The following is a 45,188-nucleotide window of genomic DNA, read 5'->3' on the forward strand; positions in this document are numbered from 1 at the left end:
TTTTCTAAATTATTCAAACTTGTTTTTAAGTTTGTCTTTTTTTATACGTTTTGATTGATTTTTGTTTCACACTTTCCCCCCTTTATAAAAAAAGAAATAGTGAAATCACTATTTCAATTCTTTTGCAAGACCTCCTAGAGATGTTTCTTTATAAGCAACATTCAAGTCTTTGCCTGTTTCTTTCATAACTCTTACAACTGTATCGAAAGGTACTTTATTCTTACGTACATAACCTAACTGTCCTGCAAGCATAGCCGCATCATAAGCACGTAATGCAGCCAAAGCATTTCTTTCAATACAAGGAATCTGTACATAACCACCTACTGGGTCACATGTTAATCCCAAGTTATGTTCCAATCCCATTTCTGCTGCATAATCAACGAGACTATTATTTAACTCATTGATCCAGGCCATAGAGGCACTTGCCATTGCACAAGCTGTTCCTACTTCTGCCTGACATCCTCCATCTGCACCAGCAATAGTCGCATTATATTTAACAGTATTACCATATAATCCTCCAATCGCAAGTGCTTTGACTAAGTCTCTCTTTTTTAAGCCCATCTGATGATGTGCATAATAGAGAATAGCTGGTAGTACACCACTTGCACCACATGTCGGTGCAGTGACAATCATATGACCATCTGCATTCTCTTCAGACACTGCATAGGCATAGCTAGCAATAAATAAACGTTCCTGAGCCATTTCATGATGTGTATTTAAAGCCTGTTGATACATAGAACCAGCTACTCTTTTTAATTGTAGACTGCCCTGTAAGATACCCTGTGTATGTAACCCATTTTCTACGCAAGTAAACATTGCCTCAAGAACTTCAAATAAATATTCTTTAAAGTTTTCATCTTCAAAACGTAAAACATAATCATAAAGTGATAATCCTTCATTTTCACAATAATCGATGACTTCACGCATTGTATGATGAGGATAGATTTCTACCTTCTCCTCTTCTAAGTCTCCCTTAAAGTAAATTTCTCCTCCACCAATCGAATAAGCTTCAATAGGTTTTAATGCCTCTCCACCACAATATACTGTAACTAACATCCCATTAGGATGATAAGGTAATTCACCGCTCTTAAAAGAAAAATCACATGGTACAGGTGCAAATGTCTTCTGCATGATTTTATCTGTCAAATGTCCTTTACCAGTTAAAGATAAAGAACCATACAGATCAACATGTACCTTTTCCATATCTGGATAAAGTGATTTAATTCTTTCAGCGATCTTCATCGGTCCATAAGTATGAGATGAAGAAGGACCAATTCCTATTTTATAAAGTTCTCTAAGTGATTGCATGTATTATCCTCCTTTAAAAAAAGCAGGCTATGCCTGCTTTTTATTTATTCTTTAATGCCTGTTTAGCAAGTGCTAATCCACCACAAAATCCTGCATTATCTGCAAGTCCTGGATAAACAATATAATCCTTGATCTTATCTGTTGTAATTTCTTCTTTTGCAACATAACCGTTCAACATTTCCTGAACGTATTTATGAATCATTGGGAATAACTGTTTCTGGTGCATAACACCTCCACCTAAAATAATCTTCTTAGGTGAAATTGTAAGAATATAAATACATAAAGCCTGAGCAATATAATAAGCTTCTAAATCCCATGCTGGATGATCAACAGGTAATTCTTTAGCGCTCTTACCCCAGCGTTCTTCAATAGCTGGTCCAGCTGCTAAACCTTCAAAACATGTTCCGTGATATGGACATTTACCCTTATAAGTATCTTCTGGACGAGTGATCAATTTCATATGACCCATTTCTGGATGTAGTAAACCGTGTACAAGATTACCTTCTACAACAGCACCTCCACCTACACCTGTACCAATAGTCAAGTATAAAGCGCTATTTAATCCTTTAGCAGCACCAAATTCTACTTCACCTAAGCATGCACTGTTTACATCAGTATCAAATCCTACAGGAACACCTGGGAATGCTTCTTCTAAATCCTTTACGACATTATGATTAGACCATCCTGGTTTAGGAGTAGTAGTGACACTTCCATAAGTAGGACTTGTCTTATCTGGGTCAATTGGACCAAATGATCCAAAGCCAATAGCTTCTACACCCTTATCCTTGAAGAATTCAATTGTTTTCTTCATTGTTTCTTCTGGTGTTGTAGTTGGGAAAGATTCTCTTTCAAAAATGTTACCATTCTCATCACCAACACCAACGACGAACTTTGTTCCTCCACCTTCAATAGTACCTAATTTCATTATCCTTTACCTCCATAATAGTAATCACTCATATTTTAAATTATTTACTCCTAAAAGTAAACGAGCTTTTTTAAAGGCATGATATTTTTAAGCTACCATTTTATCATTTTTATAATATGCATATTGATCAAGTGAATAACCATGCTCCTGCATGACCTTGGTCATGATTGTTCCTTCAATCATCGCACGTTTAGCAGTTATTACTTTATAGTTTTCTTCCCCATTATGTGTATGGATAATATCCATCAATTGATTATGTACCTCTAGATAAAGGCTGCATAATGTGTCTAAACTCTGATTCTGTAAGAAAACAATGTAATTTTCATCAAAAAGCAATTCATCCATGAAAAATGCCTCCTTCTAGGAGACATTATATCATACTTATTTATATTTATCTGTATGTAGAATCTTATTTGCGTTTTCTACACGTTCATTTGTAGGTGGATCAATTCCTTCTAGCTTATATTCTAAGTTAAGTTCCTTCCACTTATATACACCAAGAGTATGATAAGGAAGAACTTCTACCTTTTTCACATTACTTAAAGTATCAATATAATCAGCTAAAGCATGAAGATCTTCATCATAATCACTTCTTTCAGGAACAAGTACATGTCTAATCCAGATAGGTTTATTGATATCATTCAAATATTGAATCATATCAAGAACACGCTTGTTTGAAGCACCAGTTAATACCTGGTGTCTTTCATCATTGATTTCTTTTATGTCTACCATAAGTAGATCTGTATATTTCATAAGTTCCTCAAACTTAGAGAAGAAAGGTTCTTCTCTTGTAAAGCATGCACCACTTGTATCAATACATGTATTGATTCCTGCTGCTTTAGCAAGTTTAAAGAATTCTAACAAGAAATCAATCTGTACAAGTGGTTCACCACCAGATACAGTAATACCTCCATCTTTACCCCAATAAGGTTCAAAACGTAAGGCACGGTCTAATGCCTGCTGTGGTGTCCATTCTTCAAACTTCTGACTTGCCCATGTATCTGGGTTATGACAGAACTGACATCTAAAAGGACATCCATGTAGAAATAAGATAAAACGTACACCTGGTCCATCTACAAGACCAAATGTTTCAACGGAATGTACACGAGCGTTCATCACATTCTCCTCCTCTATAAAAAACAGTCTCTTAAGAGACTGTTTTAATTATTACATATGATCGTGACAAGTTCTAGCAATTACGTCTAACTGCTGTTCTCTAGTTAAGTCAATGAACTTAACTGCATAACCAGATACACGGATTGTGAAGTTTGCATATTCTGGTTTTTCTGGATGTTCCATTGCATCGATTAACTTTTCTTTACCGAATACGTTAACGTTTAAGTGATGAGCACCCTGTCTGAAGTAACCATCCATAACTGTTACTAACTTATCAGCTCTTTCAGCTTCGTCATGACCTAATGCACTTGGAGCAATTGTCTGAGTATTTGAGATACCATCTAATGCCCATTCGTAAGGTAACTTAGCAACTGAGTTTAATGAAGCAAGTAAACCGTTCTTTTCTGCACCATATGCTGGGTTAGCACCTGGAGATAATGGTTCACCAGCTTTACGTCCATCAGGTAATGAACCTGTAGCCTTACCATAAACTACGTTAGAAGTGATTGTTAAGATTGAAGTAGTTGGTTCAGAATTTCTATATGTATGATGCTGTTTGATCTTTTCTAAGAATGTATGTAATAACCAAACTGCGATGTTGTCAGCTCTGTCATCATCGTTACCATAACGAGGGAAGTCACCGTCAACTTCGTAATCAACTACGATACCATCTTCATCTCTGATAGTCTTAACCTTAGCATATTTAATTGCGCTTAATGAGTCTACTACATGTGAGAAACCAGCAATACCAGTTGCGAATGTTCTACGAACATCAGTATCAATTAATGCCATTTCTGCAGCTTCATAGTAGTATTTATCATGCATGTACTGGATTAAGTTTAATGTATTTACATATAAATCTGCTAACCAGCTCATCATTGCATCATATTTCTTGATAACTTCATCGTAATCAAGATATTCAGAAGTAATTCCTCTATATTCAGGACCTACCTGCTGTTTAGTCTTTTCATCGATACCACCGTTGATAGCATAAGTTAAGCACTTAGCTAAGTTAGCTCTCGCACCGAAGAACTGCATTTCTTTACCAGTCTGAGTAGCTGATACACAGCAGCAGATTGAATAGTCATCGCCCCATACAGGTCTCATAACATCATCGTTTTCATACTGAATTGATGAAGTATCGATAGAGATCTTAGCAGCGTATTTCTTGAAGTTTTCTGGTAATGCTTCTGTATAAAGAACTGTTAAGTTTGGTTCTGGAGAAGGACCCATATCTTCTAATGTATGTAAGAAACGGTAGTCACTCTTTGTAACCATTGAACGTCCGTCAGTACCTAAACCTGCAACTTCAAGTGTAGCCCATACTGGGTCACCAGAGAATAATGCGTTGTATGATGGGATACGTGCGAACTTAACCATACGGAATTTCATAACGATATGGTCAACTAATTCCTGAGCTTCGCTTTCAGTTAATGTACCGTTAGCTAAATCTCTTTCAATATAGATATCAAGGAATGTAGAGATACGTCCAACTGACATAGCTGCACCATTCTGAGTCTTGATAGCTGCTAAATAACCAAAGTATAACCACTGGAATGCTTCACGAGCATTAGTAGCTGGTTTAGAAATATCATAACCATAAGCTTCAGCCATCTTCTTCATTTCATTAAGAGCTCTTACCTGTTCAGCAATTTCTTCTCTCTTTCTGATGATGTCTTCAGTCATTGATCCGCTACCACAGTTAGCAAAGTCTTCTTTCTTCCAATCGATTAATGCATCGATACCGTATAAAGCAACTCTTCTGTAGTCACCAACAATACGTCCACGACCATAAGTATCTGGAAGACCAGTGATAATCTTATTATGACGTGCTTTCATAATTTCAGGAGTGTAAACATCAAATACACCCTGGTTATGAGTCTTATGATATTTTGTGAAAATTTCATGTAATTTAGGATTTGGTGTATAACCATAAGTTTCGCAAGCCTGTTCAGCCATACGGATACCACCATAAGGCATGAATGCTCTCTTTAAAGGCTTATCTGTCTGTAAACCAACAACAGTTTCTAAGTCCTTCATGCTTTCATCAATATAACCAGGTCCATAAGCAGTTAAACCAGAAACTACTTCAGTTTCCATATCAAGAACTCCGCCTTTAGCTCTTTCTTCTGCCTGAAGTTCCTGTAATCTGCCCCATAATTTATTAGTTGCTTCTGTAGGTTCAGCTAAGAATGATTCATCGCCATCATATGGTTTGTAGTTATTCTGAATGAAGTCTCTAGTATTCACTTCTTCTTTCCATAAACGGCCTTTGAATCCAGCCCACGCATCAGCAAAACGATTTGTATCCATTGTAACAATTCCTCCTTAAAGTATAAAAAACCACTGAATTTTGTTACGCATCCTTTTCAGCGATTTCAATATACCATTATTCAAAATGTTTGTCTATGGATTTGCTTACATTTTTGTATGCGTTTTCTGTAAACGTATAACATTTTTTACCTCGTGATAAAAAATTTTCTCATAAGTTTGTTTTATTTTCCGAAATTGGTAATAATATATTTGTAGTTTTAGGAATAATGCGCTTACGTTAGTAACTTTTTTCCTATCTAAAAATATTTTTTAATTATTTTTTCACAAAAAAAGGAAATGCAGCATGCATTTCCTAGACTATTTTTCAGGTATGATTTCAAGCCAGTATCCATCTGGATCCTGGATAAAATAGATGCCCATTGAAGGATTTTCAAAACAGATACATCCCATCTTTTCATGTAATGCATGTGCCCCTTCATAATCATCTACATGAAAAGCTAAATGGAATTCTTCTTCTCCAATATCATAAGCCTGTGGATGATCTTTAAGCCATGTGAGTTCTAATTCAAATGGAGTTGTTTCATTACCAACATATACAATAATGAAGCTTCCATCTTCACTCACCTTACGTCTTCTTTCAGTTAAGCCTAATGCTTCTTCATAGAATTTAAGAGAAGCATCTAGATCCTTAACGTTATAGTTTTCGTGTACCATCTTAAATTTCATAACAAAACCTCTTATTTAATTTTTTCTAATACAGTTTCACAGATAATACTTGATGCTTTACCAAAGATCATAGTAAGTGTTAAATGACCTGCCACAATACCACTAGCCCCTAGTGTTTTGATTGTTTCAACATCAAGATCCTTATCCTGCTTTAAAGTCGCCTTTAATTTAGAAGGTGATGCTTCTAAAGCAGTAATGTTGTCTTTACCACCTAATGCTTTAATTAATAGATCTGCATCAATCGGACATTGTTCTTTACTTGTTTTCTTTTTGCGAGTCATCATCACAACAATTACGAGTACAACTACGATTGCTGCAATAATCCCAATAATCATATTTTTAGACACTTTATTCACACTGCCACTCAAATGTGATTAAATATCTCACATCGAGATAATGTAAGTTCTCACAAACATTACTTACTATTTCATCGTGTATGCTTTGGATTGACCGAAATCATATCTACTCACAAGTTATTGTACACTTCATAGTCGTAAATTTCCGAAATAGCCTTCGGTATATACATACATTTGCGTTTGTCTTCATCATTCCTGATACGTTTAAATCTTCAATCGTTATATAAGATGGCTTGGTTTTTACTATCTTTGTGATTGATTCTATGATGAAGTTTCTTACCCCAAACCTTTTTTTGAGTGGACTCTCCTTTCTTTAGATTTTCATACTTTCGAGAAAGAGTTCTCTGTTCTCGAATAAGCTGTTTTTCAAGTTTCTTTAATTTTGCATATTTGTTGATGTTCTTATAAGTCGTACCATTAGAGACAACGGTAAAATCTTTTGGCTTATAATTGTGATACTTAGTGTATTCATTTTAGCACTCTCTCGAGCATATTTAAACACATTCAAACACAATAGTTAATATATTCAGCTACTTATAGTTACCTCCTTTTTATTGAAGTATCTTTAAAATATAGTATACTATAAGAATGAAAAAAGTAAAAAGAAAAAAGGAGGGCACTCATGGAAAACCTTGAAGAAACACTCAAGAAATATCCTCTTATTGCCTTAATTATATTGCTTGGTGCCATCAGTTGTTTTGCAGTTGCAAGTGCTGCACCAATTATGACCAACATTGCGAATCCTTATACACTATGGTTGAAGCAAGGGCTTTATTATGTTATAGGTGGCATTCTAGGCTATATTGTCTATAAAATAGGTCAGGATACCCTATATACTCATATTAAAACACTCTATATGATTTTTATTGTATTACTTATCGGGCTTGCAATAGACCATTTTGTCTATACAAAAGTATTGCATATCCACATAGTACCTCTAGCAACCTGGGTGAACGGTGCGACTTCATGGTATACTATCCCAGGATTCAGTTTTCAGCCTTCAGAATTCATGAAGATCATCATGGTTATGTATCTTGCGAAAATTACCCAGGAATATAATGATCGTGTTCTAATCAAAACAACGGACAGTGAAATACAGTATATTATTCAAGTCATGAAGATTTCTTTACCACCAGCTATTCTTATTTATTTACAGAATGACTCGGGGGTTATGATGATTCTTATGGCAGCTGTTTTCTTTGTATTATTATCAAGTGGTATGAATGGAAACTGGTTCCTATTTATTTTAGTGATTGCAGTAGTAGGTGTACTTGGAATGGCTTATTTATTCATCTACCAGAACGGAGTCTTTACATCTATCATCTCAGGGCATAAACTAGACCGTATTTATGGCTGGCTAGATCCTGAAGGAACAACTGGCAATCAAGGGTTACAGTCATGGTTTGCACAGTTATCTTATGGGACTGCAGGATGGTTTGGACATGGTTTTAGAGCTGTTGTCAAGGTCTTCCCTGAAGGACAGACAGACTTTATCTTCTCTGTTATCGCGACTGATTTTGGTTATGTAGGTGCACTCATCACTTTACTTGCCATTGCAGCATTTGATATCACTATCTTAAATATCGGCTTAAAGAGTGATAATATTCGTGATAAGACATTTATCATGGGAACATTTGGATGTCTCATCTTCCAGCAGACATGGAATATTGGAATGATTCTTGGATTACTTCCTATTACTGGTATTACTTTACCAATGCTGTCTTATGGAGGATCTTCATTACTTTCATATATGTTCGCAATGGGTATTATTATTGATATTGATTATCAGAATAAGCTTCGTGATGTAAAACATAAACAATACTAAAAACGACATGCCTCTCATGAGGTATGCCGTTTTTCTTATTTCATATAACTAACCCTTAATATCTTTAAGTAAAGCTACATGTTCACCATAAATATGTCCTGTTTCAGGTACATAGATAATAAGTGCTTCTTTTTCATTCTTATAAATAGAACGACTCTTTTCTACAAATGCAAATAAGAGATTATCCCCCTTAGTTGTCTTAAGCTGTACTCTCTCATTATACTTCACTGGTGTAACCACATATTCACAAGGTACTGTAGGTACCTCTTTTAAGTTCACCATCTGTTTATAATAACTATAAACCATAAAGAATAAGCCAGCAGTAATAGCCACCCCAAGAGCATAGATTACTTTAGATTGAGTTGGAACAAGAAAAGCAGCCACTAATGTGATAATCACAACTACAGGAATAATTCTAGAGAACTTCTTATAGTGCTTTCCATATTCATTACATTTATAAGTCATATATTTTTCTGACTGCTTAAGATTTAATTTTTTTAATTCGTACATCGTTGAACACCTTCTTTAAAGTCATACATTGTTGTGTGATAGGATGTTTAAAGGCTATTTCTACACTATCTAGATAGAACCCTTTTCCTTCACCATAAAGTGGATCTCCTACTAATGGACATCCTAAATAAGCCATATGAACACGTATCTGATGCGTACGTCCTGTTTCTAGCTTACATTCTACTAAAGAATAGTCTTTAGTTGTTTTAATAGTACGGTAATGGGTGATTGCTTCTTTACCGCCTTCTTTTACTTCTCTTTTAGTCCCATGACCTTCTGCATGGTCAATAGGCGCATTGACAGTGCCTTGTCCTGGATTGCCTTTTACAAGTGCATGATATACACGTTTCACCTGTTTGATATCATGAGAAAAAGCATCATGAACATAACGGCTTTTCGCAATCATCATGAGCCCTGATGTTTCTTTATCAAGTCTATTTACTAAATGAATTGCACTCTCAATATGATTTACTTGATAGTAATGCATAATCGCATTTCCTAATGACTCTGTTAAATACTTCTTAACAGGGATACAGGCAAGATTAGGCTGCTTATCAATGATCATCAAATAATCATCTTCATATACAACTTTTAAGGGAATATCTACAGGAATCACATGACTTGTTTCTTTAGGAAAAACAATAGCCACACTATCCCCTGTTACTGTCTTATAACACAAATACTGCTTTTCTCCATTCACTAATATCTCTCCATGATTTCTAGAATCTTTGACTAGTTTCTTAGAAATACCATGTAAATAGAAAAATTCATCTAAACGCATATCTTTGTGCTGTTCATCTATTTCAAACTGCAAGATCATAGATATGATTTCCTCAATCTCTTCACAAATGATACATGACGATAATCACAGAAATGAGCCACACGTTTAGATAAACGTGCTTCTATGACATCATGATCCTTTAATTCATAAATATCTGTATCAATACCTAAAACCGCATTCTCGCTAAAATCTGTCTCAAAGCGCACTACATCCTCATCTCCTAAAATAAGAGGACTGCCTAAAGAACGATAAGCATTATGATGAATACCAGCTATTTCCGTCACCTGCATCAGTCTTAAGCTAGGATTAATCACTGCCCCACCTAATGATTTATTTAATGCAGTAGAACCTGAAGGCGTACTGACACAAAGTCCGTTTCCTCTAAATGTTTCCATATGTTCATCGTTTACATACATATCTATAACCTGTGAACGATAACTATTCTCTATACGCATTTCATTTAAAGCATGAAAGATTTCTCCATTATAAGAAATACGCAAGAGATGTCGATCAAAGATTTCAGGTTCTTTTGTAATAATATCTTTTACAAGCTGTTTATATTCATCCTTTAAATAGTCTGTAAAGAACCCAAGTGTTCCTGTATGGATTCCTACAAATGAGACATCATTTAAAACATGCTCATAACGATGAATAGAATAAATCATAGTTCCATCTCCACCTACAGAAATCACTATATCTGGATGTTCTTCATCATAAATCAGTTCGTTGAGTTCATCTTTAATCAAAGCAGCAAGATGACGGGATACATCATCTTTTTTTGACACAATTGCATATCTTTTCATTTTTTATCACCGCTATTATTATACTTTCTATTACCTTTTTACGCAATATGACTTGTATTGACGGGTTTATCTCTCAAGTATATAATTTGATAAAATGAGGAGAAATTATGGAAAAAAATCTTGAAATAGAATATAAGATGTTATTAAGTGAAGCTCTATTCAATCAATTGATGAATGACTTCAAAGGGCATACTTATAGTCAGACAAACTATTATCTTACAAGTATTGAATTAAGTGCTTTACGCTATAGTCTTCGTATAAGAGAAAAAGAAGGTTATTATGAGATGACTTTAAAGATTCCTGAAAAGAATGGTCGTCTAGAACATAATCTAGAAATTACTAAAGAAGATTTAGAAATGATTCAAAAAGGTGAAATACCTGATAATGAGATTACTCGTTTATTAAGTAATAAGGGATTTAATTTAAGTCTTATTAAACAGGCTTATTCTTTGACTACTATTAGAAGAGATGTTCCTTTTGATTCAGGTATGTTATCTCTTGATGAAAATCATTATAACGGAATCACTGATTATGAATTAGAATTTGAAGTGAATGACGAAGAAAAAGGACTTAAACAATTTGAAGAATTATGTCAAACATATCATCTACAGTATAAAGCAAACTGTGCAAGTAAGATTGCGAGAGTTCTAAGCACATTAAAAGCAGGCCTATAAGCCTGCTTTTTTATTGTGATGATAGTCTTCCACAAGTGTAGATGCACTGAATTGCGGACAATTGTCAAACTTCTGACATTCTGCCAGCTTTCTTAATTCTCTTGGAATAAATGCACGAATTTCTTCCGCATTATAACCTACCTGAAAACGTCTTTCATCAATCATAATAGGACGTTTTAAGATAGATGGATTCTTCTGAATAAAATGAATTAATTCATTGGTAGACATATCTTCGATGTCTACTTTATTCTCTTTGATGATTTTAGAACGTTTAGAAATGATATCATCCGTACCATTCTCGCTACGTTCTAATAGTTCACGTAGTTCATCTTCTCTTAGTATTGTAGAAAAAATATTCTTTTCTACATAAGGAATATCATGTTCTTTGAGCCATGCTTTGACTTTTCTGCATGATGCACAACTTGGTGCAGTGTAGATTCTAATCATGATTTCACCTCTTTCTTTTGTTTATTATACATCATTTTCGTAGGTTGTGTATGTTTATTGGTTGCATTCACATAATTTTGTATTATAATGAAAGAAGCAATGAACAGAAATAAGTAGTTTTTTATACTATGGATAGAGAGCTCATGGATGGTGGAAATGAGTCATAGATACTAAATGAATTGGGTTCTGGGAGCTTTTCTAGCATGAGTTAGAAACGTCTGCTGTCGTTACCAGCACAAATACACATTGGTGGCACGTCCTTTGGGCGTGCCTTTTTTATTTAGGAGGATGTAATTATGAAAAGAATGTTAAGTGGTATTAAACCTACAGGACGTGTTACTTTAGGTAACTACATTGGCGCTATTAAGCCATTTGTACAGTTCCAGAATGAATATGAAATGATTATCTTTGTTGCTAATCTTCATTCAATGACTATTTACCAGGAACCTAAGGATTTAAGAAAAAATACAAAAGATTTAATCGCATTATATATTGCAGCTGGATTAGATCCTGAACAGGTGACTTTATTCCTACAGAGTGATGTCTTAGAACATGCTCAGCTTGGATGGTATTTAGGATGCATGGTCTCTATGGGTGAATTATCACGTATGACTCAATATAAATCAAAGAAACTTGAAGCAGAAGAAAAAGGTGGACATATTGGCGCTGGTATCTTCAACTACCCTTCTTTAATGAATGCAGACATCTTAATGTATGATCCAGACTATGTACCAGTAGGAGAAGACCAGAAACAGCATGTAGAGCTTGCTAGAAATGTAGCAGAACGTTTTAATAGCCGTTATAGTGATACTTTCAAGCTTCCTGAACCTATTATTCCTAAAGTAGGTGGACGTATTATGGACTTACAGGATCCTACTAAGAAGATGAGTAAATCATCACCTAATGGTAAAGGATGTATTTATGTATTAGATCCAATTAATGTATCTAAGAAGAAGATCTTATCTGCAGTGACTGATAGTGATTCACATGTGAAGTTTGACCCAGAAAACAAACCTGGTATTTCTAACCTACTTGAAATCTATTCTATTATTTCGGGTAAGACTATTGAAGAACTTGAAACAATGTATGAAGGTAAAGGTTATGGGGATTTCAAGAAAGATCTTGCAGAAGTTGTTGGTAATGAACTTCAAAGAATTCAGGACCGTTATAATGAAATCCTAGACGGTGATTATCTTGATAATGTTCTTGAAGCAGGAGCAGAAAAAGCAAGAAGAATCGCAAGAAAGAAACTTGCAAAGGTTGAAAGAAAGATTGGTATCACAATCAAGAAAAAATAAAACAATGGCTCGCGCCATTGTTTTTTTATTTAATGATAAAGAAATATGCAAGTACTAATAGTCCTAATACAATTCTATACCATCCAAATACCTTGAAGTCATGCTTCTTGATATAGCTCATTAAGAACTTGATGATTAAAATTGATGATACAAATGCGACAAGCATACCAAGTCCTAATACTGCAAGCTGTGAAACTGTAAATGCAAGACCAAACTTAACTAGTTTTAATAAGCTTGCGCCAAACATAACAGGAATAGCTAAGAAGAATGTAAATTCTGCAGCAACTGTACGGCTAACACCTAACATTAATCCACCAAGGATTGTCGCACCAGAACGAGATGTACCTGGGAAAATAGCTGCAATTAACTGGAACATACCAATTAAGAAAGCAGTTTTACCATTAATAGCTTTTAAAGAGTTAATTTTAGGTCTTAGTGATGCATTTCTATTTTCAATTACGATAAATCCAATACCAAAGACAATTAATGCTAGAGCGACACAAGGTGGATTATAGAATAATGCTTCAAATACATCATCAAATAATAATCCTACTACTGCTGCTGGGATACATGCAAAGATGATCTTAAGCCATAAATCAAAGATATCTCTATCTACATATTTAAAGAAACCTTTTACCATTGGATTTGTATTCTTCTTAAATGGCCAGATCTGATTCCAATAGATAACTACTACTGCAAGAATAGCACCTAACTGAATTACAACCTGGAACATAGAATAGAAATCTTTAGAAACATCTAATTTCACAAATTCATTTAATAAAATCATATGTCCAGTACTACTGATAGGTAACCACTCAGTGATACCTTCTACAATACCAAACAAAATAGTTTTTAAATAGAGTAACATAATAATCTCCTTTTTTATTGTCTTTTTGATTATGGCACAATTCTCATTATTTTCAAGGTTTTAAGCATAAAAAAAGACTTTCTCGGATGAGAAAGTCTATTTTACTGCAACGACTTCAACTTCTAGTAAAGCACCTTTAGGAAGTTTAGCAACTTCTACAGCACTTCTTGCTGGATAAGGTTCTTCAAAGTATTCAGCATAAATACCATTCATAGTTGCGAAATCATTAATATTATCTAAAAATACAGTTGTTTTCACAACATTCTTGAATGTAAGATTCTGACTTTCAAGTAAACCTTTTACATTATCTAATGCACGTCTAGTCTGTGCTTCGATGCCTTCTGGCATCACGCCTGTTTCAGGATCTAATGGAATTTGTCCTGAAAAGAAGATCATATTACCAATATCGATTCCCTGGCTATATGGTCCAATAGCACCTGGTGCTTTATTTGTTTTTACTACTTTAGTCATTTGTACATCCTCCTAATGGTCCTATTATACCATTGTTATACAGTAAAGTGAAACAATAAGATGTTGTCATAAAGGGTAGAATTTGCTACAATATTTAAACGGAGGCGTACAAGAATTATGAAAGATTTTATCAAGAAATTTGCACGTGAAATCAGTGTTTTTGGATTAGTACTTGTTGTATTCCTTGGATTATTTATTTATCGTCAGGTAACATATGCAACATATACAACTTTATCAAGCACTAAGTTTGAACAGAAGATTGAAAACAAGGATAGTTTCATTCTTGTTGCAGGTGATAGTTCTGATAGTGCTATGAAGTCTTTCCAGGAAGTAATGACTACTTACCAGACAAAGAATAGAAAAAATAAAATTTATTATGTTGATACAAAAGGAAAGTCTTCTAATTACCTTACTAAGAAATTAAATGTCAATATCTCTACACCTTGTACATTTATTATTAAAAAAGGTAAAGTGACTGCAAAGTATCCAGGTGCTCTACAGTACTACTATTTCAAAGATTTTATAAATGCAAACCTATAAAAGAGATTGCCCGAAAGGCAATCTTTTTACATGTAAAATTTTTTATTAATATATATAGGAAGTGTATATTTTGTATAATCTCCATAATCAATGGAGGTAAGATATGAAATATGCTTATATTAGAGTTTCTACTAAAGACCAGAATATTGATAGACAGGTAGAAGCAATGAAAGAGGCTGGTATTGATAAGAGTAAGATGTTTATTGATAAGCAGTCAGGTAAGGATTTTGAACTTATGAATTATGAGAAAATGTTAAGAAAGCTGAAGGCAGGTGATGAAGTGTATATTAAGTCTATTGATAGACTTGGCAGAAATTATGATGAGATTATTGAACAATGGAGAATACTGACAAAAGATAAGGATGTAGATGCGAGTGTATTAGATTTTCCACTTCTTGATACAAAAAATAAGATAAATGGCTTAACAGGAAAGTTTATTGCAGATCTTGTATTACAGATATTATCCTATGTTGCCCAGATAGAAAGAGAAAATATTAGACAAAGACAAGCTGAAGGTATCAGAATCGCTAAAGAAAAAGGTGTGAAGTTTGGTAGACCAGTCATGGAGATTCCAGAGAATTTTGATTCTATTTATCAGCTTTGGGAGAATAATTTAATTAGTTTAAGAGAAGCAGGAAGGATGCTGGAAATAAGTCATACGACATTCCAGAGACTTGCAAAAAGATATAATAATAAAGATGTCAGCCGTTAAGCTGACATCTTTTTACTTCTTGAATTCTATTTCATTAAGTGGTACATCATTTTTTAACTTGTGGTTACAATTAGGACATCTATTTTCTACACCAGTCACAAAACTTCTAGACTTTGTAAAAACATCAACATGACCACATGAGTCACAACGACATCTTTTCATTAAAGTAAAATTATAAGCCATAAGTAAGATATAAAGCACAACAGTCCCTATAGTTCCAGGTAAACCCCATGACATAAAGAAACTGACTAGTATACCAATAATTAATAAGAAGTTAGAACCTATTTCTATTCTTCTAATTGTTTTCGCATATTGATTTCTATTTTTCATATATTCTCTCCACTCTTGGTGAAATGAGACAGATGATTTCATAAGGGATTGTATTGATTTCTTTAGCCATTTTCGCAAGTGAGATATGTTCTCCAAAGATTTCTACATCATCCCCAGGTTTTACATTTTCATCTACCTTCACCATACACTGATCCATACATACTCTTCCTACTACAGGATAGTAATGACCATTAATATAGACTTCTCTACCCTGATTAGCGCGTGTAAATCCATCTGCATAACCAATTGGTAAAGTCGCAATATATTGATCCTCATCAGCTGTATAAGTCATTCCATAACCAATCTTTTCACCTTTAGGTACAACTTTAACCATAGCAACTTTTGTATAAAGACTCATAGCTTGTTTTAAATCACTATTTTCTTCACCACGTGGATCTACACCATACATCGCAATACCAATACGTGTCAAATTACCATAGTCTGAATGATGGAACATCATAGCAGCTGAGTTATCACAATGAATATATTTAAAACGGTTATTACCTACAATAGATTTAAATAAAGCCAACTGCTTTTCATATTCATCATCCTGAGAGAAATCATCTGCTGTCGCAAAATGAGTAAAGATACCTTCCACATCAATCTTAGAAGAATCTATCATTTCCATAGCCTTTTCAAATTCTTTTTCTGTCTTAAAGCCAATTCTGTTCATACCTGAATCAATACTTAAATGAACCTTAACAGGGGCATCATAGTGATGCATTTCATTAATCTTATTTAAGTAATCAAAAGAGAATAAAGCAAGGCTGATATTCTTCTTAATCGCAATATCTAAGTCTTCTAGTGGTATTGCACCTAATACTAGAATATCTTGTTTTACACCTAAATCTCTTAAGTCTACAGCTTCTTTTAAAGTAGCTACTGCAAACATCTGAATAATAGATTCATCCTTTAAAACAGAAGCAACTTCCTTATAGCCATGTCCATACGCATTTGCTTTAATGATAGCCACCATAGGCTTTTTAGTTTTTTTATATAATGTTTCTACATTTTCTTTAATATAATCTAAACGTACCTTTGCATACGTATCACGATAACGTGTCATTTTATATTCCTCTTTTCCTTACGTAAAAAGTATAAACTAGAGATTTATACTTTTCAAGAACTGTTTGAAAAAGCAGCACTCACGTGCTGCTTAAAAGTCTGATAAGTGGCCATCTTTTCTATCGACACGATAACGGTAACGGCATAATTCCAACATTGGAAGATCAGAATCAGAATCAGAATAACCATAAGAATGATCATAGTCTATTTCTAAATCATGTTCTTTCATATACTGATTGATTCTAGTCACCTTTGCTTTACCTTTACAGTTCTCACCAATAATACGAGATGTATAATGTCCATTCTTTATTTGTGTCTTTGTACCCATTAACTCATCACAAGGAAGTCTATTAAAGCGCATATAAGCTTCAGCACTGGCAGTGACAAGGAATACTAAGCATCCTTCTTCCTGTCTCTTCTTCATCTCTTCAACCATATGAGGATAATATGTAGGTACGATATCCTTTTCATAACAGTCTTTGATTTCTTCTTCAGTGAGTAAATCTAAAGGGAAATGAACCCATGATTTCATTGATTCCATAGAACAGATATGTAATACATAGCCAATTCCATATGGAATAAGTGGAAGAAATCGGAATACTGATAAAGGATACTTCTTTAAAGTATAAGACAATAGCTTCCTAATAGAATCACCATGAGCTATTGTATAATCAAAATCAAAAAATGCACACTTCTGTTTCATTAAGCAATCTCCAATGCGACTTCCATCATTGCAGTAAATGTCTTTTCTCTTTCTTGGGCAGTAGTTTCTGGTTCATCATTGACTAAAGAATCAGAGATTGTAAGTAATGTGAGAGCGTTCTTACCTAAATAAGCAGCTGTTGCAAATAATGCATAAGATTCCATTTCTACTGCAAGAACACCCATTCTAGACCATTTTTCTACAGAAGTTGTATCTGCATGATAGAAAATATCAGATGCTAAAACATTACCTACATGGTAGTTGATCTTCTTTTCTTTTGCGAGTGTAACAGCTTTTTCTAATAATGAATAAGAAGAAATAGCTGAGAAAGTACCTGGTAATTCATATTGATGAGCAAAGTTAGAGTCTGTGCATGATCCCTGAGCAATAATCACATCTCTAATATGTACATTCTTCTGCATAGAACCTGCACTACCAATACGAATGATGTTTTCTACATCGTATTGTGTAAATAATTCATAAGAATAGATACCAATAGAAGGCATACCCATTCCTGAACCCATAATAGAAATCTTCTTTCCTTTATAAGTTCCTGTATATCCAAACATATTTCTTACTGCGTTGAACTGTACAACATCTTCTAAATATGTTTCTGCCAGATATTTTGCACGTAATGGGTCTCCTGGCATTAAGACTGTTTTTGCGATATCACCTTTTTTTGCTTCATTGTGTGGTGTTGCCATAATTCGATCTCCTTTTATAATAATTTTTTAGATTTGGTTTCTTACCTGATATAATTGCTTTTTTGAGTACCTTATATTCTTTACTAGAATAACCTACTTTCGCAAATGACTCTGTCATGATGACAGGAGCCTGGTTATCACTCAAACCATCATATAATGCGATCTCTTTCTTATAAGCTAAAATATGTGTATCAATATCAATCATATGCAGATGGACGTTTTCATCATCCTTGAAATCATCTATTAATATTCTACAATTTCCACAGGACTTAAGTCCATAGACTTTTACAGAATATATATTTTTTTTACATGATGTACTACTTAACAGTAAACCTACGATTATTAAAATCTTGAGTAGGTTTCTTTCCATTTGTGACACGTTCAATATCTTTTGCGAGTATTTCTTCATCATCTGTTTCATATCCTAGTAAGGCAAAATAACCTTTTACATAAATAAATGGACCTAAACCATAATATTCATCATCAAAATCCTTTAAAGAATTGATTGCTTGATTATAATGATCTGTTGTTTTTGTATCATCCATATCATACATCTTGATTGTAATATCCTTATAACGTTTCTTTAAATAAGGTATCGCATTTTTCTTAAAAGCGATACATTCAGAACATGTCTTAACTGAATAAAATTCAATAGTGACAGGTTTAGGTAATGCAACCTTCTTTTGTGTACATCCTGTTATTAATAATAAACTTAATAGACATACGATCCATTTCTTCAAATACATCACTCCTCTAATACATCAGCACATTCTTTTAAATATTTGATAATAGGTAACTGTTGTGGACAAACACCCTCACATTGCCCGCATTCTATACATTCAGATGCTTTCGCACTCTTTTGAACAGTGCTTTCATAACGATCCTTGGCTTTATCCTTCATACCATAAATCTTGTACCAATTCATTGCCTTGAAAATATCTGGGATTTCAATACCCATTGGGCATCCTGGTGTACAATAACGACATGCAGTACATGGAATAGATTCAATGGCATCTAATGCCTTTTGTGCTTCCTTAATCGTATTCTGTTCTTCTTTGCTTAAAGGTTTAAAATCTTTCATATAAGAAATATTATCTAGTACCTGTTCCATTGTACTCATTCCACTGAGTACTGTAATAATACCATCTAGTGACGCGACATAACGTACAGCCCATGATGCAATAGACATATCAGGATTCGCATTATGTAGTATTTCTCTGACTGATTCAGGTGGTGAGGCAAGTGTACCACCCTTAATAGGTTCCATTACAACAATAGATTTCTGATGTTTTCTCGCAATTTCATAATTGGCACGTGATGTAATAGCTGGGTTTTCCCAATCTGCATAGTTTAATTGTAATTGTACAAATTCTACATCAGGATGCTTAGTAAGTAATTCATCTAATAATTGTGGTGTTCCATGGAAAGAGAAACCATAATGTTTAATAAGTCCCTTTGCTTTTGCATCCTTCACAAAGTCCCATATATGATATTGATCATACAAAGCCACATTGGCATCAGATAATGCATGTAGAAGATAATAATCAAAATATCCTGCACCAGTTCTCTCTAAGCTGACCTTTAATTGTGCCTGACAGCTTTCTTCATCATGACACATCATCTTTGCATTGATTTTAGAAGCTAGTGTATAAGAATCACGAGGATAACGTTCTACAAGTGCCTTTCTAGTTGCTTCTTCTGATCCTTCATAAACATAAGCTGTATCAAAATAAGTCAGTCCAGCATCCATAAAGGCATCTACCATCTTCTTTGTTTCTTCAATATCAATTTGTCCATGAGTGCGTGGTAGACGCATCATACCAAAACCAAGCTTTGGTGTATGTTCTCCAAAATAAGTCATGTTCTCAACTCCTTTACTCTATTTTATCACAAAAAGCTTCCCAACTAGGAAGCTCTTTTCGTAAATATAAATGCAACACCTATATCTTTATTTTCAGCATGAATATCATAGCCATACATATCCGCAATCTTAGATACAATGGATAAGCCTAAACCAAACTGACCTTTTATTCCTTTTACATAAGGGTTAAAAAGATCTTCTTTCTTATCTTCATCTATAGGATCACCATCATTATAGATAATAAGTGTATCTTCTTTTAAAGTAATCTTAATAACAGATTTCATATAACGTGATGCATTATCAATAATGTTTTCTATCGCAACACGCCAATGTTCTTCATTACCAATAAAAGCCACATCATCTAAGTCTGTTTCTATATGGATATGCTGCATTGCTTCCATCTGCATGACGATATGTTCAATTAAGTCTTTGATAGGGAAAGGTTTTAATTCACTTTCTTCAGCACTTAAGTAATCTAATCTATTTAAATAGAGTAAGGATTTTACTTTATGTTCTAAACGATCTGCATTTTCTAGGATAATATCCATAGAACTGTCCTTATCACCATATGGGTAGATATCATCCTTCACACTCTGTCCATATGTCTTAATAAGTGCAATAGGTGTTTTTAAGTCATGAGAAATATTATGAATCATTTCTTCTTTAACTTTTTCCTGTTTCATGAGTTCATCCTTCATTGTGACAATCGCATTTCCTACAACACCTATTTCATCTTGTCGATCCATGACTAGAGTCGCTTCTTCACGATTCGCAATAGAATCCACATAAGTCTTAATCTTCTTTAAAGGACGAATAAGAGAAATAACCCATAAGACGAGTACTAATGCGAAAATAGTAAGTACTGCATAAAGAATATAAATAATACGATTACGAATATCTGTGATTAGCTTATCTGAATAAGAATTAGACATAATAGAAATCAAATACTCATCATCGACCTTCATAATACGATAATAATAAGTTTCTCTTGCATAAGTTCCTTTACTTTCTATAGTATTATGTCTTCTACTATTCACAATCTTCTCTAAATCACGTCCAAATAAATAGTTATATAGTAATGTCAATGTAGTGGCATCTCCATAAAGATTACTAAACGTAAAGGCATTTTCTGTAGGATCATAAACAATTGTATAGATTGCCTTCTCTTTATTATTAGAAGGCATAAAGTCATATTCTACAGAATCTCTTTGTGATGTCTCTAGCTTTTCATACATCTGATCATCAATAATATCATGCACATTAGAATCTACAATAGGCATTACAACAGCCACTAACATGATAGCTAAACCAAGTATTACTACAAGAAGCTGTTTTAATAAAGAAAAAGATTTAAACATTAGTCTAGTCTATAGCCAAAACCATAGATTGTCTTAATATTGATATTTGGCATCTTCTTTCTTAAACGTCTTAAAGTATCATCTACAACACGGTCACTACCAAAATAGTTTTCATCCCAGACACGTGTTAAGACCTGTTCACGAGAAATCGCAATACCTTTATTCTTCATAAAATAAAGAAGCAATTCATATTCTTTAGTAGTCAGATCTATTTCATGGTCATTTTCTAATACTTTACGTTTAGATTCATCCACCATATAACCATCAATATCAATCATTTCAGTATCTTTATAGACACGCTTTAAAACGTTATGAATACGAAGAATCACTTCCTTCATATTAAATGGTTTTGTAATATATTCATCACAGCCCTTTTCTAAACCAATAATTCGGTCAAAGTCCTGGTCTCTTGCAGACATAAAGACAATAGGCATATCAGGACGCTTTGATTTAATAGCTGTCAACAAATCAAATCCACTATTCTTATCAAGCATAATATCAACTAACCATAAATGTACATCATCATCACAATGCATTAGAGCTTCATCATAAGTATAAAAAGAAGTACATTCATATCCTTCTTTTTCTAAATATGTTCTTACTATATCATTCAAGTGTTTCTCATCATCAATAATATTAATTTTGTATTTCAAGAGACTCACCTCCCATATTTCATTATAAAGTGAAAATATTGCCACGAAAGTGGCAATATTTTGTTAGATTATGTGATTATTTAACGGCATAGCCTTTTTCTTTAATAAGATTTACTACCTTAAGTACATTCTCATGACAAATTTCATCTGTCTGTGCTTCAACCATGACACGAATTAATGGTTCTGTACCAGATTCTCTTACTAAAATACGACCATCATCACCTAATGTTTCTGTCACTTCTTCAATTGCTTTCTTAATATCTGCATCATTTAATACTGTAGCTTTATCACTTACACGTACATTGATTAATAACTGTGGATAAATAGTTACTGGTTCAGTTAACTGAGCTAATGTCTTTTTATTTTCAATACATGTTTCAAGAATCTTTAATGATGTTAGGATACCATCACCAGTTGTTGCATGTTTAGAGAAGATAATATGACCAGACTGTTCTCCACCAATAACGTTACCATTAGTGACCATGTTTTCATATACATACTTATCACCAACAGCAGTTTTAGCATAACCAATACCAATCTTATCTAAAGCCTTATAAAAACCAATATTACTCATGATTGTAGTAACGATTGTGTTATTCGCTAATTCATTGTTTTTCTTTAATTCCTGACCACATACATAAAGAATTAAGTCACCATCTACAACTCTACCAAATTCATCTACAGCTAAACATCTATCAGCATCACCATCAAATGCGAAACCAATATCTAAACCTTTTTCACGTACAAAGTTCTGTAATGCTTCCATATGTGTAGAACCACAATCAGTATTGATGTTTACTCCATCTGGATGATCATTGATAACATATGTTTCAGCTCCTAATGCATCAAATACTGCTTTTGCGATATTAGATGAAGCACCATTCGCACAATCTAAACCAACACGAACATTTCTAAATGCACGTTTAGGAATACTCATTAAGTAACCAATATATCTATTTCTACCCATAGAATAATCTAATGCACGACCAATTTCATCCTTAGTTGCATATGGTAGCTCATCAGTTAAACCATCAATATACATTTCAATCTGCTTTTCTACTTCAGCATCAAACTTCTGACCCTTATCATTGATTAACTTAATACCGTTATCATAATAAGGGTTATGTGATGCAGAAATCATGATACCACAATCAAATCCATCAGTTCTTACAATATAAGATACTGAAGGAGTTGTAGTGACATGAAGAAGATATGCATCTGCACCACTTGCAATTAAACCTGCAACTAATGCATATTCAAACATATAGCTTGAACGTCTTGTATCCTTACCAATAACGATTTTTGCTTTATGGTTACGGTTATAATACCAACCTAAATAACGACCTACTTTAAAAGCATGTTCTACTGTTAAAGTCTTATTTGCTTCTCCTCTAAAACCATCTGTTCCGAAATATTTACCCATTTTTTTGTCCTCTCTATTTCTTTTCAATAAACATAGTCACATCTACAGTTGTCTGTGACATCTTGTTTATCTTGTCATTCCCTTGTAACGCAATACCAGATAATGTTGTTGATCCTGATAAATTAGAAACATCTACCTGACAAGTAATATAGTTAATATCACTAATATCAGTACGCTTACCATAAATAGTTACAGTAGAGCTAGATAATTTATAATTTGTCATTTGATAGCCATCCTGCAATTGGCCAACAAATTCTGGTTTAACTGGCACTTCCTTAGAATAAGAATCTACATGACAGCTAACATTCACCTTTTCTGGTGCGATTGTACATTGTACTTCATTGCCATCGGCATCATATGCTTTAATTTCACATGCCTGCTGGAATGCTTTTGTCTTGCCTTCTACATCAATAAGCGCCTGGACCTTATCAATCTTATCTAGATTATTTTGTGTCGCTGTTATTGTAACACGTTTTGTAGATATTGTATCAACTGAAACGCTATATTTTTCATTTAATTTATCTTGATTAATAAACTTATATCCTAAGTCAAACTTAGCATCTACTTTAGGTAGAATCTTAATAGTCACTGTCTCAGGAATCAACATAACAGTCAAATCACTATCAAAACTTCTTGTTTTTAAAGTCACATGATGTGTTCCTTCATTATATTCAGATAAATCACAATAAACCTCATAATTACTAGTCAATTTAGTTGTATAGATATCCATAGAAGGACCAATTAATCCTATTTCTACTGTTGCAGGAAGTCCTGATACCTCATAACCTTCCTTTAAACCTTCTACCTGTACTGGCACTTTCTTTAAAGTTGCCCCTGCAGTGGTAGAATTCATGACATCTCCACCAGAGAATGAAACAAATAAAAATACCGCAAGCACAAACGAAAGAATACGTACAGAATGCTTATTGGCAAGAAGCTTATCTAATAGCTTATTAAAGTAGTTATAACCTGAAGAAAACTTTTCTACTGTTTTAGTATAAGTCTGTTCTCTTTCTTCTTTTTTAGCTTCTGTCTTCTCTTTATCAGACTTTTCTTCTTTCATAAACTGTAAGAAAAAATCTGTAGTAGAATCCGTCTGTTTCTTTTTCTTAGGATCACTCATGGTCTTCACCACCTTCATCATACCAGTTCAACTCTGCAATTAATTTAGAACGTAACTCATTTAAGTTAATTCTTGTAAGTTCGCCATTAGCTGCAAAGCTAACATTTCCTGTCTCTTCAGATACAACCACTGTCAAAGAATCAGTGATTTCACTAATACCAATGGCCGCTCTATGTCTTGCTCCATACTGTGAAGGAATTTCCTTATTAGTAGGAGGATAGAAACAGGCAGAAGCCACAATCATATCATTCTTAATAATAGTAGCCCCATCATGAAGAGGTGTACCTTCATAGAAGATTGTAGTAAGAAGTTCTGCTTTAATAGAAGCAGACACTTTAACACCTGTATTAATGAAGTCCTGTAAAGACTGACGACGCTCAAATGTAATTAATGCGCCTGTTTTATCCTTAGACATAGTTGTAATAGATTCAACAAGTTCATCCATAGCACGTTCTCTTTCATCATCAGATAAACGATGCTGTACTTCATTTTTAGTTTGTCCCATCTTCTCTAATAAAACACGTATTTCTGGTTGGAAAATGACTACAATAGCCAATACTCCCCATGTAATGACTGCATCTACAATAGTACCAAGAGTCACAAGCCCTAGAACACTCGTAATAGCCTTAACAAGAAGAACTACAATAACTCCTTTAAATAACTGCATAGTACGCATGTTTGTCTTAAACATCATGATACCATAGTACAATAAAACCCATACTGCCAATAAATCAATAGCTGATTTTACAAACTTCCAAATCATTGGTAATTCCGACGTAATAATATTAATCATAACATCAACCTCACTTACAGATATTATAACAGTTTTGTAAATCAATGAAAACAAACATTGATGTGTTACACTTATACTAATTTGTAAAGTAAGCCTTTTCAAAATAAGAAAAAGGGTGTAAAATACGTGACTAGGAGGCAGATTATGAATAACAAGATTATTATTGAAACTTCAGCTAGACATATTCATTTACGTCAGGCTGATTTAGAAACTTTATTTGGTGAAGGTTATGAATTAACTAAGAAGAAGGATCTTTCTCAGCCAGGTCAGTTTGCATGTGTTGAAAAGGTAAAGGTAGTAGGACCTAGAGGAGAAAAAGCTATGTCTGTTCTTGGACCTGTAAGAGATTATACTCAGATTGAATTAGCTCTTACTGATGCAAGATCATTAGGTTTAGAAGCACCTGTAAGAGGTTCTGGTGACCTTGCTGGTAGTGGTGCTTGTAAATTAGTTGGTCCTAAGGGTGAAGTTGAATTAACTGAAGGCGTTATTGCTGCAAAACGTCATATCCACTTCTCTCCAGAAGATGCAGAAGCTATGGGTATTAAGGATCGTCAGATTGTTAAAGTAGAAGTTGAAACAAATGGTCGTTCATTAGTATTTGGTGATGTTATGTGCCGTGTTAAAGATACTTATGCTACATTCATGCATATTGATACTGATGAATCAAATGCTGCTGGTGGACCTAAAGAAGGTACAATTATTGTAGATTAATATTAAAGGAGAAGCGTACTTCGCTTCTCCTTTTTACTTGCATGCATAGTTATCAATTCTTTTAATCTTTTGTGAGAATAATTCTATTTCATGATTATCGAAATTCTCAAAGATATTCACATGATGTTCTTTAGGAATAATAGGTCTATTCTTATTCATCACTGCAAGAACCATCTTTTCCTGAATATTTAAATCAGGATAATAAATAGCCCCACCTAGTCCTGCCATTGTTGTTACATTCTTTAAAATAGAATAATCAAATTCTTTTGTAATATAGCTCATGAATTCAGTATGGAATAAAGCTGTAATATAAATAGAATAATGCTTTTTAATCAGTAGTCCCTGATTCTTTTTAATAAAATCCACCATTTTTGGATCAAGTGCACCATAATAAACAGGAACGCCTAATACAATCGTATCTGTCTTTTCTAAGACAGCCATATCTAATTCATCCAGCTTCATTAATGTACATGTATGATCAAGATATGTATTAATGACACGTGCTATTTTGGCTGTTGCGCCATGTTTTGATGTATAGAGTATTGTAATCATCATCACCACTCCCCTTTACATAATTCTAAACTAAAAAAAACAAATAAAAAAGTGCCGAAGCACTTTTTTATTATTATTTATTTACTGCATCTTTAAGTGTAGAACTTGCTTTAAAAGCTGGTACCTTGCTTGCAGCGATTTCGATTGTTTCACGAGTTCTAGGATTAATACCAGTTCTCGCTTTTCTTTCTCTGACTTCAAAAGTTCCAAGACCTTTTAAAGCAACCTTATCACCGTCAACAAGTGCTTCTGATACTGCATTCACTAACGCATTGATTGCACGTTCTGCATCTGCTTTAGTTAATGAAGCGCCTTCTGCAACCTTTTCTACTAATTCATTTTTCTTCATGAATAGATACTTCCTTTCTTTTTGACTTGTTCCATTATACCATCTTCAAACGGTCACGTATACACTTATAACAAATATTGATTATAGAGTAAACCATAACGCAAATAGACAATATTAAAGAATGAAACTGTATCAATAAAGCCAGAAATAGAAGACTGTGTATAATCACTTTCTTCACCATTAAGATGATAGTAGTAATCTACTTCAGGATTTGTATAATCCTCATTCATAGTCACAATCAAAATACGTGCCTTCTGTTTCTTAATACGTGTAATAAGTGAATCAATCAATTCTTTTCTAGCACGTACTGTTACAATAATAACCAAATCATTTTCTTCAATGAGATCAAGTCTCTGTACTTCATCTCCTCTATTCGCAAAAGCATAGAGGAATTTTTCAAGTTTCAACATCTTTAACTGGAAATCCTGACAGGCAATACGTGAGAACTGATAACCAATCATAAATACCTGAGGAGCATCATGAATAAGTTCACAAATATGATCAATATCTTTAATATCTAATTGTGCCTGTCCTAATTCTAATGATTTCTTTGTATCATCATATACCTTATTGACAAGATATTGAGGATCCTTCTTAATCTTAAAATCATCATCCATGGAGAAATGAATTTCATCATGGGCAATCTCTAACGCAATTGCCATTTCTTTCTTAAATGTCGCAAAGTTACGACAATTTAAGTCTTTACAAAATCTTGAGATTGTTGCAGGAGATGTGAAACATAGTTCTGCAAGATCGTTAATTGAAATACTAGGAATCTGTTCAAGATGTGTAAGTATTGTTTTCGCAATACTATAATACATATCCTGTCCAGATGAAAAGTTTACATATGTCATAAGAAGATATAGAATATCTGTCTCGTTATAATCTCTAAATGGTTGATCCATAATTACTCCTTTCCTTTTAAATAGTCCTGACGACCTATTTCATAAAGATCATGTCCTTCACTATCAATGACTACAGTGAGTGGAAGATCTTCTACTACTAAACGACGTACTGCTTCAGGACCAAGATCTTCATAAGCAATGATTTCACATGATTTGATACAAGAGGCAATAATGGCGCCTGCACCACCAATCGCACCAAAATAAACACCTTTGTATTGTTTCATTGCTTCTTTTACATCATAATTTCTTCTACCTTTACCAATCATTCCTCTTAATCCCTTTGACAACATTGTAGGGGAATAAGCATCCATACGATAAGAGGTTGTAGGTCCACAGCTGCCAATAATATGACCTGGCTTAGTAGGTGTGGGACCAACAAAGTAAATGACTTGATCATAAGGATCAAATGGCAATGGTTCGTTATTGTTTATTGCTTCTACAAAACGTTTATGAGCTGCATCACGTCCTGTATAAATCGTACCACTTAATAATACCTGATCACCAACACGAAGTGATTCAACCTTTTCAATAGTAAGAGGCGTTTCTAATTTAATCATAATGTAACCTCCTGATGACGTGATACATGACAGCATATAGCTACTGCGCAAGGTAAGCCGGCAATATGTGTTGGACATGTTTCTACATGTAAGGCAAGTGCTGTTGTCTTCCCACCAAAACCTGCTGGCCCAATACCCGTTGCATTCACCTTTTCCAACATTTCTTCTTCTAATGCACGATAACGAGGATCTGGATGATGTTCTTCAATCTTCTTAATCATTGCCTTTTTCGCAAGATAAGTAACATGATCAAATGTACCACCTATACCTACACCAATGACTATAGGGGGACATGGGTTAGGACCTGCATCTTCAACAACCTTTAAAATAAAGTCCTTAACGCCTTCAATCCCATCACTTGGTTTAAGCATTTTAACCTGACACATATTTTCACTGCCAAATCCTTTAGGAGCTACCGTAATCTTTAACTGATCTCCAGGAACGATATCATAATGAATAATTGCTGGTGTATTATCTTTTGTATTAATACGATCAAATACAGGATCATTGACAACACTCTTTCTTAAGTATCCTTCAGTATACCCCTGTCTGACACCTTCATTAATAGCTTCTGTAAGGTTGCCATCCACATAGACTTCCTGACCTATTTCCACAAAAATACAGGCCATTCCTGTATCCTGGCAGATTGGTTCCTGGTTACTTGCTGCAATGTCCGCATTTTCCTTTAATATTTCTAATGTGTGTTTAGAAACAGGAGAATCTTCTGTAGATATGGCTTCTAATAAACGGTTATAAACATCTGTAGGAAGATGACAAGCACCTTTAATACATAACTCTTTAATTGTTTCTGTAATTGTTTCTGATTTAATTATTCTCATATGATCACCTATACCAATTTCTTCTTCATCGACTTGAGATCTGGGCAAAACAAACTATAGTAACGTAAGCTCATGAGCTGTACTGCAGTTAATAATGCATGCTTAGTTGTCTTGTTTTTAAGTGAACCACCGACTAATACCTTATATTCCACAGGAATACCTAGATTATCTTCATGAGTAGAAGTAATCCATACAATATGACATTGAGATTTATGTAGATACTGTAAGACTTTATGTCCCACATGCTCAAAATTACCATTTAATGAAATCACAATTGCGACAGAATCCTTAGTCATCTGTTTTGCACATTCTAATTGTCTTTCTGAATCCATATATGCAATCGTAAACTTCTCTAACATTAACAAGTCTGTCTGTAATAGAATAGCGGCACTTGTAGAAAACTGAGTTCCAAAGAAAGCGACTTCTTCATGATCATGAATTAAATGAAGTACTTCATCCAATATTTTCCAATCAAGGATTTTTGAAATTTCTGCTGTAGATTCAATAATCTGCTGAGCAAATTCTTCTGTTGCTTTTTCTGGCGAATGTGCCATACATTCTAAATCAATATTAATTAAATTATTGAATTTCTTATTATTAGAATGAAAACTATTGCATTCCTGTTTTAAGTGTGCAAAGTTTTCATATCCTAAAGCACGACAGAAACGTGAAATGGTTGCTGGAGACACAAAACATTCTTCTGCAAGTTCACTAATACGCATATCGGGAATACGATAAAAATTATTAGCCATAAACAAAGCTATAAAATAGTTTGTATCTGTTTCACTAGCTGTATCTAGATAGATCATCAGGCGATAAAATAAATTTTTCATATTTTCTCTCCTTCACGTTATTTATCTATATTATTATATAATACTTTTCAAATTAAAAAAAGAATGACATATGCACTATTTAGTAGAAATATGAACTGTATTCATATTAGGTTCACAATTCTCCGTTATATTCTTATATGTAGTTCACGGATACTCCCAAGTGACTACATAACTTCTCCCCCAAAAAGTTATTAAAAGGAAAATGACAGGCTTCCCCATCATATACGGCCTGTCATTTTTTCTATTTCAAGACTTCTCTATAAACACGTAATACGTTTTTATAAAAGACTTTTTCTATTTCTTCAGTTGTAAGTCCTGCGTCTTTAAGTGCCTGTTCTAATTGAGGCAAGTAAGACGCATTTTTCATTTCTAAATTTTGTGAAATACCATCAAAATCAGAACCTAAACCAATACAATCAATACCAGCTAGATCTTTAATATAAAGAATATGCTTCACCATATCTTCAATACGTGATTTTTCTGCATTCTCACCTAAGAATCCTGCGGCATAATTAAGCCCCATCACACCACCACGATGAGCAAGTTTCAAAATCATATCATCACTCATATTGCGGGCATGTGGACATACAGCACGTGCATTAGAATGAGATGCCACAAAAGGTTTCTTGACGATATCTAATACATCATAGAAACACTTATCTGACATATGAGAGACATCAATGATCATTCCTAGATCTTCCATTTCTTTAATATAAGCTTTTCCTGCATCAGTGAGTCCATGTTCATTATCACATGTATGATAGCCATGTGTATCATCATTCATATCAAAGTTAGGATATGTGAGTCCATTGATATGATTCCAGCTTAATGCGACCATACGTACACCTAAACGATAATAGTTTCTTAAATAAGAAAGGTCTTCATGAATCACAGCACCTTCTTCAATAGTAAGAAGCGCACTCATGACACCATTATGTGAATTGTCCATAATTTCATCATAAGTAGTGATAGGCTGAATCTTATCCTTATTCTTTCTCATTTCCTGATAGAAATAATCAATACATTTCATAACATGATCCACTGGATCTGCTGTTTCTTTTAATTCAGTAAAGATGGCAAAGTTCTGTAGAAGATAATCTCCTTCTTCCATCTTTTTTATATCAATATTTAAGTTATTTTCACTTAATGAGAGGTGATTCTTTTCCATCTCATAAAGTGTATCACAATGCATATCTACTACTTTCATTACTCTACCTCAAAAGAAATATCTAAAGTCTTATAGGCTTCTGTTTTATCCTGTGTTTCCTTAAGCCATGCAATGGCTTTTTTTAATTCTTCAGGGTCTTCTTCTACAATACCACCTACTGCAACCTGCACAATATCATAAATAGACTGCCATAAATCATCAAAACTATGTGAATCCTGATCAGCCATTTCACTATCTACATATACATCTAAATCTCTACCTGTTTCATATGCTTCTTTTAATGTCATTTTTCTTTACTCCTTTATATAACCAAAATGAATACATGCTTTATAAATACCATCATCATCAATATCTGCAGTAACATAGTTAGCTTCTGCTTTAGTTAATGCATCACCATTACCCATACAAATTGACGAGGAGGCATGCTTCATCATTTCTATATCATTCTGTGAATCACCAAAACATACATAATGATCACTACCTAATACCTTTCCTAATTCCATAATACCTGTTGCTTTAGATACACCTGCAATGGCGACATCCGCAAAACAGGATAAGCCAGGTAATACTGAAATACCTTCTAAATCAAGAAATGGTTTATAGTCCCACCCTTTAGGACCATAGATAATCATCATATCTACAAGATCAGTCCCGTTATACTTTTCAACCGGTCCTATCTGGTTCCCAAAATAACGCTGTGTCTCTAAGACATATTCATCTGGTTCTTTTGTGATAATGCGATGTTCTTTCTTTAATGTCACTGCAAGATTGAGTTCATTTGCTTTTTCAATCGTACGAATAACATCCTCATTCTTAAAATGATGGGCATTGATTACATTTCCTTTTCCATCAGTAATCAACTGACCATTATTAAATACAAAGCCATCCCAGTCGGCAATATCCTGTATACCAGTACGTAAGAAAGAGTCTCTTCCTCTTCCTGTTGAAACAACGATCGGATATCCTGCTTCTTTTAACTTCTTAAGTGCAAGAATCGTTGAATCATATACTATATGTTCATCAGTCGTACCTCTAATAGTACCATCCACATCAAAACACATCATTGGTTTCATACCATCAACTCCTTACGCCTATTATACATAAAAAAGAAAAAGAATGCATCATGCATTCTTTATCCGATAATACCTAATTCTTTCATTTTTTCATGTACTGCTTTAATACCTGTTTCTTCATCTTCTCCATCGGCAGTAATCACAATCTTTGCCTTTGTTGGAATGCCTAATGAAAGAACGCCCATCATCGATTTAAGATTCACAGTTTTACCTGAATAAGTTAAGGTAAAATCACTGTCGAATGTCTTTGCGACTTCGATAAGATCCGTTGCAGGTGTCGCATATAAACCTACTGGATCTGTTACGATACATGCTAAAGTTTTTGCCATAAATTGTAACCCCTTTCATAACTCTATTATACCACAATAAAAGGGGTATTAAATAAATAAACATAAAATAAACAAAAAAAAAAACGAACAAATTAATGTTCGTTGTTTACAGATGGCAGGGGCTACAGGAATCGAACCCGTATCAACGGTTTTGGAGACCGATGTTCTACCATTGGACCAAGCCCCTAAGTTAAACTGCTTGTTTATATTACCATACCAATTTCTAAAAAGCAATAGTAAAATACATAAGAAAATGATATTATTGTATGAGTGAGGTGAGTCTATGTTTTTTAAACGCAAAGAAGCAGTAAAAACAATTGAATTTAATCATGCTTATGAAGAATTTCAAAATAATATGAATATTATTCTTTTATGTGTAGATGATGATTTAAAGTTTGATGTCAGACATCCAGTTGATGCACAATGTTATCCTGCTAGATTAATTGATCAGCATGCAAAAAAGGATCTTGATCCTACTGCAACATATTATGTTTATGCACTTGCAGCTGGTACAGCACATGAAGGAGCAAGAAAATTAGTCAAAGCTGGATTTAAGGTCTTTGATTTAGGATCTTTAGTAGATTTCAAAGGACCTGAAGAAGGTAATTCTGTCAAACAGAAAAGACATAAACATTAAAGAAGGACTATAAAATTCATAGTCCTTCTTTTTCATATTATTTTAAATCTTCACCATTTGTTTTGATGACCTTCTGATACCAGTAGAATGATTCTTTTCTACGTCTAGAGAAGTCACCTGTTCCATCATCATATCTTTCTACAAAGATAAAACCATAACGTTTAGCCATTTCACCAGTAGAAGCTGATACTAAGTCAATACATCCCCAAGGAGTATAACCTCTTAAATCAACACCATCTAATACTGCTTCATGCATCTGTTCAATATGACTTCTTAAGTAATCGATACGATAATCATCACGTACTTTACCATCTTCATCAATCTTGTCATATGCACCTAAGCCATTTTCTACAACAAAGATAGGTTTCTGATAACGATCCCAGATTTCATTTAATGAATATCTTAAACCAATTGGGTCAATCTGCCAGCCCCAATCACTTGCCTTAAGATATGGGTTTGATACACCACCTAGGATATTACCTGAACCTGCTTCTTTACTCTTATCTGCTGTCTGACAATTAGACATATAATAAGAACATGTATAGAAATCAACTGGACCAGCCTTTAAGATATCCTCATCTCCTTCTTCCATAACGATGTTGATATTATTTTCTTTAAAGTATCTCTTAATATAGTTTGGATAAGCACCACGGCACTGTACATCTGAACAGAACCAGTTCATTAAATGATTCTTTTCCTGATTCACAATCTGATCATGAGGATCACATGTCAAACCATAGCTAGTGGCCATAATCTGCATACATCCTACCTGATAATTAGGATCAATTTCATGAGCCATTTTAACTGCCAGTGCACTTGCCACAAACTGATGATGTAAGCCCTGGAAACGATTCTGAGGATTATCTACCTGTTCCATGAAATTCATTGTCTTGATTTCATTTAAAATACCCTGTGATAAGAAACCACCCATTGGTGTAGTCGCTGAGTTGATTTCATTGAAAGTCAACCAGTATTTTACTTTACCTTTATATCTAGTAAAAATCGCTTTACAGAAGTTTAAGTAACAGTCAATCATACGACGATCTGCCCAGGCATTCCATTTCTTAGTTAAGTTAAATGGTACTTCATAATGTGAAATAGTAATTAATGGTTCAATATTGTATTTACGACATTCATCAATTAATTCTTCATAGAACTTTAAACCTTCTTCATTTGGTGTTTCTTCATCACCATTAGGGAAAATTCTAGTCCATGCAATTGAGAAACGATACATCTTGAATCCCATTTCTGCGAATAATGCGATATCTTCTTTAAAACGATGGTAATGATCAATCGCATCATGTGAAGGATAGAAAGTACCTTCTTCTAATACTGGTGTAATGCGTTTACTTACTGTTGCACTTCCTCCAGTACATACATCAGGGCAGGAAACACCTTTTCCACCTTCCTGCCATCCACCTTCTAGCTGGTTGGCTGCAGTTGCGCCACCCCAATAAAAGTCTTCTCTAAAACTCATTATTTTGTCCTCCTTATTTTCAAGAGTATACTATCAAACATTTAAAGATTAAGCTTATTATTTTCATAATTTGAATTTTATATTGCACAGTGTTATATACTGTTGTATACTGTTTATAGGAGGAAGAGATATGCATATTATCATTAATCATTCATCAATGGTTCCTATATATGAGCAGATTGTAGAAGCTATTAAAGAAGCGATACTTTCTAATCAGTTATCCCCTAATGAAGCACTCCCTTCAGTACGTGCTTTATCTAAAGAATTAAAGATCAGTGCTTTAACTGTAAAGAAAGCCTATGATTTCTTAGAAAAAGAAGGCTATACAACAACTGTTCATGGAAAAGGAAGCTATGTGTTAGAGGTTTCTCAAAATGAAGTAAAAGAAAATTGTTTAAGAGAAACAGAAGAACTATTATCTCGTGCTATAGAAAAAGGGAAGTGTTCTGGCATTACTTATCAGGAAATGCAGGACATGTTATCTCTTATTATGGAGGATGTTTATGATTCACATTGATCATTTGAAAAAGAGTTACGACTCATTTACTCTTGATTGTAGTTTAGATATTCCTAAAGGTATTATTACTGGAATTATAGGAATGAATGGTGCTGGTAAGAGTACATTATTCAAAAGTATTCTTGATATTAATCCTATTGATGAAGGAAACATACAGATACCTGATAAACAGGATATTGGTGTTGTATTAAGTGAAACAGGATTCAGTGAATTCTTTACTGTATCCGATATAATCAGTATTCTGAAATGTACTTATAAACGTTTTGATGAAGATTTGTTTCATTCTTATTGTCAGCGTTTTGATATCCCTTTAGATAAGAAAACACGTACATTCTCTACAGGTATGAAAGCAAAACTCAATATCATTATTGCCTTAACACATCATGCAAAATTACTGATCTTAGATGAACCAACTGCAGGACTTGATGTTCTTACTAGAGATGAAATACTTGATATACTAAGAGATTATATGGAACAGGAAGATTGTACTATTCTTATTTCTTCTCATATATCGAGTGATTTAGAATCATTATGTGATGATCTTTATGTAATTGATCATGGGCAGATCATCATGCATGAAGAAATGGATACACTTCTGTCTCAATATGGCGTGTTAAAGGTATCTAAAGAAGATTATGATAACTTAGATAAAGATTATCTGCTGGAAGTAATGAAAGAACCATTTGGTTATTCATGTCTGACTAATGTTAGACAGTTCTATAGTGAAAACTATCCTACCATTGTGATTGAACAGAATCATATTGATACAATGATTCCTATTCTATTAAAAGGAGAGCGCTTATGAAAGGACTACTCAAAAAAGACTTATTATTACTCAAGTCTCAAATAAAGTATATTGTAACGATTGTTGTGATCTGTTTAATTATGGCTTATGCAAATTCTGGATTTGCGTATATTTCTAGTTATCTTACATTTATGGGAACAGGACTTGTCTTCAATTCATTTTCTTATGATATGTATCACAATGAGATGACTTATCTCTTTGCCCTACCTTTCAGCAAAAAAGAATACTGTTTAGAAAAATATATCTATGCACTCACTGTCACATTCATATCATGGCTGATTGCATTCCTTATAAGTTCCGCAACTCATATTAACTTAGAAACAGTGATTGTCCAGCTTGCCATGCTCTTTTCTGCTTTCATATATATTTCTATCACGATTCCTGTAATAATGAAATATGGTCGTGAAAAGGCAACTATTATTGTCTTAATGTTGATGCTTGTTTTATTTCTTGCAGCTGCAAGTGGTGCGACTTCAGTCGGTCATTTTTTGCGGACAGTTCATACATGCTATCCTTTTCTGTTCTCTGCTCCTGCGTTTGCTCTCGTTTGATTTCTCCCTCCGTATCTTCTTGGCACAAGCAGGACAATACCTTGATGCACCAGAGCCCGGGACATATTCAACGCCGCACACCGTACAATTTTTAGCGGGCATTGCTGCCCACCGTTTTGTAGGTATGATATGTAATTCATCGACAAAGCCGATGAATTTATAGTAAATCTTGATTTCCTGCTTCACTGTTCCGTCTGCCATCTTCTCACGCTCCGAAACAAGTATCTTGTCTATGAGTGCGTTTATAACTGTTGCATCCAGTTCTTTTAAGCCTTGATAATTTCGGATAAGGGCGAGGAAGTCACGGATTCCCCGTGATTTCTCGTAGCTTTCATTAAGAGTTTCCGTCACCTCTTTCAGCCTTGCTTCAATTTCAAGCTGCTCTTTCTGGTATTTCCCCGACATCATCTCAAAATTCCGCTCGGTAATACGCTCCATGACCTTATCCTCGTAGAGAGAGGAAAACAGCCTGTCCAGTTCCGCAAGGCGTTTGTTCAGCTTCTTACGTTCTTTCTCTAATGCTTTCGCCCTGCTCTGGTCTGTTTCCGTGAGCCGCTTTTCTATGGCCCTGACCGCCTTTTCATCATTCACTGCCATATCCGCAAAACAGTTGATGTCGGCAAGAACGGCATTGAATAAATCCCTTGCTTCTATATTGTGGGCACTACACTCGCTTCTTCCGTTTCTTGCATAATTATTACATGAATACTGTACACAGTCGATAATCTCTGGGCGTTTCCTCCTGTGTACGTTCATTGCCCGCAGAGCACATCCGCAGTCCACACACTTGATAACGCCTGCAAAAATATTTACAAATCCTCCCTTGTTCTGTGGAAGCCTACGACTTGTAATAAGCTGTTGGACAATATCAAATTCCTCCTGCGTGACTATTCCCTCATGGGTATTGGGTATCACTTCCCATTCTTCGGGCAGCTTAGAGGGGCGTTTCTTGCTTTTCATATTGGCGGCAATCCGTTTGTAGCCTACAAGATTTCCCGCATATATCGGGCTTCTTAAAATGCTCCTCACGCTGTTCCCACTCCAAATATAGCGTTTGTCCTCGTTCCCCTCAAAATGACGTTCAAAGCCTGTTTCGCCACGCTCCGCCGCATAAGCGGCAGGGCGTAGGATATGCTGTTTATTAAGATGTCTGCAAATTTTGGCAACTCCATTCCCTTTTAATGCAAGGTCGAATATCTCTTTTACAACATGTGCCACTTTATCATCTATCAGCAGATGGTTGTGGTCGGCAGGGTCTTTGATATAGCCATAAGGGGCGGTAGTTCCCATGAATTTCCCCTGTTGAAACCTCGCCCGATATGCCGATTTTATCTTAACAGATATGTCAGCGGCATACATTTCGTTTAAAATGTTGCGGAAAGGCGTGATGTCCATAGCAGATTTATTCAAGGTATCTACGCCGTCATTGACCGCTATATACCTCACGTTATGCTCTGGGAAGAAAACTTCCAGATATAACCCACAATCAAGATAGTTTCTCCCCAGACGGGATAAATCTTTCGTAATCACGCAGTTTATCAGACCGCTTTCAATGTCTTTTATCATATTCTGGAAACTTGGTCTTTGGAAATTTGTACCAGAATAACCATCGTCCACATACGTTTTTGCTATGTGCCATCCCTGCTTTTTCACATAATCCGTGAGGATGGATTTCTGTGTCGCAATGCTCGCACTCTCGTTATCCGTACCATCGTCTTTAGATAAGCGGCAATAAATGCCGACTAAATAGATTTTCTTTTCTTCTTTGATTCCTGCCATACTGTAAAACCTCCGTATCTGTCCTATCTGTTTTCATGTCCCATTGCGTACATTCTAAGCGGACAGCCCCTCATTGTCGAAGGTGTCGCCCTCGGCAATCTTCTTCCGAATATCCTCGGAGATAATCGGGACAAACGCTTCTGTAACGGTCTGTGTGCCGACATATTCACGGCTGATTATCATCTGCACTGGTGCTTTTGGCACGATACGCTTTCTCTTTTTATCTGCTTTCTTATCCTCGCCCATACTTAAATCTTCCTTTCCAGACAGGGCAGGGAAGAGTTTGGAAATGTCCCCGCCCTGCCAATCAGATACCATTAATCCTCGCTGTTTAATTCTTTCTGTAATGCTTTAAGGAGTGCCGCCGCTTCATCAGCGTTCAGCGTGATTCCCTTGCCGCACTTTTCACGGTTCGGGGAAAAGCTGCGGATGTCATACTTAGGCTCTTTCCCATTCCATGAAATGAGATTGATTTCCTTTGTGTAGCCACTGTCGCCCGTAGACAATACTGCGATTTCCTTTACGATTTCATACTGGATTTCTCTCATTCTCCATACCTCAACTCTCTGTATTTACTTCCCGAAAAAAGAAGATTAGCGGCTGTCACGGTTGCGTTTCCTCTGCAACTCACGCTCCAAAAGTTTGATGATGGTTTCCTCCATCTGCTTCGGCGTTGTGTTCTTCGGAAAGTATTTTTTCAGCTTGCTTGTGTTGATTTTCAAGGTTTCTTTCTGGTTGCCCTTTTCCTCCGTCATAATCGCAAATATCGTATCCATGTCAAGCCGCCCGCTCTGGCTTAACTGTTTCATCCGCTGTGCCTGTGAGAGTGAGGGCGTTGCTTCTTCGCTCTCCATCGTGGCAAAGAGGTTTTCCTGCTCGTCTTTCTTCAAGAAGGACAGTTCCACCGCAGGCGTGAGGGCGATTTTCCCCTCGTCCACCATCTGCAAAATCGGCGGTATCAGTTCCGTCAGGCGGATAAAACGCTGCACGGTCATCCTGCCCACGCCGAAGCCCTGTGCCACCTTGTCGTCCGTCCGCAACTTCGTCACAACTTGTGACGAGGTTAAGTCTGTGCGGAAACCCTGCCGCTTCATGGCTTCGGATTTCATCTTGTAAGCAAACGCCCGCTCCGATGGCAGGATATTCTCACGCTGCAAATTGCTGTCTACAAGGGTGATGATGGCTCGGTCACGGTCTAAGGGCAGGACAAACGCAGGCACGGTATTTATCCCTGCAAGTTCAGAAGCACGGACACGCCGCTGTCCTGCAATCACTTCATAACCGTCCCCGTCCTCTTTCGGGCGTGTGATTATCGGCGTGACAATGCCAAATTCCTTGATGCTTTCCGCTAACTCTGACAGTGTTTCATCTTCTGCCACATGAAACGGATTGTCGGGGAACGGGTACAAGTCTTTGGTCTTTAACACCTTAAAATCCTGTTTCTTCATTCACATATCTACCTTTCTTTCGCTCTGCTTCTATGATTTTTCTGCAATTCTTCCAACACTTCGGGCGGTATTTTTGACAGCAGCCGCCCCATCTGCTCGTTGGTTCTCTGCAATTCAAATATCTTCTGATTCGCTTTCTGCACCTTTAGTTCCTGCTCGTACTTTTCATCACGCATACGCCCCGCATAGTCTGATTCCTGCCCAATTCTCTCTTTCAAACTGTCGATATACGCCTGCTGTTTCCCGATTTCCTTAGAGAATTTCTCCACGTCTGGCAGCCATGCAGAGAGTAAATCTAACGCTTTATCCCTTTTCTTCCCTGCGTTAAAGGCGTTGATGTCGGATAGGGCAGACACGATTTCTTCATACTGTTTATCAAGCCTGCCGCCTAATTTATAGAGCCATGTGGGGACGTGTTTCCGCTTGGTTTCCATTGAGGACTGCCCCCGTTCAAGCTGATTCCACCGTGAGGACATCCGCTCATGGTAGGCGGTCTGCCACTCGGATAATGATTTCTGGTTGCCTAAGATAGCTTTCGCTGACAGCTTATTGTCTGGCGTAATCGGCACAAAGCAGAGGTGCATATGGGGCGTTCTCTCGTCCATATGGACGACAGCGGAGAGGATATTCTGCTTTCCAACACGCTCCGAAATGAAGTCAAGAGCCGTCTGGAAATACGCTTTTTGTTCTTCGGGCGGTAACTGGTTCATAAATTCTGGTGAAGCTGTGATGAGCGTTTCCACCATCATCACGCTGTCTTTCCTTGTCCTGCACCCCGCTTCGGCTACCATGCGGTTAATCTCTTTCTTGTAGGTGTACTTTGGTGGTGCTATGAGATGGTAATTGTTTTTAGAGCGTTCCATATCTATATCTGGGTTGCTTTTGTAGGCTTCTTTCTTCCGCTCGTTATGGCGTTCACAAGCCGCAACGCCGCCCGCTTTTCGTTTCTGGAAACGCAGGATTGCATAAGGCATAGGCGGATTCCTCCTTTCTTTCGGCGGGTGACCGTCCTTTGGGGTGACAGCGGTGACGGTGGTGACAGCAGTTTTGGGATACCCCCTGCCGACTGCCGCAACTGTCACCCTCACCCCCTGCATGACGGTCATGTCGATGATGACGGTGTTTTTGGGATACCCCCCTCGCAAGAGCCGTCACCGTCATGCCGCCATTCTTTTATCCGAAGCCGTAAGGCGTAGGATAGCAGGGCACAGCCCTGCCTTAAGGGAGTCCAGAGGGAACGTCTGGCACACGACTTTGCAGGGCAAAGTGTAGTGTGTTACACCCTGTAAACGCAGTCGGAAAAATCGGAATGATTTTTCTGACCGCAGGGGTGGTTTTACACGACCGAAAAGGGCGAGTAAATCTCACGCCTGCATTTTGCGTTTACGGGGTGTTCTCCCGTAGGGATGACAGCGGCAGGGTATCCTAAAATCACTGTCACCACCGTCACTGCTGTCACCCGCAGGGCAGAGCCGCCAGCTTTACATGGCTTTAAGCGTCAATGACAGTAACAGGGGGGTATCCTAATATCGCTGTCACCACCATCACCGCTGTCACCCGCCCTCCTTGCAAGGGCAATCCGCCTGCCGTCTTTCCTGCGGCTGTACTGGTAGCAGATACGGTTCTCGCTTAAAAATGTGGTGCGGTATTCATTCAGCCATTTCGTAATCACCGTGGGTATGGTTTCCGTTTCCCCCATAGCGGCTAACAGTTCCGTTGCCGTGCCTATCCATTCTTCCTTATCCCTCATAAAATCCACCAACCGAAAAAGGACATCTGGTATCGTTTCTTTCGCAAGCTGCTCCTGCGTTTTCCGCTCCACAAGCTCCCAACGGCAATCACGGAAACGCAGCGTGTATTCCTGATAAGGCGTGTCCCTGCCCGTCACATACAGCTTGGCGGTGTCAGACGCACGTTTCTCCTTTTCCAGAACAAAGGTAGCGTCCGCACTCCCCGTTAATCCTGTCGTCCCAGACACCTTGTTGAACACGTCGCTGTCATTCTGCTTTCGGATGTGGTGTACGACAATGACCGCCAGAGAGTGCCTGTCGGCAAAGTCTTTGATGAGGGAGATGTCCCCATAGTCGCTTGCATAGGCATTGTCTTTTGAAGCTGTACGGACTTTCTGCAAGGTATCAATGACAATGAGCCTGCTGTCTGGGTAATCTTTCAGATAATCTTCAAGCTGCACGATAAGACCGTCTGACAGCTTGCAGCTTGCCACGGCAAAGTGGAGCCGCCCGCTTGCTTCGTCCGTCAAACGAAATAACCTGTCCTGTATGCGGCAGAACGTGTCCTCAAGGCAGAGGTAAAGCACATCGCCCTCCATTGTCGGCATATCCCATAAAGGGATTCCCTGCGACACGCATAAGCATAGCTTCAGCATGAGCCAGCTTTTGCCTATCTTCTGTGAGCCGCAGAACAGCGATAAGCCTGTCGGGATAAGGCTGTCCACCACAAAGGATGGTTTCTCAAGCGGTTCATAAAGGAGCGTTTCGGCGTTGACTGTCTGTAACTTCTGCATGGCTTTCCTCCTTTCGGGCGGTGTCTTTGTTTTCGTTGCACATAGGCGTTGACCTCCTTAAAAATAGATTTACTCCCACGGAAAAAAGTGAGAGTATGTAATGCCGCCAATCCCACACAAATAAAAAACAGATTTCTTTTTCGGGCGGTGTCAGTCACGGTTGGAGATATTTCTTCAATTTCCGCCTTTACTTTCTCCTTTGCAATCGCAACAGATTTCTGTATTGCCGAAGCGGTGCAATGCTCCATAGCGGCGATTTGGTAAAAATTGAACTCATACTCGTAGTAGAGCAGGAAACGCCGCCTTTGTATCTCTGGAAGGCTCCCAACCGCCTTATAGAGCGTTTCATTCCGTTCTTCCTCAACCATGCGTTCATCAAGGCTCTTAGGCACACGCAACGCCCGTCTGTAAAGGGTTTCGTCCCATACCTCGTTAAACTCCCTGTGCCGCTCGTCCCATTAGAAAAGATTCCTGTTCCTGCGCTCCATCTGCCGAAACTCCATAAAGAACTGTTCCGACACTTCCAACTCGTGGGATTTGCCCTGCCCGTCCTTAAAGCTGATAAAATACCTTGTGCCGCTTTCCGTGGATTCCTCCCGAAGCGTGTATGCCTTAACCCTGTATGCCATCCTGTTGTCCTCCTGCAAAAAATGAGTGAGGGGATTTCCATCCCTCACCCAGTAGCCCGCAGGATGGCAGGCTGTTTTAGAAGCTATAAAATTTTCCGCAGCTTCTTCCGCAGATGGTCTAACCTCGCATAGATGGCACCAGTCGTCAAATGCACAAGCGGGGCAATCTCCTTTGTGGAATACCCCTGCATTTTCAGCAGGACGATTTTCAAGGTACGCCCGTCCACCGTGACTAATACTTGATAGAGATTTTCGCTCTCAATCTCTTCCAGTAACTCCGCAACCGTACCCACTTCCGCCTGCCGCTCCCTGCCTGCCATGTCCTCAAGATATTCCGCAACGTCATTCGTCCATCGGTAAAACCGCCTGTTGGAATTGAAATCTGCCCTGTCCGCCATGCGTATCTGCTCAATGGTCGCTTCATCAACGCCGCACTCACGCAGCAGCTTTTCCTCCGCTTCTTTCCAGATACGCCATTTCCTGTCCTCCCGTCCGTGGTTGTATGCCATTCTTACTTCCTCCAATCAGAATTGATTGAGAGGGCAGAGAAAAGCCCCCTCATCTTCCCAAAGGAAAAAACAAGGGGGCTGAACGCCTTAAATTTTAATTTTCTATTATCTTTCTTAGTTTTATTAGGATTCTGGCTTTGCGTTTGTTTACAACGCTCTGGGTTATGCCCAACCTCGCCCCGACTTCACGCTCGGAAAGTCCGTCAAAAAAGATTGCCTGTATCAGCTCCTGTTCACTATCCGACAGCAAAGGCAGGGCGGCTTTCAGCCTGTCCACCATGACCGCATTGACAACGGTTTCTGCAATGTCCACCGCTTCATCAGTGATAAAGTCCAGAGGATTCCCCTCGCTGTCCGTAAATCCGTCGAGAGATAGCAGTCTATTCTTTGTATCTAATTTTTGCAGATAACGCCACCGTTCCTTGTCACGGTAGAAGTCTGTGTATTGCTCCCTCACGACTTCAAGCAGACAGCCTTGAATGGGGATAAACAGCTTGTCCATATAGGTCTGGTCGGATTCCCTGCAACGGCAGAACTCCGTGTAGGATAATTCCACATAGCCGCCACTTTCTCTGATATATACCTTTCTTGGTGCATATTTCACCATAAATACCTCCCATCTGAATTTTTGAAATGTAAAAAATCCAGATGGAGAGGCGGAGAACGACACCGCATATCAGAAACAGCCCTACGGCACTTTCCAACAAAAATCGACAAAAGAAAAACCGCAAAGGCTCTGTGACCTTTACGGTTATAGGAAATAGTAATTCTATTGTATGGAGATTGTACTTCTACTTTCAAGGTGAGAAGTACCGTTGCACTGGCAGAAATTTTTTTAACTGGTTTCCTGCCGTTCTCTGATATGCTATGTATTGATAAATTTTGCTTCGTATGAGCAGATAGATAACTGCCCGAAAAAAGGACATAAAAAAATCCCTCCAAATTTAAAAACAAATTCAGAGGGTAATTTAGGGTATAACAAAATAACCCACCCGAATATCGTTTTTTTTATTTGGTGAGTTTGTTCTTTCAAATACGAAACAAAAAGAGCCGATGATTCGTGAATTGTTCCACAATTTCATCGGCTCTGCGTCTTAAGCGTCTGGCTCTTTGATGACAGTTATCTTCAAGTTGTCAACTTTAATCAATCTTTCTTGTCTGCATTTTGGACAATAAAGGGGATAATTCTCCAAAACAGTGTCCTTCCTAATTTTATTACGGGTTTTGCTCCCACAAACAGGACACAATATCCATTCGCATTTCATCATAATTTCCTCCATTTCCCCGCGCCTTCGTTGCGCGGACACAAATATATAACCAAACTCAAATCCACCAAAACTATAGTG

At 36.3% G+C, this 45,188-nt stretch carries 55 protein-coding genes, 1 tRNA gene and 1 pseudogene; 10 read left to right on the forward strand and 47 right to left on the reverse strand.

The window, feature by feature from the left end; all coding sequences use genetic code 11:
• Positions 1-108 precede the first annotated feature (108 nt).
• From EAI80_RS03125 to EAI80_RS03155, 7 genes are all read right to left on the reverse strand, one after another.
• Positions 109-1,308 carry an L-serine ammonia-lyase, iron-sulfur-dependent, subunit alpha gene (locus EAI80_RS03125; protein ID WP_129980889.1) on the reverse strand — a complete coding sequence of 400 codons (1,200 nt, stop codon included), beginning with the start codon at positions 1,306-1,308 and terminating at the stop codon, positions 109-111.
• A 40-nt stretch (positions 1,309-1,348) separates the two neighbouring features.
• On the reverse strand, positions 1,349-2,233 hold the full coding sequence (locus tag EAI80_RS03130; RefSeq protein ID WP_022424481.1) for an ROK family protein: 885 nt from the start codon (positions 2,231-2,233) through the stop codon (positions 1,349-1,351).
• An 87-nt stretch (positions 2,234-2,320) separates the two neighbouring features.
• The gene (locus tag EAI80_RS03135) at positions 2,321-2,578 is read right to left on the reverse strand and encodes a hypothetical protein (RefSeq protein WP_129980890.1); all 258 of its coding nucleotides are present in this window, start codon (positions 2,576-2,578) and stop codon (positions 2,321-2,323) included.
• A gap of 36 nt (positions 2,579-2,614) precedes the next feature.
• On the reverse strand, positions 2,615-3,349 hold the full coding sequence (pflA, locus tag EAI80_RS03140) for a pyruvate formate-lyase-activating protein (RefSeq protein WP_129980891.1): 735 nt from the start codon (positions 3,347-3,349) through the stop codon (positions 2,615-2,617).
• A gap of 51 nt (positions 3,350-3,400) precedes the next feature.
• On the reverse strand, positions 3,401-5,662 hold the full coding sequence (pflB, locus tag EAI80_RS03145) for a formate C-acetyltransferase (protein WP_129980892.1): 2,262 nt from the start codon (positions 5,660-5,662) through the stop codon (positions 3,401-3,403).
• Positions 5,663-5,980: 318 nt separating this feature from the next.
• Positions 5,981-6,349: a VOC family protein gene (locus tag EAI80_RS03150; protein WP_129980893.1), complete on the reverse strand. Its 369-nt coding sequence runs from the start codon at positions 6,347-6,349 to the stop codon at positions 5,981-5,983.
• 11 nt (positions 6,350-6,360) lie between these two features.
• Positions 6,361-6,684, reverse strand: coding sequence for a PTS transporter subunit EIIB (locus tag EAI80_RS03155; protein ID WP_129980894.1), 324 nt, complete (start codon positions 6,682-6,684; stop codon positions 6,361-6,363).
• A gap of 643 nt (positions 6,685-7,327) precedes the next feature.
• On the opposite strand from EAI80_RS03155, the gene EAI80_RS03165 reads away from it, so the two are divergent.
• Positions 7,328-8,530: an FtsW/RodA/SpoVE family cell cycle protein gene (locus EAI80_RS03165; protein ID WP_129980895.1), complete on the forward strand. Its 1,203-nt coding sequence runs from the start codon at positions 7,328-7,330 to the stop codon at positions 8,528-8,530.
• 48 nt (positions 8,531-8,578) lie between these two features.
• Here EAI80_RS03165 and EAI80_RS03170 read toward each other — a convergent pair whose 3' ends face one another.
• From EAI80_RS03170 to EAI80_RS03180, 3 genes are read right to left on the reverse strand one after another with little or no spacing between them, the layout of a single operon-like run.
• Positions 8,579-9,040: a hypothetical protein gene (locus EAI80_RS03170; protein WP_117458296.1), complete on the reverse strand. Its 462-nt coding sequence runs from the start codon at positions 9,038-9,040 to the stop codon at positions 8,579-8,581.
• A complete protein-coding gene (locus EAI80_RS03175) occupies positions 9,012-9,860 on the reverse strand; it encodes an RluA family pseudouridine synthase (protein WP_129980896.1) in 849 nt (282 codons plus the stop codon). Before EAI80_RS03175 ends, EAI80_RS03170 begins: the two co-directional genes overlap by 29 nt.
• Positions 9,857-10,624 (reverse strand): NAD kinase, encoded by a 768-nt coding sequence (locus EAI80_RS03180; protein ID WP_129980897.1) that lies wholly within the window; start codon positions 10,622-10,624, stop codon positions 9,857-9,859. The genes EAI80_RS03175 and EAI80_RS03180 overlap by 4 nt, the downstream gene beginning before the upstream one ends.
• A gap of 107 nt (positions 10,625-10,731) precedes the next feature.
• On the opposite strand from EAI80_RS03180, the gene EAI80_RS03185 reads away from it, so the two are divergent.
• Entirely contained in the window at positions 10,732-11,298 is a 567-nt protein-coding gene (locus tag EAI80_RS03185) for a CYTH domain-containing protein (protein ID WP_129980898.1), read from the forward strand.
• Here the strand turns inward: EAI80_RS03185 and spx are convergent.
• Positions 11,293-11,745, reverse strand: a complete 453-nt coding sequence (gene spx / locus EAI80_RS03190; RefSeq protein WP_022424469.1) for a transcriptional regulator Spx — start codon at positions 11,743-11,745, stop codon at positions 11,293-11,295. The genes EAI80_RS03185 and spx overlap by 6 nt on opposite strands.
• A 296-nt stretch (positions 11,746-12,041) precedes the next feature.
• Between spx and trpS the strand changes: the two genes are divergently transcribed.
• Positions 12,042-13,043: a tryptophan--tRNA ligase gene (gene trpS / locus EAI80_RS03195; RefSeq protein ID WP_022424468.1), complete on the forward strand. Its 1,002-nt coding sequence runs from the start codon at positions 12,042-12,044 to the stop codon at positions 13,041-13,043.
• A gap of 25 nt (positions 13,044-13,068) precedes the next feature.
• Here the strand turns inward: trpS and EAI80_RS03200 are convergent, their stop codons facing one another.
• Together EAI80_RS03200 and EAI80_RS03205 are read right to left on the reverse strand one after the other, a co-directional pair.
• The gene (locus tag EAI80_RS03200; RefSeq protein WP_192923990.1) at positions 13,069-13,911 is read right to left on the reverse strand and encodes an undecaprenyl-diphosphate phosphatase; all 843 of its coding nucleotides are present in this window, start codon (positions 13,909-13,911) and stop codon (positions 13,069-13,071) included.
• 96 nt (positions 13,912-14,007) lie between these two features.
• Positions 14,008-14,382 (reverse strand): RidA family protein, encoded by a 375-nt coding sequence (locus EAI80_RS03205; protein ID WP_129980900.1) that lies wholly within the window; start codon positions 14,380-14,382, stop codon positions 14,008-14,010.
• Positions 14,383-14,499: 117 nt separating this feature from the next.
• On the opposite strand from EAI80_RS03205, the gene EAI80_RS03210 reads away from it, so the two are divergent.
• Positions 14,500-14,922 (forward strand): hypothetical protein, encoded by a 423-nt coding sequence (locus tag EAI80_RS03210; RefSeq protein WP_129980901.1) that lies wholly within the window; start codon positions 14,500-14,502, stop codon positions 14,920-14,922.
• A gap of 103 nt (positions 14,923-15,025) precedes the next feature.
• Positions 15,026-15,634 (forward strand): recombinase family protein, encoded by a 609-nt coding sequence (locus EAI80_RS03215; protein WP_129980902.1) that lies wholly within the window; start codon positions 15,026-15,028, stop codon positions 15,632-15,634.
• Positions 15,635-15,646: 12 nt separating this feature from the next.
• On the opposite strand, the gene EAI80_RS03220 is transcribed toward EAI80_RS03215, so the two are convergent.
• The 12 genes from EAI80_RS03220 to cdaA all read right to left on the reverse strand — a co-directional run bounded on the left by EAI80_RS03220 (position 15,647) and on the right by cdaA (position 25,647).
• Positions 15,647-15,964, reverse strand: a complete 318-nt coding sequence (locus tag EAI80_RS03220; protein WP_129980903.1) for a hypothetical protein — start codon at positions 15,962-15,964, stop codon at positions 15,647-15,649.
• Positions 15,954-17,030 carry an alanine racemase gene (gene alr / locus EAI80_RS03225; RefSeq protein ID WP_117458285.1) on the reverse strand — a complete coding sequence of 359 codons (1,077 nt, stop codon included), beginning with the start codon at positions 17,028-17,030 and terminating at the stop codon, positions 15,954-15,956. Before alr ends, EAI80_RS03220 begins: the two co-directional genes overlap by 11 nt.
• Positions 17,031-17,120: 90 nt before the next feature.
• Entirely contained in the window at positions 17,121-17,732 is a 612-nt protein-coding gene (locus tag EAI80_RS03230; protein WP_129980904.1) for an HAD-IB family hydrolase, read from the reverse strand.
• Entirely contained in the window at positions 17,732-18,436 is a 705-nt protein-coding gene (deoD, locus tag EAI80_RS03235; protein ID WP_022424460.1) for a purine-nucleoside phosphorylase, read from the reverse strand. The genes EAI80_RS03230 and deoD overlap by 1 nt, the downstream gene beginning before the upstream one ends.
• Positions 18,417-18,806: a hypothetical protein gene (locus EAI80_RS03240; RefSeq protein ID WP_129980905.1), complete on the reverse strand. Its 390-nt coding sequence runs from the start codon at positions 18,804-18,806 to the stop codon at positions 18,417-18,419. The genes deoD and EAI80_RS03240 overlap by 20 nt, the downstream gene beginning before the upstream one ends.
• Positions 18,754-19,176 carry a hypothetical protein gene (locus EAI80_RS03245; RefSeq protein WP_129980906.1) on the reverse strand — a complete coding sequence of 141 codons (423 nt, stop codon included), beginning with the start codon at positions 19,174-19,176 and terminating at the stop codon, positions 18,754-18,756. The genes EAI80_RS03240 and EAI80_RS03245 overlap by 53 nt, the downstream gene beginning before the upstream one ends.
• Before the next feature lie 5 nt (positions 19,177-19,181).
• Positions 19,182-20,297, reverse strand: coding sequence for an aldo/keto reductase (locus EAI80_RS03250; protein WP_129980907.1), 1,116 nt, complete (start codon positions 20,295-20,297; stop codon positions 19,182-19,184).
• Between the two features lie 44 nt (positions 20,298-20,341).
• Positions 20,342-21,655 carry a HAMP domain-containing sensor histidine kinase gene (locus EAI80_RS03255; RefSeq protein WP_129980908.1) on the reverse strand — a complete coding sequence of 438 codons (1,314 nt, stop codon included), beginning with the start codon at positions 21,653-21,655 and terminating at the stop codon, positions 20,342-20,344.
• Entirely contained in the window at positions 21,655-22,308 is a 654-nt protein-coding gene (locus EAI80_RS03260) for a response regulator transcription factor (RefSeq protein ID WP_022424455.1), read from the reverse strand. Before EAI80_RS03260 ends, EAI80_RS03255 begins: the two co-directional genes overlap by 1 nt.
• A gap of 76 nt (positions 22,309-22,384) precedes the next feature.
• Complete coding sequence (gene glmM, locus EAI80_RS03265; protein WP_129980909.1) at positions 22,385-23,731, reverse strand: phosphoglucosamine mutase; 1,347 nt, start codon at positions 23,729-23,731, stop codon at positions 22,385-22,387.
• Between the two features lie 13 nt (positions 23,732-23,744).
• A complete protein-coding gene (locus EAI80_RS03270) occupies positions 23,745-24,854 on the reverse strand; it encodes a CdaR family protein (protein WP_129980910.1) in 1,110 nt (369 codons plus the stop codon).
• Entirely contained in the window at positions 24,847-25,647 is an 801-nt protein-coding gene (cdaA, locus tag EAI80_RS03275) for a diadenylate cyclase CdaA (RefSeq protein WP_022424452.1), read from the reverse strand. Before cdaA ends, EAI80_RS03270 begins: the two co-directional genes overlap by 8 nt.
• Positions 25,648-25,791: 144 nt before the next feature.
• On the opposite strand from cdaA, the gene pduL reads away from it, so the two are divergent.
• Positions 25,792-26,361 (forward strand): phosphate propanoyltransferase, encoded by a 570-nt coding sequence (pduL, locus tag EAI80_RS03280; protein ID WP_129980912.1) that lies wholly within the window; start codon positions 25,792-25,794, stop codon positions 26,359-26,361.
• A 33-nt stretch (positions 26,362-26,394) separates the two neighbouring features.
• Here pduL and EAI80_RS03285 read toward each other — a convergent pair whose 3' ends face one another.
• From EAI80_RS03285 to EAI80_RS03335, 11 genes are all read right to left on the reverse strand, one after another.
• Positions 26,395-26,916, reverse strand: a complete 522-nt coding sequence (locus EAI80_RS03285; protein ID WP_238634379.1) for a flavodoxin domain-containing protein — start codon at positions 26,914-26,916, stop codon at positions 26,395-26,397.
• A 70-nt stretch (positions 26,917-26,986) separates the two neighbouring features.
• A complete protein-coding gene (locus EAI80_RS03290; protein ID WP_129980913.1) occupies positions 26,987-27,262 on the reverse strand; it encodes an HU family DNA-binding protein in 276 nt (91 codons plus the stop codon).
• A gap of 65 nt (positions 27,263-27,327) precedes the next feature.
• On the reverse strand, positions 27,328-28,167 hold the full coding sequence (locus tag EAI80_RS03295; protein WP_129980914.1) for a MurR/RpiR family transcriptional regulator: 840 nt from the start codon (positions 28,165-28,167) through the stop codon (positions 27,328-27,330).
• Positions 28,168-28,169: 2 nt separating this feature from the next.
• Positions 28,170-28,724 (reverse strand): Fe-S-containing hydro-lyase, encoded by a 555-nt coding sequence (locus tag EAI80_RS03300; protein ID WP_129980915.1) that lies wholly within the window; start codon positions 28,722-28,724, stop codon positions 28,170-28,172.
• On the reverse strand, positions 28,721-29,563 hold the full coding sequence (locus EAI80_RS03305) for a fumarate hydratase (protein ID WP_129980916.1): 843 nt from the start codon (positions 29,561-29,563) through the stop codon (positions 28,721-28,723). The genes EAI80_RS03300 and EAI80_RS03305 overlap by 4 nt, the downstream gene beginning before the upstream one ends.
• An 8-nt stretch (positions 29,564-29,571) precedes the next feature.
• Positions 29,572-30,396 carry a MurR/RpiR family transcriptional regulator gene (locus tag EAI80_RS03310; protein WP_129980917.1) on the reverse strand — a complete coding sequence of 275 codons (825 nt, stop codon included), beginning with the start codon at positions 30,394-30,396 and terminating at the stop codon, positions 29,572-29,574.
• Positions 30,397-30,637: 241 nt separating this feature from the next.
• A complete protein-coding gene (locus EAI80_RS03315; RefSeq protein ID WP_129980918.1) occupies positions 30,638-31,603 on the reverse strand; it encodes a dipeptidase in 966 nt (321 codons plus the stop codon).
• A complete protein-coding gene (locus tag EAI80_RS03320; RefSeq protein ID WP_129980919.1) occupies positions 31,603-31,851 on the reverse strand; it encodes a hypothetical protein in 249 nt (82 codons plus the stop codon). Before EAI80_RS03320 ends, EAI80_RS03315 begins: the two co-directional genes overlap by 1 nt.
• 6 nt (positions 31,852-31,857) lie before the next feature.
• Complete coding sequence (locus tag EAI80_RS03325; RefSeq protein WP_129980920.1) at positions 31,858-32,637, reverse strand: HAD-IIB family hydrolase; 780 nt, start codon at positions 32,635-32,637, stop codon at positions 31,858-31,860.
• Positions 32,638-32,696: 59 nt separating this feature from the next.
• Positions 32,697-32,966, reverse strand: coding sequence for an HPr family phosphocarrier protein (locus EAI80_RS03330; protein ID WP_022424441.1), 270 nt, complete (start codon positions 32,964-32,966; stop codon positions 32,697-32,699).
• Between the two features lie 113 nt (positions 32,967-33,079).
• Positions 33,080-33,153, reverse strand: a tRNA-Trp gene (locus EAI80_RS03335).
• Positions 33,154-33,249: 96 nt separating this feature from the next.
• Here EAI80_RS03335 and EAI80_RS03340 point away from each other — a divergent pair.
• Entirely contained in the window at positions 33,250-33,603 is a 354-nt protein-coding gene (locus EAI80_RS03340; protein WP_129980921.1) for a hypothetical protein, read from the forward strand.
• Positions 33,604-33,640: 37 nt separating this feature from the next.
• Here EAI80_RS03340 and EAI80_RS03345 read toward each other — a convergent pair whose 3' ends face one another.
• Positions 33,641-35,080: a family 1 glycosylhydrolase gene (locus EAI80_RS03345; RefSeq protein ID WP_129980922.1), complete on the reverse strand. Its 1,440-nt coding sequence runs from the start codon at positions 35,078-35,080 to the stop codon at positions 33,641-33,643.
• Between the two features lie 130 nt (positions 35,081-35,210).
• Between EAI80_RS03345 and EAI80_RS03350 the strand changes: the two genes are divergently transcribed.
• Genes EAI80_RS03350 through EAI80_RS03360 form a run of 3 tightly spaced genes read left to right on the forward strand, consistent with a single transcriptional unit; the run spans position 35,211 to position 36,953 of the window.
• Positions 35,211-35,597 carry a GntR family transcriptional regulator gene (locus EAI80_RS03350; protein WP_129980923.1) on the forward strand — a complete coding sequence of 129 codons (387 nt, stop codon included), beginning with the start codon at positions 35,211-35,213 and terminating at the stop codon, positions 35,595-35,597.
• Positions 35,584-36,402 (forward strand): ABC transporter ATP-binding protein, encoded by an 819-nt coding sequence (locus EAI80_RS03355; protein WP_129980924.1) that lies wholly within the window; start codon positions 35,584-35,586, stop codon positions 36,400-36,402. Before EAI80_RS03350 ends, EAI80_RS03355 begins: the two co-directional genes overlap by 14 nt.
• A complete protein-coding gene (locus EAI80_RS03360) occupies positions 36,399-36,953 on the forward strand; it encodes an ABC-2 transporter permease (RefSeq protein ID WP_129980925.1) in 555 nt (184 codons plus the stop codon). Before EAI80_RS03355 ends, EAI80_RS03360 begins: the two co-directional genes overlap by 4 nt.
• On the opposite strand, the gene EAI80_RS03365 is transcribed toward EAI80_RS03360, so the two are convergent.
• The 10 genes and pseudogenes from EAI80_RS03365 to EAI80_RS03420 all read right to left on the reverse strand — a co-directional run bounded on the left by EAI80_RS03365 (position 36,876) and on the right by EAI80_RS03420 (position 45,110).
• Entirely contained in the window at positions 36,876-38,732 is a 1,857-nt protein-coding gene (locus EAI80_RS03365) for a recombinase family protein (protein WP_001820670.1), read from the reverse strand. The genes EAI80_RS03360 and EAI80_RS03365 overlap by 78 nt on opposite strands.
• Positions 38,733-38,786: 54 nt before the next feature.
• On the reverse strand, positions 38,787-38,978 hold the full coding sequence (locus EAI80_RS03370; protein ID WP_001820669.1) for a hypothetical protein: 192 nt from the start codon (positions 38,976-38,978) through the stop codon (positions 38,787-38,789).
• 71 nt (positions 38,979-39,049) lie between these two features.
• Complete coding sequence (locus EAI80_RS03375) at positions 39,050-39,280, reverse strand: PC4/YdbC family ssDNA-binding protein (RefSeq protein WP_001206986.1); 231 nt, start codon at positions 39,278-39,280, stop codon at positions 39,050-39,052.
• 45 nt (positions 39,281-39,325) lie between these two features.
• Positions 39,326-40,180 carry a ParB/RepB/Spo0J family partition protein gene (locus tag EAI80_RS03380; RefSeq protein WP_000743700.1) on the reverse strand — a complete coding sequence of 285 codons (855 nt, stop codon included), beginning with the start codon at positions 40,178-40,180 and terminating at the stop codon, positions 39,326-39,328.
• Between the two features lie 8 nt (positions 40,181-40,188).
• On the reverse strand, positions 40,189-41,154 hold the full coding sequence (gene mobV / locus EAI80_RS03385; RefSeq protein WP_001820668.1) for a MobV family relaxase: 966 nt from the start codon (positions 41,152-41,154) through the stop codon (positions 40,189-40,191).
• A 524-nt stretch (positions 41,155-41,678) separates the two neighbouring features.
• The gene (locus EAI80_RS03390) at positions 41,679-42,704 is read right to left on the reverse strand and encodes an AAA family ATPase (RefSeq protein ID WP_001170964.1); all 1,026 of its coding nucleotides are present in this window, start codon (positions 42,702-42,704) and stop codon (positions 41,679-41,681) included.
• A gap of 154 nt (positions 42,705-42,858) precedes the next feature.
• A pseudogene (locus EAI80_RS14010) lies at positions 42,859-43,333 on the reverse strand (sigma-70 family RNA polymerase sigma factor).
• Positions 43,334-43,416: 83 nt separating this feature from the next.
• A complete protein-coding gene (locus EAI80_RS03400; protein ID WP_000323895.1) occupies positions 43,417-43,842 on the reverse strand; it encodes a sigma-70 family RNA polymerase sigma factor in 426 nt (141 codons plus the stop codon).
• 94 nt (positions 43,843-43,936) lie between these two features.
• Positions 43,937-44,446, reverse strand: a complete 510-nt coding sequence (locus tag EAI80_RS03405) for a sigma-70 family RNA polymerase sigma factor (protein ID WP_105116765.1) — start codon at positions 44,444-44,446, stop codon at positions 43,937-43,939.
• Positions 44,447-44,936: 490 nt separating this feature from the next.
• A complete protein-coding gene (locus tag EAI80_RS03420) occupies positions 44,937-45,110 on the reverse strand; it encodes a cysteine-rich KTR domain-containing protein (RefSeq protein ID WP_002779755.1) in 174 nt (57 codons plus the stop codon).
• Between the last annotated feature and the right edge of the window lie 78 nt (positions 45,111-45,188).

The sequence above is a fragment of the Catenibacterium sp. co_0103 genome, assembly GCF_004168205.1.
Classification (GTDB): Bacteria; Bacillota_I; Bacilli_A; order Erysipelotrichales; family Coprobacillaceae; genus Catenibacterium; species Catenibacterium mitsuoka_A.

Coding starts and splice junctions, on each gene's coding strand:
- EAI80_RS03125 (WP_129980889.1), bottom strand. CDS start 1,308: ATGCAATCACTTAGAGAACTTTATAAAATAGGAATTGGTCCTTCTTCA.
- EAI80_RS03130 (WP_022424481.1), bottom strand. CDS start 2,233: ATGAAATTAGGTACTATTGAAGGTGGAGGAACAAAGTTCGTCGTTGGT.
- EAI80_RS03135 (WP_129980890.1), bottom strand. CDS start 2,578: ATGGATGAATTGCTTTTTGATGAAAATTACATTGTTTTCTTACAGAAT.
- pflA (WP_129980891.1), bottom strand. CDS start 3,349: ATGAACGCTCGTGTACATTCCGTTGAAACATTTGGTCTTGTAGATGGA.
- pflB (WP_129980892.1), bottom strand. CDS start 5,662: ATGGATACAAATCGTTTTGCTGATGCGTGGGCTGGATTCAAAGGCCGT.
- EAI80_RS03150 (WP_129980893.1), bottom strand. CDS start 6,349: ATGAAATTTAAGATGGTACACGAAAACTATAACGTTAAGGATCTAGAT.
- EAI80_RS03155 (WP_129980894.1), bottom strand. CDS start 6,684: ATGATTATTGGGATTATTGCAGCAATCGTAGTTGTACTCGTAATTGTT.
- EAI80_RS03165 (WP_129980895.1), top strand. CDS start 7,328: ATGGAAAACCTTGAAGAAACACTCAAGAAATATCCTCTTATTGCCTTA.
- EAI80_RS03170 (WP_117458296.1), bottom strand. CDS start 9,040: ATGTACGAATTAAAAAAATTAAATCTTAAGCAGTCAGAAAAATATATG.
- EAI80_RS03175 (WP_129980896.1), bottom strand. CDS start 9,860: ATGATCTTGCAGTTTGAAATAGATGAACAGCACAAAGATATGCGTTTA.
- EAI80_RS03180 (WP_129980897.1), bottom strand. CDS start 10,624: ATGAAAAGATATGCAATTGTGTCAAAAAAAGATGATGTATCCCGTCAT.
- EAI80_RS03185 (WP_129980898.1), top strand. CDS start 10,732: ATGGAAAAAAATCTTGAAATAGAATATAAGATGTTATTAAGTGAAGCT.
- spx (WP_022424469.1), bottom strand. CDS start 11,745: ATGATTAGAATCTACACTGCACCAAGTTGTGCATCATGCAGAAAAGTC.
- trpS (WP_022424468.1), top strand. CDS start 12,042: ATGAAAAGAATGTTAAGTGGTATTAAACCTACAGGACGTGTTACTTTA.
- EAI80_RS03200 (WP_192923990.1), bottom strand. CDS start 13,911: ATGTTACTCTATTTAAAAACTATTTTGTTTGGTATTGTAGAAGGTATC.
- EAI80_RS03205 (WP_129980900.1), bottom strand. CDS start 14,382: ATGACTAAAGTAGTAAAAACAAATAAAGCACCAGGTGCTATTGGACCA.
- EAI80_RS03210 (WP_129980901.1), top strand. CDS start 14,500: ATGAAAGATTTTATCAAGAAATTTGCACGTGAAATCAGTGTTTTTGGA.
- EAI80_RS03215 (WP_129980902.1), top strand. CDS start 15,026: ATGAAATATGCTTATATTAGAGTTTCTACTAAAGACCAGAATATTGAT.
- EAI80_RS03220 (WP_129980903.1), bottom strand. CDS start 15,964: ATGAAAAATAGAAATCAATATGCGAAAACAATTAGAAGAATAGAAATA.
- alr (WP_117458285.1), bottom strand. CDS start 17,030: ATGACACGTTATCGTGATACGTATGCAAAGGTACGTTTAGATTATATT.
- EAI80_RS03230 (WP_129980904.1), bottom strand. CDS start 17,732: ATGAAACAGAAGTGTGCATTTTTTGATTTTGATTATACAATAGCTCAT.
- deoD (WP_022424460.1), bottom strand. CDS start 18,436: ATGGCAACACCACACAATGAAGCAAAAAAAGGTGATATCGCAAAAACA.
- EAI80_RS03240 (WP_129980905.1), bottom strand. CDS start 18,806: ATGGAAAGAAACCTACTCAAGATTTTAATAATCGTAGGTTTACTGTTA.
- EAI80_RS03250 (WP_129980907.1), bottom strand. CDS start 20,297: ATGACTTATTTTGGAGAACATACACCAAAGCTTGGTTTTGGTATGATG.
- EAI80_RS03255 (WP_129980908.1), bottom strand. CDS start 21,655: ATGTTTAAATCTTTTTCTTTATTAAAACAGCTTCTTGTAGTAATACTT.
- glmM (WP_129980909.1), bottom strand. CDS start 23,731: ATGGGTAAATATTTCGGAACAGATGGTTTTAGAGGAGAAGCAAATAAG.
- EAI80_RS03270 (WP_129980910.1), bottom strand. CDS start 24,854: ATGAGTGATCCTAAGAAAAAGAAACAGACGGATTCTACTACAGATTTT.
- cdaA (WP_022424452.1), bottom strand. CDS start 25,647: ATGATTAATATTATTACGTCGGAATTACCAATGATTTGGAAGTTTGTA.
- pduL (WP_129980912.1), top strand. CDS start 25,792: ATGAATAACAAGATTATTATTGAAACTTCAGCTAGACATATTCATTTA.
- EAI80_RS03285 (WP_238634379.1), bottom strand. CDS start 26,916: ATGATGATTACAATACTCTATACATCAAAACATGGCGCAACAGCCAAA.
- EAI80_RS03290 (WP_129980913.1), bottom strand. CDS start 27,262: ATGAAGAAAAATGAATTAGTAGAAAAGGTTGCAGAAGGCGCTTCATTA.
- EAI80_RS03295 (WP_129980914.1), bottom strand. CDS start 28,167: ATGGATCAACCATTTAGAGATTATAACGAGACAGATATTCTATATCTT.
- EAI80_RS03300 (WP_129980915.1), bottom strand. CDS start 28,724: ATGATTAAATTAGAAACGCCTCTTACTATTGAAAAGGTTGAATCACTT.
- EAI80_RS03305 (WP_129980916.1), bottom strand. CDS start 29,563: ATGAGAATAATTAAATCAGAAACAATTACAGAAACAATTAAAGAGTTA.
- EAI80_RS03310 (WP_129980917.1), bottom strand. CDS start 30,396: ATGAAAAATTTATTTTATCGCCTGATGATCTATCTAGATACAGCTAGT.
- EAI80_RS03315 (WP_129980918.1), bottom strand. CDS start 31,603: ATGAAAGTAGTAGATATGCATTGTGATACACTTTATGAGATGGAAAAG.
- EAI80_RS03320 (WP_129980919.1), bottom strand. CDS start 31,851: ATGACATTAAAAGAAGCATATGAAACAGGTAGAGATTTAGATGTATAT.
- EAI80_RS03325 (WP_129980920.1), bottom strand. CDS start 32,637: ATGAAACCAATGATGTGTTTTGATGTGGATGGTACTATTAGAGGTACG.
- EAI80_RS03330 (WP_022424441.1), bottom strand. CDS start 32,966: ATGGCAAAAACTTTAGCATGTATCGTAACAGATCCAGTAGGTTTATAT.
- EAI80_RS03340 (WP_129980921.1), top strand. CDS start 33,250: ATGTTTTTTAAACGCAAAGAAGCAGTAAAAACAATTGAATTTAATCAT.
- EAI80_RS03345 (WP_129980922.1), bottom strand. CDS start 35,080: ATGAGTTTTAGAGAAGACTTTTATTGGGGTGGCGCAACTGCAGCCAAC.
- EAI80_RS03350 (WP_129980923.1), top strand. CDS start 35,211: ATGCATATTATCATTAATCATTCATCAATGGTTCCTATATATGAGCAG.
- EAI80_RS03355 (WP_129980924.1), top strand. CDS start 35,584: ATGATTCACATTGATCATTTGAAAAAGAGTTACGACTCATTTACTCTT.
- EAI80_RS03360 (WP_129980925.1), top strand. CDS start 36,399: ATGAAAGGACTACTCAAAAAAGACTTATTATTACTCAAGTCTCAAATA.
- EAI80_RS03365 (WP_001820670.1), bottom strand. CDS start 38,732: ATGGCAGGAATCAAAGAAGAAAAGAAAATCTATTTAGTCGGCATTTAT.
- EAI80_RS03370 (WP_001820669.1), bottom strand. CDS start 38,978: ATGGGCGAGGATAAGAAAGCAGATAAAAAGAGAAAGCGTATCGTGCCA.
- EAI80_RS03375 (WP_001206986.1), bottom strand. CDS start 39,280: ATGAGAGAAATCCAGTATGAAATCGTAAAGGAAATCGCAGTATTGTCT.
- EAI80_RS03380 (WP_000743700.1), bottom strand. CDS start 40,180: ATGAAGAAACAGGATTTTAAGGTGTTAAAGACCAAAGACTTGTACCCG.
- mobV (WP_001820668.1), bottom strand. CDS start 41,154: ATGCCTTATGCAATCCTGCGTTTCCAGAAACGAAAAGCGGGCGGCGTT.
- EAI80_RS03390 (WP_001170964.1), bottom strand. CDS start 42,704: ATGCAGAAGTTACAGACAGTCAACGCCGAAACGCTCCTTTATGAACCG.
- EAI80_RS03400 (WP_000323895.1), bottom strand. CDS start 43,842: ATGGCATACAACCACGGACGGGAGGACAGGAAATGGCGTATCTGGAAA.
- EAI80_RS03420 (WP_002779755.1), bottom strand. CDS start 45,110: ATGATGAAATGCGAATGGATATTGTGTCCTGTTTGTGGGAGCAAAACC.